The following is a 55,528-nucleotide window of genomic DNA, read 5'->3' as shown; positions in this document are numbered from 1 at the left end:
ATCGAATTGAACAGGCAGACCGCCTCGTCGGAATCCGGATTGTTCAGCACGCTTGCATCCTTTTCGGCGCGGGTGCCGAGATGCAGCAGCAGCGTGGCGTCGCCGCCGTCGTCGAGGATCATGTTGGAGTACCCGCCGTCTTTCCATTCAAAGATGCGGTGGGTGAAATCCCAGTACTCGTCCAGCGACTCGCCCTTGAACGCGAACACGGGCGTACCGGCTGCGGCAATCGCGGCGGCGGCATGATCCTGGGTCGAATAGATGTTGCACGACGCCCAACGGACCTGGGCGCCCAGTGCCTCCAGCGTCTGGATCAGCACCGCGGTCTGAATCGTCATGTGCAGCGAGCCGGTGATACGGGCGCCCTTCAGCGGCTGGGCAGCGGCGAATTCCTCGCGGATCGCCATGAGGCCCGGCATTTCGGTTTCGGCGATCTTGATTTCCTTGCGGCCCCAATCGGCGAGGCTCAGATCGGCGACGAAATAGTCCTGGGCAGGGGAATTGGCGGAACTGGTAGATGTCGAGATAACGGCGCTCATCACGCCCTCCTTTCGTTAAGAAAAAAAGTAACGTGAGCGCGGTTGCGATGATGCGGGTTCCAAGCCTGACAAGATGAAGGAATCATCCTGCTGCAACGCTCCTTGGAGGCGAAATTATACCGTAGCTTTTTCAGCGCGTCGCTGTCGCCGCCGTGGAAGCCGACTTCTCCACTTTGGCCGAAGTACGCTGCAGCGCCGCCTGCCGGTCATTTTCCTGTGCCACATTTTTTTCTATCCAGTTCAGCATGTCCTGCCAGATCCGGCGAGACTCGGCAACCGGCGGCATGTCCAGCGCATTGGGCAGTTCGATAGTCACAACCGGCACTTTCTTGTGCATCCCGCCATAGTTGCCGAGCGAGCCGGGGTAGATGCCGACGCGATTGAACATCAGGCGGCCGAAATTGCGCGGGGGCTGTGCCGGTCCGTCAAAGTCCAGCACGCCAAACGGCGCATGAACCGAAATGATGACATCCGGCTTGAAGCGTGCAATCTCGTCATTCACCCACTTGCTTTCCGGCTCGGACAACGGCGCCTCACCCGGAAAACGACGCGGATCCTTGCCGGTCTTTTTTGCCCAGTAGGCAGGGGCATCCTGCTGCCAACCCGGCGTTGGAAAATTACGGTTGAGATCAACGCCGTTGGCGTTCACGCGTGTCGGCCTCGGCGCAAGCAAGCCGTCGGGATTCAGGACCGGCACCACGTTCCATTGGAATTTTTGTGCCTGCGCAGAATTGATCCATTGCAGCCACTGGAAGACGATGGCCGATGCGGTGAGCTCGTCCCCGTGTATGCAGCCGAGCAGCAGCACACGCACCGGTTTCGCGCCGGCTGTCGTTCGTGCGGGGATTCGTTTGGCGAGAATGGGAAAACCCATGTATGACGATGCGCCGGTCGGAACCAATGCGGCCTTTTCGCACATCGCCATCGATATACCTGGCAACCGCGGCGTCAGCCGCTTGCACCATTCATCCTGGGACATCGGGCGTGCAACTTCGGCCTGCGCCTCGGCACTGATCATGATAGCGGCCAGCACGGCAGTGCGAAGAAGCGATTGCACGATGTCCTACCTTTTGTCCAATTGGAAATAACGGCGAACCGGGCCACATAAGGTCATGCCTGACCTTATGTGGCCTTTGCCTCTTTAGATTGCTAGGGGATTGTGAAGTACGGCAACTGAATTTACAAGCCTGCGGCCGCGCGCAGAGCTGCCGACTTGTCGGTGCGCTCCCAGCTGAACTCCGGTTCTTCGCGACCGAAGTGTCCGTATGCTGCCGTCTTTGCATAAATCGGGCGCAGCAGATCGAGCATTTGCACGATGCCCTTCGGACGCAGGTCGAACAATTCCTGTACCAGAATCGCCAGTTTGTCGTCGCTGATTTTGCCGGTGCCGAAGGTTGTGACCATGACCGATGTCGGCTTTGCAATGCCGATCGCATAAGAGACCTGGATCTGGCAGCGCGATGCGAGACCTGCCGCAACAATGTTCTTGGCCACGTAGCGGCCGGCGTAGGCGGCGGAGCGATCCACTTTCGACGGATCCTTGCCGGAGAAGGCGCCGCCGCCATGCGGTGCCGCGCCGCCATAGGTATCGACAATGATCTTGCGGCCTGTCAGCCCGCAATCGCCTTGCGGGCCGCCGATGACAAAACGGCCAGTCGGGTTGATGAGATAACGTGTGTTCTTCAGCCATTCCTTCGGCACCACGGGCTTGATGATTTCCTCGATGGCAGCTTCTTCGATCGCCTTGTGCTGCATGTCCGGGCTATGTTGCGTGGACAGCACAATCGTATCGATGGAAACCGGACGACCGTCCACATATCTCAGTGTCACCTGGGATTTTGCATCCGGCCTCAACCACGGCAGGCGACCGTCCTTGCGGAGCTGCGACTGACGCTCGACGATGCGGTGCGCGTAATAGATTGCTGCAGGCATCAGCTCCGGCGTTTCATCACACGCATAGCCGAACATCAGGCCCTGATCGCCGGCCCCCTGGTCAAGGTCAAGACCTTTACCTTCATCCACGCCCTGGGCGATGTCCGGGGATTGCTTGTCATAGCAGACCATGACCGCGCAGCTTTTGTAATCGATGCCGTAGTCGGCATTGTCGTAACCGATGCGCTTGATGGTGTCGCGCGCCACGCCGATGTAATCGATGTTGGCATGCGTGGTGATCTCGCCGGCCAGCACGACAAGGCCGGTGTTGCAGAGTGTTTCAGCGGCGACGCGCGCCTTGGGGTCCTGGGTGAAGATTGCATCCAGAATCGCGTCGGAAATCTGATCCGCGACCTTGTCGGGATGTCCTTCGGAAACGGATTCGGAGGTAAAGAGGTATTCGTTTGACATCGCAGGTTCCTGTAGAGTTATTGACCATGTCGCGGCCAGCTACACGAGCCTGCGACGCTTTAGCGAAATTTGTAGACCGCCTCGCAAGTTGTCTATTAACTCGGCGGATGTATCAAGGTAACACGTGTGCTATTTTACGCGTCTTGAAAAAAATCACAATTCCGTCCCGCGGCGTTCATGCTCCTTTTCCTGTTCCGCTTGTTATCAAAACTGCCCTTGCCTGCCCTGCATGCGCTTGGAGCAACGCTTGGAGAAATGGCATGGTGGACATCGGCGTCGTACCGCAACAGGTTGCGCGACAACATCCGGCGCGCCGGTTTTCCGGATCAATTGAAGTCTGCGATTCGTGAAGCCGGCAAGAGCGTGCTGGAATTGCCTTTCGTCTGGTGCGCGAGACAGGACCGCGTGGTTGCCAGCGCGAGCATGGAGGACTGGGATCTGGTGCAAGCTACTCTCGACGCCAATCGCGGCGTGATATTTCTGACGCCTCATCTTGGATGCTTTGAAATTCTGGCACAGGTTGTTTCCTTCAGACTACCTTTGACGGTGCTCTACCGGCCGCCGCGCAAGGCGGCGCTGAAACCTTTGATCGAAGGCGCACGGGCCCGCACCAGTCTTGCATTGGCGCCAGCCAATCTTTCCGGCGTGCGCATGTTGCTCAAGGCGGTGAAACAAGGCGGCGCAATCGGCCTGCTGCCCGACCAGGTACCGCAACAGGGCGAAGGCGTCTGGGCGGACTTCTTTGGCAAGCCGGCTTACACCATGACGCTGCCGGCGAAATTACAGCAAATGACGGGCGCGCCGATTCTTCTTGCATATGCGGAAAGACTGCCGCACGGAAAAGGATTCGTGCTGCGGTTCGTGCCTTTTACGCATACTCTGGGGGACACGCCTGCACAACAGGCACGCGCCATCAACGCAGCGATGGAAGAATTGATCGCGCGCTGTCCGTCCCAGTATTTCTGGAGCTATAACCGCTATAAAACCCCGGCCGGTGCCGCTTCGCCAACGCAGCAGGAAGAGGCGAAATGAGGCTCCTGCTCGGCGTGATGTGGATCTTGCATTGGCTTCCTCTCCCTCTGCTTGGCAGATTGGGCAATCTGGTCGGGTCGCTGCTGTTCGTGCTGGTGCGTTCGCGCCGCAATATTACCCTGATCAATTTGCGTCTCTGCATGCCGGAGTTGCAGGAAGCGCAGCACCGCCGCCTGGCACGACAGCATTTCCAGGCGTATGCACGCAGCGTGCTGGAACGCGGCGTACTATGGTGGGGATCGGAGAAACGGCTCAAACGGCTGATTGTCGTGGAACCAAGCGTTCCGCTGGAAGAAATTGCCTCCCGGCCGACCATCCTGCTGTGCCCGCACTTCGTGTGTCTGGATGTGGCCGGCGTCGCCGTGATGCTGCAATCATCGCTGTGCTCGATCTACACACGGCAGCGCAATCCGGTTTTTGATGAGGCCCTGCGCAAGGGCCGCACCCGCTTCCGTCCGATCAAGCTACTGTCGCGCGCCGAGGGGGTGAAGCCCATTATCCGCGCGATGCGCGAAGGCCTGCCGTTTTTCATGCTGCCCGACATGGATTTCGGCGCCAAGGATGCCGAATTCATTCCGTTTTTCGGCACTCCGGCGGCAACGCTCACCGCGCCGGCACGGATCGCCGCAGCGACCGGCGCGCAGGTGATTCCGGTGGTGGCAACCTTTCTACCGAATTTTCGTGGCTGGAAAGTCAATTTCTATCCTGCCTGGGAAGATTACCCGGGCGGCGACATCATCGCCGCCACCCGCCGGATGAACGCGTTTATCGAAGCACGGGTGCGGGAGGCGCCTTCCGAGTATTTTTGGGCACACAAACGCTTCAAAACCCGTCCGCCAGGCGTGCCGGACATCTACGGAAAGAACAGGCAGTAGTCAACACATCCTCGGACTGCCAAGTACCTGAGCACCGAATCGATGCGGTCTATAATCGCGCCATGAAACTCAAATTCACGAAAATGCACGGAGCCGGCAACGACTTCGTCGTCATCGACGCAATCAATCAGCGCGTCGACCTTACTCCCGCCCAATGGAAACTGCTGGCAGACCGTCGCTTCGGCGTCGGGGCCGATCAGATGCTGGTGGTGGAAAAGCCGGCATCGCCGCAGATGGATTTTCGCTACAGGATTTACAACGCCGACGGCGGCGAAGTGGAGCAATGCGGCAACGGAGCACGGGCCTTTGTCCGCTTCGCAATCGAAAAGGGACTAACCGACAAGCGCGCCATCAAGGTCGAAACCATGTCGGGCGTGATTGAACCGAGACTTGAGACCGACGGCAATATCACCGTCGACATGGGGGCGCCGGTCCTTGATCCCGCTTCGGTGCCGTTCGATGCCGCCGGATTGCAGGGAAAAGCCGAAGGCGACGATACGCTCTGGCCGCTGGATGTCGGCGGCCGCACCTGCTGGATATCGGTGGTGTCCATGGGCAATCCGCATGCGGTCCAGGTAGTCGACGATGCCGCGACGGCGCGCGTGGAGACCGATGGTCCTGTGATCGAACGACATGAGCGCTTTCCGAAACGCGTCAACGCCGGTTTCATGCAGATTGCGAACAAGCATGAAATCCATTTGCGGGTGTATGAGCGCGGCGCCGGCGAAACGCTGGCCTGCGGTACGGGCGCCTGCGCGGCGGTGGTTGCAGGCATCCGGCGCGGGTTGCTCGCGTCGCCCGTCAAGGTCAATACCCGCGGCGGCGTACTGTCGATCGCATGGCAAGGCGGCGATTCCCACGTGATGATGAGCGGGCCGGCGGTCAGCGTGTTCGACGGCGAGATCGATATCTGACGATTTCCGCTTCGCCGGCCACCCCTTGCGACGCAATCGATGTCGGTTAAAATCACGGCTCTCCGATTTCGCCACCCTTTACCAAATTTCCACCATGAGCCATCACCTGGATTCCGCCGCTGTCGCCGACTATCTGCTGGAAAATCCGCGTTTCTTTGAAGAGCACAGCGAGCTTCTGGGGAAGGTCAAACTGACAAGTCCGGTTGCTGGCCGCGCGCTTTCGCTGCAGGAACGGCAGATGGAAGTCCTGCGCGAAAAGATCAAGGGCCTCGAACTCCGCATGGCCGAATTGATGCGCATCGCTCAGGAGAATGATGCGATCACCCAGAAATTCCAGCTCTGGACGCGCTCCCTGCTGCTGGCGCGCAACGACGTCGATCTCCCGCATGCACTGATCAACGGCTTGCAGACCATTTTTTCGGTGCCGCATGTGACCTTGCGCATCTGGGGCGTAGCGGAAGAATTTTCACATACCTGGTTCGCGGCGGAAGTGTCGGAAGACGCCCGCCTGTTCACCAACGGCCTTGCCGCGCCCTTCTGCGGCCCGAATCATGATTTCGAAGCGGCAACCTGGATGGACGACGCGGAGTCGATCCAGTCGATCGCGATGCTGCCCCTGCGAGTGGGCGCGTCGCCGGAAGCCTTTGGCCTGCTGGTGCTCGGCTCGCCCGATCCGGGCCGTTTCCGCGCCGACATGGCAACCGATTTCCTATCGAAAATCGGCGAGACCGGCAGCGCCGCGCTCACTTGCCTGCTTGACTAAGCGCCTTACCGGACAAGGCGCTGAATAGGCATTCATTGAACACGAACACCGACCGACAGAATATCGCCGCCTACTTGGAAAGCTTGCGCACACAACGCAAGCTTTCGCCCCACACATTGGATGGTTACGGACGGGATTTGCTTGAACTAATCGGGTTTGCCGACTCGCTGCCTGCCGTAACGCCGCTTGCATCAGTTACGCATTTCCACATCCGGAAGTTCGCCGCCCAGTTGCATGCAAAGGGATTGAATGCACGTTCCATCGCGCGCAAGCTGTCAGCGTGGCGGGGCTTTTTCGAATGGCTGGCTGAGCACGGCTCTCTGGCGTCAAACCCGGTCGAGGGCGTCAAGGCGCCGAAGCGAAATAAGCCGCTTCCCAAAGCTCTGTCGGCGGACGATGCGGTGCGCGTCGTATCGGAAGGCAATCCCGGCAAGCAAGCCGATTCCGCGAGCCAGCTTTGCAATCGCGCAATGTTTGAGCTGTTGTATTCGAGCGGGCTGCGGGTGTCGGAGCTGACATCGCTCGACGTCCGTTTCGTCAAGGACGGCACCTATGTATCCGCCGGATGGATCGACACCGACGCGCAAGAGGTTATCGTGACCGGCAAAGGCGGCAAGCAGAGGAGCGTCCCGGTTGGCCGCCCGGCACTGCAGGCCCTTGCGTCATGGATGGCTGTGCGGCAGACGCTTGTCAAAGCCGATCCGTACCCCTTGTTTCTGAGCGAGCGCGGCACCCGCCTGTCGCCGCGCGTGCTGCAGAAACGGCTGAAAGCGCATGCGCATGCGCTCGGCATTCCGGCCGACGTCCATCCGCATGTGCTGCGGCACTCCTTCGCATCTCATGTACTGCAGTCATCCGGCGATCTGCGGGCGGTGCAGGAAATGCTTGGCCATGCGTCCATTGCGGCGACACAGGTTTATACGTCGCTGGATTTCCAGAGACTGGCGCAGGTATATGACGCGGCGCATCCGCGGGCGAAGAAGAAGGATTCTTCGAGCTAGCGCTCCATCTTTTCACCACCAGCGCGCATGAGCCGGTTTCCGGCCGCGCATGGACATATTAGAGTTTTCGTCATGCTGACCATCACATTAAAACCAGGCAAGGAAAAAAGCTTGCTGCGACGCCATCCATGGATATTTGCCAGCGCCATCGACCGGGTCGAAGGCAAGCCGGAGGAGAAGGCGAAATCCGGCTCGACCGCCGTCGTGCAATCGTCTTCCGGACAATTTCTGGCACGTGCCGCATTCAGCCCGAAATCCCAGATCCGTGCCCGCGTCTGGAGCTTCGATCAGAATGAGCCGATCGACCATGCGCTGATCAAGCGCCGTATCAGGAACGCGCTTTCCTACCGCACGTCAAGCGTGCGCGATACGGATGCGATCCGCCTGATATTCGGCGAGGCGGATGGTTTTCCCGGACTGGTGGTGGACTGGTATGCCGGCAAGCAGGGTACGCTCGTCTGCCAGTTTCAATCCGCCGGCGTGGAAGCGTGGAAAGTGCCCATCGTGCAGGCGCTGATTTCGGAAACAGGCTGTCCGAACGTTTATGAGCGCTCGGACGCATCGGTGCGCGAGCGTGAAGGCCTGCCGCTGGTCACCGGCGTGCTGGCAGGCGACGAACCTGGAACGGAAATCCATGTCGTCGAAAACGGCGTGCATTATGCGGTGGACATCAAGCATGGGCACAAGACCGGTTTTTATATCGATCAGCGGGACAACCGCAGACTGGTGATGGAACAGGCGGCCGGGCGTGAAGTCCTGAATTGCTTCTGCTATACGGGCGGTTTTTCGCTGGCGGCATTGAAAGGCGGAGCCGCCAGTGTGTTGTCGATTGATTCGTCAGCGGACGCATTGGAAACCGGCAAGCGCAATATGGCGCTGAACGACTTCGCTCCGAGCTTGGCGGAATGGCGCGATGCGGACGTGTTCAAAACCTTGCGCGCCCTGCGTGAACAGGGACGGACATTCGACCTGGTCGTCCTGGACCCGCCAAAGTTCGCCTCCTCGCCCGATCATGTCGAACGGGCGGCGCGCGCCTATAAGGATATCAACCTGCTGGGAATGCAATTGCTGCGTGAAGGCGGCCTTTTATTCACCTATTCCTGCTCGGGTGCGATCAGCGCCGACCTGTTCCAGAAGATCGTAGCCGGAGCGGTAAACGATGCAAGAGTCGACGCGCGCATCGTCCGCCGCCTGTCCGCCGGCATCGATCATCCGATGACCACCAGTTTCCCGGAAGGAGAATATTTGAAGGGCCTGATGCTGCAGAAGCCCTGAGCCGCCACGAATATGCAACTCAATTGCATACTTGCGGCATAATTAACCGACTGCGTCACTTCGGCATCGCTTGACACCATGAAAGCAAAAGCATCCGCCCACTTCAGCCAGCCCATCCGCAAACCGGATGCGCCGCAGGCACTCGCACTCGCGGAAGCGCAACTGCGCCAATCGTCGGTGCGCATCACTGCTGCGCGCATCAAGGTGCTGGCCGCGCTGCTGAGCGCCGAGCGGGCATTCACGCACCAGGATGTACAGGACACGCTGTCCGGCATGGACAGGGTCACCCTGTACCGGGCGCTCGATTGCCTGACCGATGCCGGGCTGGCGCACAAGATTGCCGGCGACGATCGCGTGTTTCGCTACAGCGCCGGCGCCGAACATGCCGACGTGCCGACTCCTCCGGGCAGCGAAGGCCAGGTGCCGCATCACCAGCAGCACGGCCACTTCAAATGCACCCACTGCGCCAAGGTGTTCTGCCTCGAAAGCATCGGCGAGCCGGAACTGCTGCATCGTGCGCTCCAGCAAACGCTGGGCAAGGGTTTCCGCAGTCACGACATTGAATTCACCATCAAGGGCTGGTGCGCCGACTGCGCGCATTAAGTACGGTCGACCGCCGGCAACGCTCCAACTTTTCCCAATCATCATGGCACTGATTCCCGCTACCATCCTCACCGGCTTTCTCGGCGCCGGCAAAACCACTCTTCTCAATCGCATCCTTCGGGAGCCCCACGGTTTCAAGATCGCCGTCATCGAGAACGAGTTCGGCCAGGAGAACATCGATAACGAGATCCTGGTACAGGACAGCAATGAGCAGATCGTGGAGATGAGCAACGGTTGCATCTGCTGTACCGTGCGCGGCGATCTGATCGTCGGCCTGACCGCGCTGGCACAGAAGCGCAGCGCCGGCCTGCTCGACTTCGACCATCTCGTCATTGAGACTACCGGCCTCGCCAATCCGGGGCCGGTGGCGCAAACCTTCTTCATGGATGAAGAAGTGGCGATGCATTATCTATTGGATGCGGTCGTGACCGTGGTCGATGCGCGACATGGCATGCAGCAGCTCGACGAGCATGAGGAGGCGCAGCGCCAGGTCGGTTTCGCCGACAAACTATTGCTGTCCAAGACGGACCTGGTCGACCCGTCCGACGTGCGCAAGCTGACCGATCGCCTCAAGCGGATCAATCCGCGTGCGCCCATCGGTACCGCCGACTTCGGCAAGGTTCCGATCGCGGAAGTGCTGGATATTCGTGGCTTCAATCTGAACGACAAGCTGGACATCGATCCTGACTTCCTCGCCGCCGCGGAACATCACGACCATGACCATGATCATGACGGGCACGAATGTGACGATGCCTGCGGACATGACCACGCACACCACGACTACCATCATGCGCATCATTCCGACGACATCGCCGCGTTTGCCTTCACAAGCGACCGTCCGTTCGATACGGCGAAACTGGATGAATTCCTCGGCGGACTGGTACAGGTTTATGGCCCGCGCATGCTCCGCTACAAAGGCGTGCTATGGATGAGCGGCGGCGATCGCAAGGTGGTGTTCCAGGGCGTTCATCAGATGATGGGAACCGATATCGGCGCAAAATGGGCGGATTCCGAACCCAGATACAGCAAGATGGTATTTATCGGCAAAAATCTCCCGCAGGAAACTTTTATTCGCGGTCTGGAACAGTGTTTGGTATAAACTAATATCGTTTGTTACAGGTTTTTCAGCAATGAGGGGGTGTTACAAAGCTGGCGCAGGCCCGTGCCGTACGTGCGTTCGACAGGATTGAAGTTGATTGATGCCGCAGCAAGCGCGCCAGGAATGCGTAACGCCCAGCGGAATCGCGCCATGTCGGGCAGTTCATTGAACGAGGATATTATGAACGCAACCGTTACAAGATCCGCTACCAAAACTGCTGCTTCCAAGGACACCGGCAAGAAGGCGCCGGTTCCCGTCAAGACCAAGACCGCGGGCGGCAAAACGGCCAAGGCCGGGTCGGCCGCGCTGAAGACCTCTACCACCGCCCCTAAAGACGAGGCCAGGGCAGCCGTGAAGGCGGTTGCGAAGCCTGCCGTAAAGGCATCATCAAAGCCGGCTGTTTCAAAAACAGCCACTTCAAAAAAAATTACACCCGAGGCCAAGCCGGCACCGGTAAAATCGGCGACCGATAAAAAGAAAAGTCCGGCACCGGTGAAACCAATATCGGATGTTGCCGCCAAAGCAGAGCCAAATGCCGCGGAAACTGGCGTGTATATGAGCGGCAACAAAGTCGACGCCAATTTAAGCGATAAAATTGAACAAACCGAAGTTTCGAAAGTAAGCGAAGTGGCCACTAAAACAACCAAACCGACACCTTCCGTCCCTGCCGACGGTGCACTGCTGACCGAAGCCCAAATCCTGGCAATGGACGAAAAGGACTACATGAACGACGCGCAGCTTGCCTTTTTCAAGGCACGCTTGCAGCAACTCGAAAAAGACTTGCTCAAGAATGCCGGTGAAACTACCGAGCATCTGCGTGAAACCGTGCTGGTGCCTGATCCCGCCGACCGCGCGACCATCGAAGAAGAACACGCCCTTGAGTTGCGCACCCGCGATCGCGAGCGCAAGCTGCTGAAGAAGGTCCAGCAGTCCATCGCCAGCATCGATGCAGGTGAATATGGCTGGTGCGAAGAAACCGGCGAGCCGATCGGCATCCCGCGTTTGCTGGCCCGTCCCACCGCGACGCTGTCGCTGGAGGCGCAGCAGCGGCGCGAGCTGAAACAAAAGCTGTACGGCGATTGATACCCTGCCGGGGACGCCTGGCTGCAGCAAAATACAAGCGTGCATGGCATTCACCTGCACGCTTTATTTTTGCATTTTTGTTGCAAGTTTGTTATCAATGGCTTGTTGCCGCATCGTTCAATGCATCAATGACCGCTCGGTCCGGATTACTTCATATCGAATCCGGAAGGTATTCGAAGAGCCTGACTGCCAAGCTATAATGCAACCATGTTGCATATTTCAAACCTTCATTACCGTTATCCAGGACCCGCCGGCGCCGAACTCACGTTGCCGGCGTTTTCGCTTCCTGCGGGCGAACACGCGATTGTGCTGGGGCCTTCCGGCTGCGGCAAATCGACGCTCCTGCATCTGCTTTCCGCCATCCTGAAACCGCAGGCGGGCTCGCTTAACGTCGCAGGAACGGATATCGGCGGACTGACCCCGCGCGCAGCAGACCGCTGGCGCGGCCGTCACATCGGATTCCTGCCGCAGAAGCTCGCACTCGTGCCGAGCCTGTCGGCACGGGAAAATCTGCTGCTTGCCGCTTACGCGAATGGCGAGCCGGGCGATGCGGCGCGCGCCGATGCCCTGCTCGGCGCACTGGGATTGGCGGACAAGGCGAAAGCCAAGCCACACCAGCTAAGCCAGGGCCAGCAGCAGCGGGTCGCCATCGGGCGTGCACTGTTCAACAAGCCGGTATTGCTGCTTGCCGACGAACCGACCGCCAATCTCGACGATGCGGCATGTGCGGACGTGACGGCCCTGCTCATTGCGCAAGCCGCCGAAGCAGGCGCCTCCCTGGTCATCGCCACCCATGACGCACGCGTCCTGGCCGCTTTGCCCCAGGCCACCCTGCTGCGCCTGCCCGTTTCGGCAAGGAGCGGCAATTGATGCGCATGAATTCCTTCTCCCTCGCAGTGAGATCACTGCGTCACAAGCCATTGTCCACAGCGCTCAATCTGCTGTTGATGGCGGTAGGCATCGCGATGATGACCTTCCTGCTGGCGGCCTCCGAGCAGCTCAAAAACAATGCGATGCGCGATGTCCAGGGCATTGATCTGGTGGTCGGCGCAAAGGGCTCGCCGTTGCAATTGATCCTGTCGTCGGTCTATCACGTCGATATCCCGACCGGCAATATTCCGCTGGCGACACAGGCGCAACTAACCAGGAACCGGATGGTGCACAAAGCGATTCCACTGGCGCTGGGCGACAGCTATCGCGGCTTCCGGATCGTCGGCACCACAGGCGAATACATCGCTCACTACAATGGCACGCTCTCTACCGGAAGATTGTTCGATGCGCCGATGCAGGCGGTCTTCGGCGCCGACGCAGCCGCGAAGGCAGGTGCAACGCTGGGCATGCAGTTCGCCGGTGCGCACGGCCTTGCGCAAGGTGGCGAGCAACATGCGGATGTGCCCTTTACCGTCGTCGGGATTCTCAAGCCGACTGGCACGGTGCTGGACCGTCTCGTGCTGACGCCGGTGGAATCGGTCTGGCGGGTACATGAGGTTGAGCATGGCATCGATGTCAACGACAAGGAGGAAAAGGCCGCGATGGATGAGGAGCGCGAACTGACTGCGATTCTTGTTCAGTATGCCTCCCCGCTGGCGGCCGTTTCCCTGCCGCGCTTCATCAACAGCCAGGGCGAATTGCAGGCGGCGCAACCGGCGTTCGAGTCGGCCCGACTGTTCCGCATGCTCGGCGTCGGCGTGGATGTATTGCGGGGTATCGCGGCATTCGTGCTGCTGGCTGCGGCGCTGTCGTTGTTTGTTGCGCTGTATAACGCCCTGGAGGAACGACGTACCGATCTTGCCATCCTGCGGGCCTTGGGTGCGCCGCCATCACGGTTGTTCCTGCTTCTTCTCGCCGAAGGGATGCTGCTGACATTGGTCGGCGCCGCCCTGGGATGGGCAATTGGACATATCGCGGTCGAGCTGCTCGGCCAAGTGTTGGCGCGTGACCAAAACCTGCATCTGTCCGGCTGGGCCGTGGCGCCGGATGAAGTATGGCTGCTTCCGGTCGCAGCAGGCGTCGGCCTGCTGGCGTCCGTGCTTCCTGCGATACGCGCTTACCGAACCGATATCGCTGCAACACTTTCACGCTAAATTTCAGGAGAATGCAATGAAACAAGTCATCGCAATTTTGCTCGCGGCGATATCCGTGTCGGCTCAAGCGAAGGAAGACCCTTCCCATCTGAAAGCGCTAATAGATCAGCACAAGGCAATAGCCGCCGCGCATGACAATGCGGCGCAGTGCCTTGCCGCCGGCAAGAAGGAAGAAGATTGTCATGCCGAACTGCTGAAGGCCTGCAAAGGCATCGCCATCGGGAAACTGTGCGGCATGAAACACAAGCATTGATCGGTTGGCCATTAGCGGCCTCCCACACGCGAAACAGCAATGCAATCGACAGCGGCTCAACATACAATCGACACGTTCTCAACCGCCCCGAAAAGGAGAAACGATGCGTGCACTACTCCTCCGCCTGCTGGCCGTTCCGGTCATGGCTTTTTCAACACAACTGGCGGCGCAACCTGCCGCCCCGGCCGTAGGCCACGTGCCGCCACCCGGCGCGTCTGTCCCGCCGATGCAGGGCTTGACGGATCTTCCCGGTGTCGTGTCCTGGAACACACTGGCCAAGGTAAAACAGATCAAGACCAAGGACCGCATCCTGCCGGAATTCACCCAGGATGTCCTTGCGCTGAATAACAAGGAGGTGAAATTGCAAGGTTTCATGATGCCGTTGGAACCGGGCGAAAAGCAGAAGCATTTCCTCATCTCTCTCAATTCGCAAAGCTGCTCGTTCTGTCTTCCGGCCGGGCCGGAAGGCGTGGTGGAAGTAAAGTCCAAGACTCCGATCAAATTCACCGCCGAACCGATCATCGTATCGGGCCGGATGAGCGTATTGAAGGACGACCCGATGGGCTTGTACTACCGCCTTACCGACGCTTCGCCCGCGACGGCGGTCAAGTAATCCGATCTATATGCATCGTCCATTCACCAGCACACATCGCATTCTGTTTGCCATTCTGATGGCGGCGGCGCTGGTGTTCGCGCAATGGCTTGGACTGCAACACCGGATCGTGCACGCAGGTCTGCAGCATAGCCTTGCAGCCACGCTGTCGGACGAAAGTGCGCCCGATCAGTCGCACGCACCTGACGCAAGCCATTCCTGCGCAGTGTTCGACGCTGCGGCGATGGCCGACACGATGCATGTCCCGCCTTATATCGCGCCGCTGATGACCAGTAATGAAGTGCTTGCCCGATGGGCTGCCTTCCGCTGCTGGGATGCGCCGCTCGCGCTTCATTTTTCCTCCCGCGCCCCGCCCTCAGCCTGATTTTTTGCATTGCATAATCCGCTGCCCGCGTAATGCCGGCAGCTGCCTTTTATCTTCTCAAAATCAGGAATTTCCATGGTCGCCCAACGTAACCTGTTGGCAAGCGCCGTCATGTCGGCGCTCGCATCTTTTTCGTCCACCGTTATCGCCCAGGAGCAGACGCTTCCTGCCGTGACCGTCAAAGCGGCGCCGTTCAGCGGCGACGAAACCGCGCAAATTCTGGCGCCGGCCCGTGTCCTGTCCGGGAATGAACTGCGCGACAAGATCAACACCACGCTCGGCGGCACGCTCGAACGCGAGCCCGGCGTTTCCGCATCAAGTTTCGGCGCCGGGGCATCGCGCCCTGTCATTCGCGGACTGGAGGGCCCGCGCGTCAAGATCCTGCAAAACGGCATGGCAGTGTCGGATGTATCGTCGCTATCCTCCGACCACGCGGTCGCAACCGAATCATCCAGCGCGCGCCAGATCGAAATACTGCGCGGCCCGGCCGCGTTACTGTACGGTTCCGGCGCGATCGGCGGACTGGTGAACGTCGTCAACGACCGCATCCCGACCGAGTTGGCGCCGCAGGCATACGGCGAAGCGGAAATGCGCTTTGGATCGGTCGACAAGGCGAGGGAGATGTCATTCTCGGCCGACAGGGCCGTGGGTTCGATCGGACTGCATATCGATGGCCATGCGCGCAACACGGACAACTACCGGATCCCCGGGTTTGCCGTACTTGACGATCCCGATTCCGCATCGGGCCGCCTGCCTTCATCCTTTACGCGTTCACGTGGAGTCGGTATCGGCGCATCGCACATCGCGCGCTGGGGTCACGTCGGCGCGTCGGTCGATGTTCGGGATGACCGGTATGGCATCCCGACCGAGGAACGCGCCTTCATCGATCTTTCGCAAACCCGCTTCGATATCGACGCATTGATCAAGCAGCCGTTGAGTGGCCTGGAATCCTTTCGCTTCAAGCTCGGCGCAAGCGATTACAAGCACACCGAAAAACTGGAAGATGGCACGCCGGCCACCGATTTCAATAACGATGCCATCGAATCCCGGTGGGAAGCGACGCACGCACCGCTGGCCGGCTGGCGCGGTGTATTTGGGCTGCAGACAGACAACAACAAGTTTTCCGCGATCTCGGCGGAAACCGGCAGGCCGGATACGGTTCCCACAACGAAATCGAGATCGCTTGCCGCATTTATCGTGGAGGAAAGGGACTTCGGACCAGTGCGCGCCAGCGCCGGCCTGCGCCTGGAGTCGGTGAAGCGGCGGCCCGACGCGCCCGACCTGTCGCAGCGCAGCTTTGATCTCAGCTCCTATTCGCTGGGCGGCTTATGGACCTTCGCGCCGGGCTATGGTTTCGGCACGACGCTATCGATTGCCCAGCGTGCACCGACGACCGAAGAGCTCTACTCGAACGGCCCGCATGAAGCCACCCTCACCTTCGATGTCGGCGATCCGGCACTTCGCAAGGAAACCTCGCGCAACATCGAGCTGAGCCTGCAGAAAACCGAAGGATTGGTGCGCTGGAAGGCGAATGTCTTCCGCAACCGCTTCCGCGATTTCATCTACGGCCGCAGCGACGGAACCCTGCTGGACGAAGAAGGCATTGCCGATCCGGCGGGTGAGTTCAGGCAGCGATTCTGGTCGCAGGCCGGGGCAACCATCCGTGGGGCCGAACTGGAAGCGAGCTACAACCTGCGCGGCGAAGGCTGGTCGCTGCGCGGCTTCGCCGACACTTCGCGCGGCCGCCTCGATGGCGCCGGGAACCTGCCGTTGCAGCCGGCCACCCGAGCCGGCCTGGATGTGGGCTACAAGCAAGGAGCATGGCGCGGCGGCATATCGGCGCTCCATGCGAAGCGGCAGGATCGGCTTGCCGCTTTTGAAACAGTTGCCATTCCGTCCTATACGCGGCTCGACGCCAGTCTGTCCTACACGCAGCGGCTGAACGGCACGGAAGTGACATGGTTTGCGCTGTTCCGGAATTTGCTTGACGAGGAAATCCGGTTGTCGACGTCGGCGTTGCGTGAATTCGCACCGCAGGCCGGCCGCAATCTGATTGTCGGAGTACGTGGCCGCTTCTGATGCCGGACCCGCGCGGCGCTCGCGGCGAGCGCCGCGCGGATCGAAGATCCTTGTTTTTTATGCCACATGACCTGCGTTTGACAAAGCAACACAGGCCCACTCTAATAAGGATCCTGCTGGAAATTTGTGTTACCTTTGCTTTTCGTTTCAAGCTTTTTCCCGCTGACGGTCTTGGCGGGATTCAGATGCAATCAAATCAGGGACAACGTGGGGATCTTTTCACTTTTCGGCAAAAAAGAAGGGCAGCAGGCAAATACCGCTGCCAAGGATTCTTCGCGCACCAAGCGTGACGCTGCCGCGACGCGTACCGATACCGCGAAGACGCCCGCCCGCCCGCCCGCACCGCCTGCCGGAAAACGTGACGTCCAGGCCGCCCGTGCGACCGCGATGAAGATCGATGCGATCGAATCGGAAATGTCATCCGAGTTCGTCAAGCCCACGACCATCCAGCCGATTACCCGTCCGGGCCCGAATACGATTGCCGGCTCGCCCTCCACCAAAGCCGGATTCGAAAGAACGAAGACTGGTCAGGCGAATTCGGAACTTCCGGCTCTCGACTTCACGCAACCCACATTGCCCATGATGGGCGAAACCACCGAGTTCCTGCTCGGTGGCCGAAGCACCCTGAACAATATCGCCGTGCCGGCGACCGATTCCATGGCCGTCATCGAAGAGGCTGCCATCCTGTTTTCCAACAACCAGCCGGAGCCTGTGGAGCAGATGCTGCTCGGCGCCATCGCCGAGGACAATCTGGGCGATCACACCCAGATCGCTTGGCGCATGCTCTTCGATCTGTACCAGTGCGTCGGGAAACAGAAAGAATTCGAGAACCTGTCCGTCGAGTACACCCGCAAGTTCGAAACTTCGCCACCTGCATGGATCGCAACCGGTCAACCGGAACCCGCAGCGAAGCCCTCGCCGTCCGGCGGCGCGCCGATGGTGCCTTTTTCCGGCAAGCTCGATGCCAACAGTGTCAAGCAGATCGACCGTGTGCTGAAGCTCGCGGAAACGCACCGTGTATTGCGACTGGAGTTTGCCCGCGTTACGGAAGTCGATCCGGCTGGATGCGGTTTGCTTCTCAATGCATTGAAGAAATTGCAAAAGTCCGGCCACGATTTGATCTTGGTCGGCGCACCGGAACTGGCTGTTAAGATTCGTGCCACGCTGGAAGTCGGGCGTCGTGACGAAACCGAAGATCCGTGGCTGCTGCTGCTCGAAATCCTGCGCCTCCTGAATCAGGAAAAGGAATTCGAGGAAACCAGCATCGATTACTGCGTCACGTTCGAGGTGTCCCCGCCTGCTTTCGTCGCCCCGAAGAACAAGATCACTACCGCAGCTGAACAGGCCCATCAGGACGGCGGAGCGGACGTATTCATGATGCCGAACGTCATCGAAGGCAAGATAGACCAGCTTATCGTCGCCATCGCCGCCTTCTCGGATGAACATGATCCCGCGATCCTTGATTGCACGCGGCTTTCTCGCATCGACTTCACGGCGGCGGGACGGTTGATGAGCGGCCTCGCCCCCTTCTGCGGTGCCGGTAAGACGATCGAGATGCATAACGTCAATCATCTGGTGGCAGCGCTGCTCAATGTGATCGGCCTGAAAGAAATCGTACGCATCCTGCCGCGCAAAACCTGATTTTCTCTCTGTTCATTACCCCTCCGGTTTTACCCTTCCCCCACCGCTGTCGACTAGACTACTTGTATTCGGTCGGCCCATCCCCATTTTGACCGGATAGCAATTTCTGCACGGAGATGCTTTTCACTCCGTTTCATTTCCTATTTTCTGGGGATCACATGGAACAATTTCACGGCACAACCATTTTGTCCGTGCGTCGCGGCAATGTTGTTGCGCTCGGCGGCGATGGCCAGGTAACGCTTGGCAATATCGTGATGAAAGGAAGTGCGCGCAAGGTCCGCAAACTGTATCAGGGCAAGGTGCTGGCCGGTTTCGCCGGCGGCACCGCCGATGCGTTCACCCTGATCGAGCGCTTTGAAGGCAAGCTTGAAAAGCACCAGGGCCATCTGATGCGCGCGTCGGTTGAGCTGGCCAAGGATTGGCGCACCGACCGCATCCTGCGTCGCCTGGAAGCCATGCTTCTGGTGGCCGACCGGGAATCCACGCTGGTCATTACCGGCAATGGCGATGTGCTCGAGCCGGAGAACGGCATCGGCGCCATCGGTTCGGGTGGTGCATTCGCGCAATCCGCCGCCAAGGCCCTGCAGGAAAATACCGAGCTGTCGCCGCTCGACATCGTGAAGAAGTCACTCACGATTGCCGGCGAGCTCTGCATCTATACCAACCTGTCGCACACCATCGAAACACTGGAATAACGACACGCACCGATTACTCATTATGAACATGACACCCCAAGAGATCGTTTCCGAACTCGACAAGCATGTCGTCGGACAGGGCCGCGCCAAGCGCGCAGTTGCCATCGCATTGCGCAATCGCTGGCGGCGTCAACAGGTTGAAGAGCCGTTACGCTACGAGATCACGCCGAAGAACATCCTCATGATCGGGCCTACGGGCGTCGGCAAGACCGAGATTGCCCGCCGCCTAGCCAAGCTGGCCGATGCGCCCTTCATCAAGATCGAGGCGACCAAGTTCACGGAGGTCGGTTATGTCGGCCGCGATGTGGATACCATCATCCGTGACCTGATCGATATCGGCATCAAGCAGACACGCGAAAGCGAGATGCGCAAGGTGCGCAGCGGTGCGGCGGATGCGGCGGAAGACCGGGTGCTCGACATCCTTGTGCCGCCGGCGCGTGACTTCGGCTTCAGCGCTACGCCGAGCACACATACCGAAAGCGACGCCAGTGGCAGCACCGCCCGCCAGACGTTCCGCAAGAGGCTGCGGGAAGGTTTGCTCGACGACCGTGAAATCGAGATCGAGGTGGCGGATGTCGGGCCGACGATGGAAATCATGGCCCCGCCCGGCATGGAAGAAATGACGGAACAGATCAAGTCCATGTTTTCCGGCCTCGGCGCCACCCGCAAGAAGAAGCGCAAGATGAAGATTCGCGAAGCGATGAAGATTCTTCTCGACGAGGAAGCGGCAAAGCTGATCAACGAAGATGAACTGAAGCAGAAGGCGATCGCCAATGTCGAGCAGAACGGCATCGTGTTCCTCGACGAGATCGACAAGATCGCCACCCGTTCCGAAGTCGGTGGGGCCGATGTGTCGCGTGCCGGTGTGCAGCGCGACCTGCTGCCGCTGGTGGAAGGCACGACGGTCAATACCAAGTACGGCATGATCAAGACCGACCACATCCTGTTCATTGCCTCGGGCGCTTTTCATCTTGCCAAACCATCGGACCTGATTCCCGAGTTGCAGGGACGTTTTCCGATCCGCGTCGAACTGGAGTCGCTGTCGATCGCCGATTTCGAGCGTATTCTCACCAGCACCGATGCCTGCCTCACCAAGCAGTATGAGGCGCTGCTTGCGACTGAGGGCGTGACCATCGAGTTTACGGAAGACGGCATCCGCCGGATGGCGGAGATTGCGTATTCGGTCAATGAAAAAACCGAAAACATCGGTGCCCGTCGCTTGTACACCGTCATGGAAAAGCTGCTGGAGGAAATGTCGTTCGCCGCCAGCGATGCATCGGGCAAGACGATCGCCATCGATGCGGCGTATGTGGACGAAAAGCTGGGTGCGCTGGCGATCAATGAAGACCTGTCGCGCTACGTACTGTAAGGACGCGCTGCGCGGTTATCGATCATGGCCAACAAAGCACTCAGCAAACGGCAGAAGATGATGCTGCGCAGCCAGCCATTGAAGGCGGCGGTCAAGCCCCGGAATCCGGTGGCGATCGCCGCCAAGCAGCGCGCCGCCGGGACGCATCAGAAATCCACGTCGGCTGCCCGGCAGCTGCACAATCGCCTGCTTAAAAAAGTCCTGACCGATCCGGAAGAGTGATTTAAGTTTGACGCATTCCCGGCGCGACCAAGCGTTTGCGCCGGGAATGGGCGCATGATCTGCCGCGAAAGCTTACCGGGGCAAAATCACGCGAAAAGAAACTTCAACCGCCGGATGCCGGATTTGGCTGAGGTACGTTTCCGGGTGTGGCAGGCTGGGCCGGATTGCCATTCATCGCCGGCACGGCGGATGTCACCGAGGATCGTGGTACCGGTGCAGTCTGCGGCATTGCCTGCGTCGGCATGCCAGGTGCGCCAGGTGTTCCAGGCGTTGCCATCGGCGTACCAGGCGCTCCTGGCATACCTGGTGCCGCAGGCACTCCCGGTGCTCCTGATGCACCGGAGGTTGCCGGCATCGCCGGATTGCCCGGATTTGCCGGCGTCACCATCGGCGCAGGCATGCCGGGCTGGGTGACCGGAGGCGGCGATTGCGACGGCAGCGAAGACGGCCGCGGCGCAGGCGGTGGCGTTACCTGCATCGGTGTTCCGGGCGCCTGCACGCGCGGCATCGGCGCAACGGTTGCCACATTCACCTGGCCCTTGGCGCTCTCGGGCAACTCCACTCGCTTCGTTACGCCGCCTTCCGACAACAGCACATAGCCACGGTGCACTTCCTTGACGGTCACGCCAGGAGCAATTTCCATATTCATGCGCACTGCCTGCGCCGGTTTGCCGTCCGCACTCAGGATGGCGACGCTGTCGCGCCCGTTGCCTGAGGAGATGACGCCTCGCAACTGATAATTGCTCGCCACCACGACCTTGCCCTGGCGTCCGCCGAACAGCGCTGCGGCAGCCTGTGTATTGACATCGGCCTGGGCGGCGCGCGGCGGCGCGGCGACCGGACGCACCGGCGGCTTGAACAATTGCATCGCCCAATACGCCGCGGAGGCGCACAGCGCGATAAACAATACGAAACTTGCAATGAGGGGCCAGCGCTTCATTCGCTTTCCTTGAAATGAGTTCGTTCTACCGCACCAGCTGGTTGATCTCGATGATCGGCATCAGCACCGCCAGCACGATCAGCAACACCACCACGCCCATGACCAGGATCAGCGCCGGCTCCAGTAATCCGGCGATGGTCATTGCGCGCCGCTCCAGATCCTGTTCCTGCGCATTCGATGCCCGCTCCAGCATGGCCGGCAATTCGCCGGTGACCTCGCCGGCGCGGATCATATGGATCAGCATCGGCGGAAAGTGCTTGTGCGCCGACAGCGCGCGCGCCAGGCCGACGCCTTCGCGCACGCTGGCGGTCGCTTCCTCGACCTGCTCGCGCATTGCGACGTTCGACAAGGTGTCGCGGCTGGTCTGCAGCGCGCGCAGGATCGGCACGCCGGAGCCGGTGGTGATCGCCAGCGTACTGGCGAAACGGGCGGTGTTCAGGCTGCGTTCGAACTTGCCGTACAGCGGCGCGTTGAGCAGCCATCGATGCCAGCGGTACTTGATATCCGGATTCTTCAACGCGCTGCGCCAGGCGAGGAAACCGCCCACCGACAACAGGAAGACGATCCAGCCGTAATTGCGCACGAAGTCCGAAATGGCCAACATCACCACGGTCAGCATCGGCAGCTTCTGCTTGGTATTGGCAAACACCGAGACGATCTGCGGCACCACGTAGGCCAGCAGGAAGATGACGATGGCGAACGCCACCACCGTCACGATGGCCGGATAGGTGAACGCCAGCCTGACTTTCTGCACCAGCGCATTGCGCCGCTCGATGTAGTCCGCCAGACGCGACAGCACCTTCGACAGCTGACCGATTTGCTCGCCGGAGGCGACCAGCGCCCGGTAAATATCGGCGAAATCACGTGGATGGTTCGACAAGGCATCGGACAGCGAGGAACCGCCCATGATCTCGGAGCGGATCGACGCCACCAAGTCGCGGACATAGGGGCGCTCCGCCTGCTCGAGCAAGGCTGAGAACGCCTGCTCCAGGGGCAGACTGGCTTCCAGCAAGCTGGCGAGCTGCCGGGTGAACAGCGCAAGTTCGTTGGTGGAAAGCTTGTCACCGAACGACCGTTTGCGCGCCTGGCCGAATTCATCGACCTGGGCGGCGATGGCATCGACGACGAGCGGCGCCATACCCTGGGCGCGCAGGTCGGACCGCGCAGCGCGGGCGCTGTCGGCGTTGACCACGCCCTTCCTGGTATTGCCGACCGCGTCGACGGCTTCATAACGAAATGCTGGCACGCTGATTACTCTACATTCAGTTCCGGTTGATAACGCAGGCGTTCATGCCTGCACGGCGCCTGCCTCTGCTCTGTTTCTACTCTTTCGCAACCCGCAACAGCTCGGCGCGGGTGGTGATGCCCTGGGCCACCCAGCGCTCGCCATCCTCGCGCATGGTGCGCATGCCATCCCGCTGTGCCGCCGCGCGGATCTCCGCCTCGGATGCCTGGTCGTGGATCTGCGCACGGATCTGGTCGGTCGTCAGCAGCAGTTCGTAGATGCCGACGCGGCCGTGATAGCCGGTGTGGCCGCATTTATCGCAGCCCACCGCGTGCCACTCGTGGCCGTCATGCTGGCGGCATTCCTGGCACAGCTTGCGCACCAGCCGTTGCGCGACCACGCCCAGCAGCGACGACGACAGCAGGAAGGGCTCGATGCCCATGTCCAAGAGACGGGTGACCGCCGCCGCCGAATCGTTAGTGTGCAGTGTTGCCAGCACCAGGTGACCGGTCAGCGATGCCTGCACCGCAATCTGCGCGGTTTCGAGATCGCGGATCTCACCGATCATGATGATGTCGGGGTCCTGGCGCAAGATGGCGCGCAGGGCTTTCGCGAACGTCATGTCGATACGCGCATTGACCTGGGTCTGGCCGACGCCCGCCAACTCGTACTCGATCGGATCTTCCACGGTCAGGATGTTGGTGGTGGGCGCATTCAGCCGCGACAGCGCGGCATACAGCGTGGTGGTCTTGCCGGAACCTGTCGGGCCGGTGACCAGCACGATGCCGTGCGGCTGCGAGATCAGTTTGTCGAACTGCGGCATGACCGCATCGCTCATGCCGAGATGCTGCAGATCGAGACGTCCGGCTTCCTTGTCGAGCAGACGCAGCACCGCACGTTCGCCGTGACCGGTGGGCAGCGTCGATACCCGCACGTCGACCGGCTTGCCGCCGACGCGCAGCGTAATACGGCCGTCCTGCGGCAGGCGTTTCTCGGCGATGTCGAGCTGCGCCATGATCTTGATTCGCGAGATCAGCGATGCGTGGATGGCTTTCTTCGGCCGCACGATGTCGCGCAGATTGCCGTCGACGCGGAAGCGCACCACCGAAATCTGTTCGAAAGGCTCGATGTGGATATCCGAAGCTTCCTCGCGCAGCGCCTGCGTCAGCAGGGCGTTGATCATGCGAATCACCGGCGCATCGTCGGCCGATTCGAGCAGGTCCTCGATTGCCGGCATGTCCATCATCAGTTTCGCCAGGTCGAGATCGGATTCGACTTCATCCACCACCTGCGCGGCATCGCCGCCGGAGCCGGCATAGGCCTGGGCGATGGCCGCTTCCAGATCGGCACGCGGAATCGACTTCAGCCTCACCCGTCCGAAGCGGCGGCTGACTTCGGCGATCGCGGATGGCGCAGTCGCCTCCGATACCCATACCTCGACCGGATTGCCCGGCGCTTCGCCGCGCCGCGCCAGCAAGGCGAAGTCGCGGGCGAAGGCATACGGCAATAACCTGGCTTCTGTTGTGACGATACTCATTGCGGTCTGCTTTAACTTTATCGATACTGGTTGTTCGGCTGCACGCCGGGCTCTGCCGCGGCGGCTATCGTCACCGGTTCCCCGGCGGCATATTGGACGGCATTACCGCCGCCGGGTTCGGTGCATTGGCAGGCGCAGGATTCGTTGCCGCAGCGGGTCCTGTCGTAGGTCCGGGCGTCTGCACCGGCGGAGTCTCCGGCGGCACCGCCAGCATCGCACCGCCGATCGGGCGTCCTTCCTGCATGACCGGCAGCACCGGGCCGTTGATCTGCGGCAGGATGGAGCTCGGCGGCACTTGGGTATTGCTCTGCACGTTGCGGATGAAATCGTAACGATCGCCCGCGACGTTCACGCTTTGCTGATTGCTGCGAATGACGGTCGGCCGCAGGAAGACCATGAGGTTGGTCTTGGTGCCCCGGCGCGTCTGGTACTTAAACAGGTTGCCGACCACCGGGATGTCGCCCAGACCCGGCACCTGCTCGTCATTGTTGGTCACACGTTCTTCGATGAGGCCGCCGAGCACGATGATCTGGCCGTCATCGACCAGTACGTTCGTTTCGATCGAACGCTTGTTGGTGATGATGTCGGACGCGTTGCTGGTGGGCTGGATGTTCGACGTTTCCTGATAGATCGACATCTTGACCGTGCCGCCTTCGGAGACCTGCGGCCTTACCCGCAGCGACAAGCCTACGTCCTTTCGCTCGATGGTCTGGAACGGATTGACGCCGGCTGCGCCACCGGACGCTGCAGTCGTGAACTGGCCGGTCACGAACGGCACGTTCTGGCCGACGATGATGCGTGCCTCTTCGTTATCCAGCGTGATCAGGTTCGGCGTGGACAGAATGTTGGCGTTGCCTTCGGACTCGAGCGCCCGTGCCAGGGCTCCTAATGTCAGACTGCCGCCGACCTGTCGGAAGATGCCGAGATTCAGGCCGTTCCCCGGCGGCAGTGCATTGCCGGTGGTGGCGCGTGCCACCGCCTGGCTGATCAGATTGTTGCCGCCGCCCTGCGTGGTGAAGCCGGTCGCGCCGCCGATCCGGTAGTCGCTTGTGTCACTGCCTGACAAGCCGGCCCACTGAATGCCGAACTCGGCCGCTCTTTCCGCGCTGACTTCGACGATCAGCGACTCGACGTAGATCTGCGCCCGGCGCGCGTCGAGCTGGTCGATCACGCTGCGCAGGTTGCGGTAGACCGCCTCGCTGGCGGTAATGATCAGTGCATTGGTGGCTGGATCGGCCTGGATGAAGCCGCCAGGTCCGCCGGTCGGCAGCGCCGCCGGGGTCGGTGCCGACTGCTGGCTGCCACCGGTGCCCAGGCCGCCCTGCTGCTGCTGGCCCGGGGAGGTCTGGAATTGTGCCTGCTGCAATTGCTGGGGCTGCTGCTGCTGCGGCTGCTGGTTGCCGCCCGGCGTGGAGGAATCGGACGCCACCACGGCGCGCAGGGTCGTCGCAAGGCGGACCGCATCCGCATTCCTCAGGTAGACCACATGGACATTGCCGGGCTGGGCGGTCGGCTGGTCGAGCTTGGCGATCAGCGACTTGGCCAGGTTGGCGCGCGCCACCGACGGCGCATTGATGATGAGCGAGTTGGTGCGGCCATCGGCCAGCACGCTGATTCGTCCACCTGCGCCGCCCGCGCCCGGAGCGCCGCCGCCCTGGTCGAGCAGACGGTTGACCATGGTGGCGACATCGATCGCGATCGCATGCTTGACCGGCACCACGTCCATCTCGGCGGTGGCCGGGGCATCGAGCGACGCGATGATGCGGCCGAGGCGCTTCAGGTTATCGGCATAATCGGTGATGACGATGGTGTTGTTGCCGGGGTTGGCGTTGATGGTGTTGTTGGGCGAGATCAGCGGGCGCAGCACCTGGACCAGGTTGGCCGCGGATTCATAATTCAGACGGAAGATCTGGGTGGCGATCTGGTCGCCGCGCACGGTCTGTCCTTGCGTCGTGCCAGCCTGCAGCTTGGCGTCGGCTTCCGGCACCACTTTGGTAAATCCGTCGCCGCGCACGATCGAAAAGCCCTGCAGCCGCAATGCCGATGCCAGCAGATTGAACGCCTCCGTCTTGTTGACCGGCTTTTCCGATACCAGATTGATGGTGCCCTTGACGCGCGGATCGATAACGAAAGTGGTGTTGGTGTATTGACCGATCGCCTTGATCACCGACTCGATGTCGGCGCCGACGAAATTCAGCGATGCCTGATTGGACGCCGGATCCTGCGCATAGGCAGGCGGCTGCATGCCCGCGATGAAACAAAGCAGCGATGCAGTGGCGCCCCATCGGCGCCATCCGGTGTTCTTGGTCGAGGTATGTGCTGTTGAATTTTTTCTCATTTGAACTCTAGCGCGATCACAGTTTTGTCGCCTTCTCTGCGACGTTGTCCCAGCAAATTCAGTAAATTTGCCAGCCGTTCTTCCTGCCCTTCTTCCGCTTCCGCCTTCCCTGAAAACCTCAGCCGTCCGTTGGTGAGTGCACCGGAGCCGCTCAGCAGCATCGGTCCTTTCAGCGTTTTCAGCGCCAGCTGTCCCTGCTGGCCCTGCCAATCCATTGTTAACTCATATGCCCCGAGAGGCCTGATCGGCGACAGGCGCGATGCGATGTCGTTCATCAGCAAGGTCGTCGTTCCGTTCAGCGTCACGCGTTGCCCTTCCCTGGTGAGGAGCATCGGATTCCATGTCAGCCGCATTTCGCCCGAGGGCGCGATCGTGTTCAGCGGCGCCCCGAGGCCGGCAAGCCGTTCCGCCGGCAGGCTCAATGCGCCAGGGCTGACCCGCCATTGATGCCAGCTACCGGTAACCCTGACCGGTTGGGCCAGCGCTGCGGAATTTTGCACCTCCGCATCCACCTGTCCCAGCAACACCATCGGCGACAGCCGCCACGCAAAACGGCCCGGCAACAGCGGCGTCACCGGATCGGCACCGCTCGGTGCGCCGCCGATGAAGGCGGATCCATTCCACAGGGTGCCCTGCGCGTCGCCCAATGTAAGGCGCCCGCCGGTCTGTCTTTCCACCAGCGGCGCCATCCATGATGCCGGGAAGAAAGCGATCATGGTCAACGTAACGGTGATCAGGCCAGCCAATAACCATATCACGAGGCGGCGCACTTGATCTCCATTTTGCTCGAATCCTTGATCATTGGCTTTGCCCGCCTTTCAACTGGCGCAGCGTTAGTGCGGCATTGACGGTGTCAATCGCCGCCAAGCCCTCGAAATTTGCTTCCACGACGGAAACCCTGGCGGTCCGTTGGATTTCCTCAAGCCACTCGACCGTGCTGGCAAACGAGACCGACTTGAGTTGAACCCGTGCAAGTTCGCCCGTCATCGCCACGTTGTCCGCTTTCAATCCCTTGCGCTGCAGCGACGCCTCGATGTTTTCCCTTGTAAACGCTGGCGCCGCGCCTGCGGATTTGCCGGAGAGCGCCGTGGTTTCCCGTGCCAATGCCTGCAGTTCCGCGGCTTGCCGGCGCATATCAGGCAGTTTCTTTTCCAGGTCCTGGCGGCCGCTGATGGCCGGATCGATCAGCAGCACATAAAAGAGGCCGGCCACGATCACCGCTATCGCCACCGACAGCATTGTGCGCTCGCGCTGGTTGCGCTCGCTCCAGAAGGTCGATATCGAACGTTTGATACCGCCCAGTGCAGTTGGAGCCCTCATTTGCCGCTCCTAACCTGCAATACATCGCTGTTGGGCTGCGACACCGACAGGTTCTGCGACGTCAACGCCGGCTGCATCTGTTCCAGCGACACATTGGTGCCCGGTTTCAGTTTCACGGACAGGCTGCGCTCCCGGTACTCGATGCCTGCGATGCTCTGCGGCTTCTGTCCCGCGCTTCCCCATGCCTCGCCGAACGCGGCGGCCAGCGCCACAAAATCGTCCGGCGCGATCTGGCCTGATTCCCGCTGCGCGGCGGCATGCTTTTGGCGCATCTGCGCCATCGGATCGACGATTACGGTCTCCTTCGGATAAGCGGATTTATAGATTTGCACCATGGTCATTCTCAGCGAATCCGCTTCCCGCTTCGCACGCAGCCAATCGATGTTGAGCGCAATGGCATTGATCATCAATACCGCCGCTGCCAGGATTACCGGCCAGCGCCATGGCCGCCAGTTGAATGCCGGGCCGGACGACATGCCGAATCCGGTCATCAGGTCCAGCGGATTCTTGTTGGCGCCGGCAATCCAGCGCGGCCAATTATCCGCATGCAGGGCGATGCGGCCATCGAGCGCCGGCACAGCACCCACGGTTTCCTGGTAGTCGTTCACCCTCGCCTGTGGCACATACAAGATGATCGGCGAATGCGGCACCACCGCGCAGACCGACTGGATGACTTCCACCGGGGCGAGTTCCGGCTGGTCGGCGGTGATCGGCAAGCCGATGCCGTCCTGTTCCGACAAGCGCACCGCCACATCGATATCGGCGCCATGCTCCGTGATCGCCGCGCTGGCCGCACCGGCCTCATAAGGCAGGCAAAGCTGGGCCGGCACCGCGGACATGCGCCGCGCGCCGAGTCCGGTCAGCGTCTTGGCGACGATCTCCAGCCAGCTGCGCTGCACCACCGCCACCGTGCGCAGGCCATCGACCGATGGACCAGCGACCATCACGCAGTCGGCCGGATCGCTCATCAGGTGATCTTCGATCAGGTTGGGCAATGCGGCCTTGAGGCGCGCGCCCGACAGCGGCGGCATCTTGATCCGCAACAGCGTGACATCGCTGGCCGCCAGAAGCACGACGACGCGCTGCGCACGGCCCGCCGCTTCGGATAATTCGGATAGCGCCGCCACGCCCTCCCGTTCCACCGCGCCGCTGGCGGACGCCTGGGCGAAATGGCAATACAAGGGCGCCCCCGCGTCCATGCTGTCCGCAACGGCCTTGGATGGCAGACGTATATACAGTGTGCTCAAGGGTTTATTCTCTTTCTAGTATTCTCGAATCCAGATGATTTCGGTTTTTGGTGGGCGGTCATCGGTGCGCCGAATCAAGGTTTGCATCTGCAGCGCCGCGCGGTTCATGCGCACATTGCCGTTCACTAAAAAATAGTTGGTTTTGAAGACGGCTTTGGTAACAAGGGATCTTTGTATTACTTGCCCGACATCGGCGTCCCCTTTGAAATAGGACCTCTGCCTGTACGCAATGATGGCAGCAGCGTCCGAACTCGTGAGTGTATCAATTTTCGCCATCAGTACTTCGGCCGGCGCGGTGTTCACGTTGATCTGCGTCTTGGCTGGCAAAACGATGACAAACTCCCTCAGTTTTTCCACTATTTCAGGCGTAAATCCGGGTACCGCAAGCAAATCGTCCACATGATTGATTCCCAAGGGCTGCGACTGCGACTGGGACTGACTCGCCGGCGTAGCGGCAGGCGTGCCGGTCGCCGGCTCCTTCTTCCTGAATGCCAGCGTCATCAGATCTGCAGTCGACTGCGCCAACGAAGGATTCAGCTGCAGGTTTGAAAGCAATGCACCGAAGGCCTTGACCTCGGCAGGATCCGGTGCGCCCTTTGTTTCATCCATTAGATTGCGCAGATTCAATCGCGACTGGGCATCAACAATGCTGCCCGACAGCACGGCGTCCGGAACTTCCGTTTCCGCACTGGCATTATCGACATACTGATCAAGCCGCGTTTCCGCCAGATTGACAGCCCACGGCTCGCCGAGGTGATCCACGGTTGAAATGCGCCCGTCTTCACGCAGGATCAACCGCGTCCAGTCCAGCGCGCCGCGCAGGATCCACTGCTTCTGCAATTGAAGCCGCTGGTTTTCGATCGACCGCACCTGCACCTGCTGCTGCCAGAACAGGCTGGCGACGATCGTGATCGCCAGCGTGGTCAGCAGCAGCGCAGTGATGACCGCCACGCCGCGTTGCCGCGCAGGGGATCGAAAGCGAGGCGCAGCATTCTTCGTCATATCGCCCCCAGCAGGAAAATCTTCACCAGGTTGGTGCTGCGATCACGTAAACGTAAGGTCACTTCCAGGCCAGTCTGGCTTTGAGCCGTGGCCGGAGTTCCCGGCGCTCCTGGCACTGCAGGTATCACCGTCGGCGGCGGTGTTGCCACCGCCTCGGCCCGCCAAGCCGCACTTTGTGAATCCCATGAACGGATTCTCATTTCATCGACCTCATCCTGCAGGGTTACGGGCTGCGACGTGTCGCTGTCGGCCAATGCCGCCGCCCATGCCACATCCAGTTGCCTCAGGTCTCTTGTCGCCACAGACTCACGCCTGCTGAGTACCCCGTCCCGCACCCGGTATGACACCACCTGCACAAGCGTAGGCTGGTTGTCGATGTTCACTGTCCGGATCAGCGTGAGTCGTCCCGGCCGGGCATCCAGCGACATGCGGTTTTCAAGCAAAGCGTCCGGGGCAAGATGTGCCGCATCGCTTTGCATCTGCGCGAACGCGAGCTGCAGACCACGCGTGCTTTTCAGTTCGCTGGTGAGCGCGACGCGGGCGCGCACGATGCTGTCGAGGCCGCGCCATCCGAGCACGGCGACGATGGCCAGCACGCTGATGGCCACCAGCAGTTCGATCAACGTAAATCCGGCTGCTTTTTTCATGACTGGCTGACTACCTGCGCCAGTTTGATGATGCGGCGGTCCGGGTTTTCCGCATCGAAGACGCTGACTTCGACGCGGCGGAAGAACGGATTCGGCGTCGGCAGGACTTCTTCGTTGCAGACCAGGCGAAGGTCGCCCTGCGGACAATCGAAGGAGCGCCGTCCGACCGGCGGCCATTCCTTCGCCAGGCGGATCTGCGCCAGCCGGTTTTCCGCCGACCAGTTCGCCATCATCGATGCGCGCAAGCCGTTGCTGTTCTGAGTAAGACTGCCTACCGCGCGCAAGCTTGCACCCAGCGCCGTACCCACGATGACCAGCGCAACCAGAACCTCGAGCAGGGTGAAACCGGCAATACCCTGGCCGGGCATGCGTTGAAGGGGAGATCGCATGTCACTCCACCACGAAATTGCCGATACCGTCGGCGCGGATGGCGACGCTCGAATCGCCAGAAGAGAACGTCAGCAGAAACGGCTTGTCGACCGGCTCCCGACCGAACACGATGCGCAGGGGATTTGTTTCGGCTGCGACCGCCGGCGAGATCGACAGGCCGATCGGCGTGCGCTGAAATGCCCTTTCGCGCAGCATGTCTTCCTGCTGCAGGGGCTGCCAGGTGCTGCCATCCCGGATCAGAAAACGGTAGCGGTCGTTCTCGGCTTCGAAAGCGATAGGACGGTTACGCACGATGGCCTCGTCGCGCGCGAGCTGCAGCAGCAGCGCGATACGCTGGGCTTCATTTTGCAATACCTGGCGGTCGCTCGGCATCGCGTTGATCGAGACGAACCCGAGCGCGATGCCGGCAACGACCAGAACCACCAGCAATTCAAGCAGCGTGAAACCGCGCGCGGCGATACGGGACCGGCGCTTTGCAAGATCAAACGACAATGTACTTATAGATCCCACGAACCGACATCGGCATCATTGCCGGCCCCGCCCGCCTGACCATCGGCGCCGAAGGAGAATACGTCCACCTCACCTTTGATGCCAGGCGACAGGTATTGATATTGGCCGCCCCAGGGATCCTTCGGCAGCTTATCGATGTAACCGCCGGCTTTCCAGCCGTTGGCCGGTGGCCCGCCGGACGGCTTGGTCACCAGTGCCTGCAGGCCCTGCTCGGTGCTTGGATAACGCTGATTGTCCAGTTTGTACAGCTTTAACGCCTGCATCAGCGTGGCGATATCCTGGCGCGCTGCGGTGATTCGCGCATCATCGGTACGGCCCATGAGCTTCGGCACCACCAGAGCGGCGAGAATGCCCATGATGACCACCACGACCATGATTTCAATCAGGGTGAATCCGCGGTTGACGGCGGACCGCAGTTTGTTGCGGGAAGAATAAATCAGGTTATTGCGCATAAAGATCACTAAATAAAAAACAAAAATTCGGGAATTCGGTCAGTATAAGTTTACAACTTACCATACTTGCAAGCTTGAGCATCCATCCTGAATCCGGCCAATGCTACGACATCGGTGTCGTAAAAAAGTGCTCCGAAGCATACCCTTTGATGAAGATCAAGGCGAAATAAATCGAAATAGCTGGACTTTTGTTTCCCGTTTACAAGCATCAGGGCCATACCATTTCAGTTCTTGCTATTCATAAGATCAGCCAATTGCATCAATGGCTTGCATTGAACCGTCGCACTTGCCTTATCTCTAATATTTCAGCATTTGTATAAACATTCATCGCGGCACTATACCGCGCCTGTCAAGGAGGTTGTCGTCCATGTCCCTGCACCATGCCACGTCCGGCGAAATCATCGATATCCATCCGCTCGGCCCCAGGCTGAGCGATACGCCATCCACAGCATTGCTGAAATCGGAGCAGCTCGAAATCATGCGCCTGGTCCTGGCAGCGGGAAAGGAAATCCCGGAGCATAACGTACCTGGAGAAATCACTTTGCAGTGCCTCGAAGGCAAGGTGGAAGTGCGCGCCCATGGCAAGACGCAAACCCTCAACGCCAACGAACTTGTCTTGCTTGCAGGGAATGTCCCTTACTCCCTGCGCGGCATCGAGAATTGTTCGGTGCTGATGACGATCGTACTGACCTATGAAAATGGCAAGGCGGTCGCTGGCTCCCTGCCGCAATCAGGTAAACGATAAGGCGCTTGCTTGCCCAAGATCATGGATGACAAACCGGTTGCCTATCGGGCCAGCCTGCTGCACTTCACGGACGACCCGGCCAGGAGCGGTGACGCTTTCCGTTGGCATGAGGACGGACTGCTGGTCGTTCAAGGCGGCCGCGTGCAGGCGGCAGGCGACTACCCTCAACTCGCTGCCGGCCTGATGCCGCATGCGGATATCGTTGACTACCGCGGCAAGCTGATTGTTCCCGGCTTCATCGACACGCACATCCATTATCCGCAAACCGATATCATCGCGTCACCATCCTCCGGCCTTCTGCCATGGCTGGATGACCATACCTTTCCAGGCGAACGCGCATTTGCCGATCCGGCCCATGCGGCCAAAGTGGCAACCTTCTTCCTCGACGAACTGCTGCGATGCGGCACCACCACCGCGATGGTGTACTGCACGGTACACCCCGGATCCGCGGAGGCCTTCTTCCAGGAGAGCGACGCGCGCAACCTCCGCATGATTGCGGGCAAGGCGCTGATGGACCGTAATTGTCCGCCGTACCTGCGCGACACCGCGGAGGACGGCATTCTGGAAAGCGAACGGCTGCTGAAGAAATGGCACGGACATCGGCGCCAGATGTATGCGATTACGCCGCGCTTCGCCGCAAGTTCAACCGATACGCAGTTGCGGCTCGCGGGCGAATTGGCAAAGGCGTATCCGGACATTTTCGTGCAGACCCACGTCGCGGAGAACCGCGATGAAGTGGCGTGGATCAAGGAACTGTTTCCGGATGCGCGCAGTTATCTCGATGTTTACGATCGTGTCGGCCTGATGCGGCCGCGCGCGATGTATGCGCATTGCATCTGGCTTGACGACCATGACCGCAGGCGCATGGCGGAAACCCGATCCGCCGCCGCCATCTGCCCGACGTCCAACCTGTTTCTCGGCAGCGGCCTGTTCGACTTCACTACCGCCGATGCGGCAGGAATGCCGTTGACCCTTGCGACCGATGTCGGCGGCGGCACATCGTTTTCGATGCTGCACACCATGAACGAGCTGTATAAGGTGGCGCGCATGGGCGGCGTTCATCTCTCTGCCCTGCGCATGTTCTACCTTGCGACATTGGGCGGTGCGCGCGGTTTGCAACTCGAAGGCACCATCGGCAATTTTTCGCCTGGCGCGGAAGCGGATTTCCTCGTGCTTGATCCGCAATCGACGCCCCTGCTCGCCCGCCGCACCGCCCGCGCGGGGAGCCTGGAGGAATTGCTGTTTGCGTTGGCAATGCTAGGGGATGACCGTGCGGTGGCAGCGACTTATGCGGCCGGATGCCGGGTGCATGCGCGTGGCGGGGCTTGATTCACAGAATCAGAAGCGCCCGGAAATCATTGACATTGGTACGCGTCGGCCCGGTCACGATCAGATCCCCCAGCGCCTTGAAAAACCCGTAACCATCGTTATTGTCGAGCATCGCCCTCATCTTCAGCTCCAGGCTTTCTGCCCGCTTCAGCGTGTCTGGTCCGAATACCGCGCCGGCATTGTCCTCCGAGCCATCGATGCCATCCGTGTCGCAGGCGATCGCATGCACGCCGGGCTGGCCATTCAGCGCTACCGCAAGACCGAGCAGAAATTCGGCATTGCGTCCGCCGCGCCCGCTGCCTCGTACCGTCACTGTCGTCTCACCTCCGGAAATCAGGACGCACGGCTTGCGGAACGGTTGCTGATGCAGGGCGATCTGGCGAGCCAGGGCGGCATGCATCTTTGCAATCTCTCTCGCCTCGCCTTCAATGGCGTCCGAGAGAATGTATGGTGTGATGCCGGCTGCCCTTGCCTGTGCAGCAGCCGCCTCCAGCGCCTGCTGCGCAGTCGCGACGACATGATGGGAATGCCCTGCAAACCGTGCATCGCCCGGCTTCGGCGTTTCGCCTTCGCCCGATTCCAGATGGCGACGCACCGCTTCGGGCAAGGCGATGTCGTACTTGCGCAATACGTTCAATGCATCGCTGCACGTGGTCGCATCCGGCAGTGTCGGTCCGCTGGCGATGATGCCCGGATCGTCGCCAGGCACATCGGAGATGAGCAGCGTCACGACCCGTGCCGGCGCACAGGCAAGGGCCAGCCGCCCGCCCTTGATGGCAGACAGATGCTTGCGCACGCAATTCATTTCATCGATCGCCGCGCCGCTTTTGAGAAGAGCCTGGTTGAGCGCGCGCTTCTGCTCCAGCGTAATGCCCGGTGCCGGCAGCGCCAGGAGCGACGAGCCGCCGCCGGAGATGAGGCACAGCACCAGGTCTTTCTCGCCCAGGCCCCGCACCATGTCCATCATGCGTGCGGCTGCCTGCCGGCCCGCCTCGTCCGGGACCGGATGCGCCGCTTCGACCACCTCGATGCGGCGGCAGTCGGCGTTGTGTCCGTAGCGGGTGACGACCAGCCCGGATAACTCACCTGCCCAATGCTTTTCAACGGCAGCCGCCATCGCCGCCGCGGCTTTGCCGGCGCCGATCACCAATGTACGGCCGCCTTCCGGAGGCTGCGGCAGATAAGCAGGGAGGCATTTTTCGGCGCTGACGGCGGCGACCGCGCCGGCATAAAGGTCAAGCAGGAATTGCCGTGGATCGGGAATGAGGGTGGTCATGGGCTGCTCCATAAGGGTAGCGCCATGGTACCGGCTTTTCGACGCTTAGGCGGTCTCGTCCCGGGGATCGCGCGAAAGCAGTTTCTGCAACATGCCGCGTGGCGAATCACCGTCGAACAGGACTGCGGCGACCGCGGCGGTAATCGGCATGTCGACGCCCATGTTGGCCGCCAGCGCGCGCACCGCCTGTGCGCACCGCACGCCCTCGGCCACATGCCCCAGTTCTTTGACGATGACGTCGAGCGGCTTGCCCTGCGCCAGCCCGAGACCGACCTTGCGGTTGCGCGACAGGTCGCCGGTGCAGGTCAGGATCAGGTCGCCCATGCCGGTCAGGCCCATGAAGGTTTCGGCGCGTCCGCCCAGAGCGATGCCGAGCCGCGTGATCTCCGCCAGACCGCGGGTAATCAGTGCCGCACGCGCGTTCAGGCCGAGCCCGAGGCCGTCAGCCACGCCAGTGGCGATGGCGAGGATGTTCTTCACAGCGCCGCCGACCTCCACGCCGACCAGATCATCGCTTGAATAGACCCGGATGCTGCGGCCATGCACGGCTGCAACGACCGACTCGCGCAGCGCCTGATTGTCGGATGCGATCGTCAGCGCGCATGGCATGCCGCGAGCGACTTCCTGGGCGAACGATGGACCGGACAAGGCGCCGACCGGCAAGCGGTCGGAGCAGATCTGGCGCACTATCTGGTGCGGCAGCAAGCGCGTGTCCTCCTCGAAGCCCTTGCATAACCAGACTAGATTGGGAATGGCATGCGGCTGCAGGCGCTGCGCCAGCGATCGCAGCCCGGCCACCGCCGATGCAACGATGACCAGGGCATTACCGCTCGGGGCATGGATCGCATGCGCGACGGCGGCATCGAAATCCGCTGTTGCCATCAGTCCGGAAGGCAGCGTAAAGCCGGGAAAGTAGGCGCTGTTTTCACGCCGCAAAGAGGCGGCGCGCATCGCTTCGGGATCGCGCCCCCAGAGTACGACGTCGTGCCGGTCGGCGAACGCGATCGCCAATGCCGTGCCCCAGGCGCCGGCACCGAAGATGGCGATGTTCGCCGGCCGGGCTTGCCGGGTGCCGACGGGATCAGATTGCGTCATGGCGGGCTTATTCGCCCCAGACCTCGGCGGCGCGCACGAAGCCGCCCGACCCGTCGCGATGCCTGACCCTTACCCAGCCAGGCGCGGATGTTTCGACAACTTCCAGCAGGACACCCTTGTCGGCGGTGAAGACCAGCGCCGATGATTCCTCAGCAGCGGATCTCACCTTCGCATTGCCGGTTGTTACGACTACGTTCCGTTTCGGCGTCAACAACTTCGTTTCCACCCAGGACAGGTCACCGGCGGCATCGCGCACCTTGGTCCACTCGCCATAGGTCAGAACGACTTCCACCGGCATGCCGCGCGGTGCGACGAAGACCTTGCGCCCCTTTTCCGACGGCGCGTCGTACAGGATGGCGGGATTGGCGCCGATGGATTTGAAATCAAGGGCCTGTGCTGTACCTGAGGCACAGAAAAGCACGGCACAGGCGGCAAGCATTCGAACCGGAAACATCACAACCACCTTCAACCTTACTGACGGCCTGCGGTTGTGCCGTCCGGCATCAGGATGCCGGATCCGGATGAACCGGCTTGCTGCTGCTGTTCCGCCAGAGCCTGCAGGCGCTGCTGGTAGAACACTTCGAAATTGATTTCCGCGAGGTGGACCGGCGGGAATCCGGCACGGGTGATCAGGTCGGCGATATTGGCGCGCAGGTAGGGATAAACGATGTTGGGGCAGCCGATGCCGAGCAGTGGATCGAGTTGCTCGTCGGGGATATTGCGGGCTTCGAAAATGCCAGCCTGCTTGCCTTCCACCAGGAAGGCCACCTTGTCATTGACCTTTGCGGTCACGGTGATGGTCACGGTGGATTCGAAGATGGCGTCGGCGAGCATCTCGACACCGACATCGACCGCCACTTCGATATTCGGGGATTCCTGTTCAAGGAAGATTGCCGGTGAATTGGGTTGCTCGAGCGACATGTCCTTCAGGTAGACGCGCTGGATCTGGAATACGGGTTGCTGGTTCTGGTCGGCCATGAGGAGCTTTCGTTGGGAGTGAAAAAGGGAAGGACGGCGCGGCGGCCGTCCACGTGTTTATAGTAATGAAATGATTGCCGGATACCTGGTGGCGCCGCTCAGGCGCCCTTCAGCAGGGGTTCGAGCTGACCGTTCCGGTCGAGCGCGCTGAGGTCGTCGAAGCCGCCGACATGGGTATCGCCGATATAGATCTGGGGCACGGTCCGCCGTCCGGTCTTCTGCATCATTTCCATCCGCTGTTGCGGCTCGAGGTCGACGCGGATCTTTTCGATGTTCTCGACGCCCTTGGACGTCAACAGCCGTTCGGCCATCACGCAATAAGGACATACGCCGGTGCTGTACATGAGGACTCGTGCAGTCATGATGTTCTTTCCTTGATTACTTTGCGACCGGCAATCCCTGCGCTTGCCAGGCCGCGAGGCCGCCGGTCAGGCTGACCACTTCGTTGAAACCCGCCTTCTTCAGAATGGAGGTCGCCTTTGCCGACTGCGTGCCGGACTGGCAGACCACGATCACGGTTTTCGACTTGAATTTTTCGAGCTCCGCCACTCTGTTTGGCAATTCTTTCAGCGGAATGTTCTTGGCGTCGCGCACATGGCCGGTTGCAAACCCGGCTGGGTCGCGCACATCGACGATCACGGCCTTGCCCTGATTCATCAGTTGCGTCGCCTGCAATGTCGAGACTTTTTCACCGCGGCGCTGCAGGTTGGGCCAGACCAATGCGCCGCCGGACAGCAGCGCCAATGCGATCAGCCAGATATTGTCGATTAAGAATTTCACGGGACCCTAATGGTTTTAAGCAATCCCAACATTATAAAATAGAAGGCGGCCTATCATTGAATTCGCAGTTTCAATCCATTCCCTCCATATATCTCTTCATTTATCTCTTCATCAAAACATCATGTACAAAATCGTATTCATGCGTCATGGCGAATCGACCTGGAATCTTGCCAACAGGTTCACCGGCTGGGTCGACGTCGACCTGACCGAAAAAGGCGCGGCGGAAGCCCGCGAGGCCGGCAAGATACTGAAGGAAGCCGGCTTCGAGTTCGACGTTGCCTACACCTCGGTGCTCAAGCGCGCCATTCGCACCCTGTGGCTGACGCTCGACGAAATGGATCTGATGTGGCTGCCGGTCGTGCACAGCTGGCGCCTGAACGAGCGGCATTACGGCTCGCTGCAGGGCCTGAACAAGGCGGAGACCGCAGCCAAGTACGGCGACGAGCAGGTACTGATCTGGCGCCGCAGCTATGACGTGCCGCCGGAGCCGCTGGACGTCAACGATCCGCGCACCTCCTACAATGACCCGCGCTATGCCAAGCTGAAAAGGGAAGAAATCCCCCTGACGGAATGCCTGAAGGATACGGTTGCGCGCGTGATGCCGGTCTGGAACGAGTCCATCGCGCCGGCCATCCGCGCCGGCAAGCGCATCATCATCTCGGCCCACGGCAACAGCCTGCGCGCGCTGATCAAGTCCCTGGACAACATCAGCGACAAGGACATCGTCGGCCTGAATATCCCGAACGGCCAGCCTCTCGTCTATGAACTGGATGCCGACCTGAAACCGATCCGCAGCTATTACCTGGGTGACCAGTCGGCAATCGAAGCGGCGATGAACGCGGTTGCAAGCCAGGGCAAGGCGAAATAGGCGATCCGGAATGAAGTTTTCCGGTTACGCCGGGGTGGCCGAAGCGATCGAGGCAAGCGGGTTCTCTGCGGCACGCCCGCGGACGCAGCGACGAAGGTGGTGGAGGTGGATTGCCGCGCTCGGAGTCGCTGCGGCCTGCCTGATTGCCGTACAGCCAGCCTCAGCCGTCCGGATCACGGAGCGTACCAAGCACAAGCGGGCGGTCGAGGCCGAACGAGCCGAACTGCAGGAAAAGCTGAACGCTCTCAAACGCGACATCAGCCGCACCGAGACCGCACGCGGCCATGCCGCCGATGCGCTGGCCCATTCCGAAAAGGCGATCTCGGAAGCCAATCGGGCGCTGCACGAACTGGCGATCGAGCAGAAAAGCACGGAAGCGCGGCTGGCCCGGCTGACCGAACAGCAAAACCGGCTGGAAAAGGCCGCGGCCGCCCAGCAGGCGAAGCTTGCCAAACTCCTCCGCGAACAGTACATGGCAGGCAACGAGGACCGAATCAAGCTGCTGCTGTCCGGCGACAACCCGAACCGGATCAATCGGGACCTGCAATACATGGGATATGTATCGCAGGCGCAGGCCAGGCTGATCGCTGCGCTGCGCAAAGACCTTCTCGCAATTGAAGCGGGCAAGGCGGAAGCCCAGAATGCCAGGGACGAACTGGACGAAATCGCCGCTGAACAGGTCGACCAGAAAGCCAGGCTCGAAAAGGAACTCGGCAGGCGGGCCGAATTGCTTGCCCGCCTGTCGGACAAGCTGGCCACGCAGCGCAAGGAGGCCGGCAACCTGGAGCGCGACGAGCAACGGCTGGCGGGCCTGGTCAAAAAGCTATCCGACCTGATCGAAGAACAACGCAAGTCGGAGGCCGCCACCCTCGAACAGCGTCGCCGCGAGCAGCAACAGGCGCAGGCCAAAGCCCGGGAAAGCCGGCCCGAACCGCCTCCCTCAGCGGGAATTCAAGATAAATCAAAGAACCGCGCTGCAAATCCTGATGCAATTGACGATGACGAGCCTCCATCAGAAATATCGCGCCGGAATGAACTCGCGCCGGTTGCCAGCGTCCAAAACGCTGGTCTTGGCCCGGCTGGGCAGACATTTACCGGTCTGCGCGGACGGCTGAAACTGCCGGTGAAAGGCGAGCTGGCGGCACGATACGGCAGCAAACGGGGCGATGGCCCCAGCTGGAAAGGCCTGTTCATCCGCGCCGCGGAAGGTGCGGAAATCAGGGCAATAGCATCAGGGAAAGTGGTGTTCGCGGAATGGTTGCGCGGTTTTGGAAACCTGATTATCGTTGACCACGGAGACCAGTATTTGAGCATTTATGGCAATAATCAGGCCGTCCTGAAGCAGGCTGGCGATATTGTCAGAACCGGCGACGTCATTGCCAGCGCCGGCAACAGCGGTGGTAATGAACAATCAGGTTTATACTTTGAATTGCGGCATCAGGGCCGCGCGTTTGACCCTCTGGGCTGGATGTCGGCCTCATTCTCGAAATGATGCGCCTGCCAAGGCCCTCGGTAACCATTAGGTGACACATGAGCAGCAAAATCAAGAACTTCGGTCTGATCGGTCTGGGCGTCATTGCCGGTATCGCCGGCTCCATGCAATTCGAGGCGAGCGCGCAAAAGAGCGCGACCACGCTGCCACTGGAAGAATTGCGACAATTGGCCGATGTATTCGGCCTGATCAAAACCGACTACGTGGAGTCGGTCGAAGACAAGAAACTGCTTACCGAAGCAATTTCCGGCATGGTGGCGTCGCTCGATCCGCACTCCGCCTATCTGGATAAAAAAGCATTCAAGGAGTTGCGTGAAGGCACGCAAGGCAAATTCGTCGGGCTCGGCATCGAAGTCGGCATGGAAGACGGCTACGTCAAGGTGATCTCCCCGATCGAGGATTCGCCCGCCTTCAAGGCCGGCCTCAAGTCCGGCGACCTGATCACCCGCCTCGATTCCACTCCGGTGAAGGGCCTGACGCTGGATGAAGCGGTCAAGCGCATGCGCGGCGAACCGAACACCAAGATTACCCTTACCATCGCCCGCAAAGAGGAAGACCGGCCGATCATCGTCACCATCGTGCGCCAGGAAATCCGTGTGCAGAGCGTGAAGTCGAAGATCGTTGAACCGGGCTATGCATGGCTGCGCGTCGCGCAGTTCCAGGAGCCGACGGTGGACGATATGGTGAAGAAGATCAATGCCATTTATGCCCAGGATCCGAACCTGAAAGGCTTGGTGCTCGACTTGCGCAACGATCCGGGCGGGGTGCTTCCCGGTGCGATCGGCGTGTCGGCGGCTTTCCTGCCGAAGGATGTACCCATCGTGTCGACGAACGGCCAGTTGCCGGATTCGAAAGCCACCTTCTATGCGCGTCGCGAGTTCTATACGTCGTCCCGTGCTGCATTGACCGATCCGCTGGCAAAGCTGCCGGAAGCGATCAAGAAAGTGCCGATGGTCGTGCTGGTCAATACCGGCTCCGCATCGGCGTCCGAGATCGTGGCGGGTGCATTGCAGGACTATAAGCGCGCCACCATCATGGGAACGCAGACATTCGGCAAGGGCTCGGTGCAGACGATTCGCCAGTTGTCGGCCGACACCGCCGTCAAGCTGACCACGGCCCGCTATTACACGCCGAACGGCCGGGCTATCCAGGCCCGCGGCATCGTGCCCGACCTGCTGGTGGACGAGTATCCCGACGGCGACGGCCTGAACGGCTTGCGCCTGCGCGAAGCGGATCTGCAAAAGCATCTGATGAATGACCGCGACAAGGAAGAAGTCGCCCGCAAGATGGATCAGCTGGAAGAAGAACAGCGTGCCGCGGCCCTGGAAAAGAAACGCACGCCGCTGGAATTCGGCGGCAAGGATGACTTCCAGCTGGCGCAGGCACTGAATCATCTCAAGGGCAAGCCGGTGCAGTTGTCGAAGACCGCGAAGATCGAAAGCAAGAAGGAAAACACGATCAACGAAAACAAGACGCCGGAAAAGAAATAAGCAGGATCCGACCCGATTGAAGGCCGCAGCGATGCGGCCTTTTTCTTTGCCGGTTCGAAATGGCGCTCTACGTCGGTTTGCACTTCGAGCCGTGTTTTCCATTACGATCCTGCTACCGACACTCCCGATCCCGCCATGAACGACCACCAGCTTCTTCGCTATTCCCGCCACATCCTTCTCGATGAAATCGGCATCGAGGGCCAGGAAAAGCTGCTGGCGGCGCATGCACTGGTCATCGGCGCCGGCGGCCTTGGCTCACCGGCAGCCTATTATTTGGCGTCGGCAGGCATCGGCAGGTTGACGCTCGTCGATAACGACACCGTCGACCTGACGAACCTGCAGCGGCAGATTCTCCATACCACCGACCGGGTCGGCCATGCCAAGGCGGAATCCGGGAAGCAAACCCTGGCACAGATCAACCCAGAGGTGCAGGTCACCGCCCTGACCGAGCGGCTAGAAGGAACGCGGCTGGATGAGTTGGTGGGACAGGCGAGCGTGGTGCTCGATTGCAGCGACAACTTCGCCACCCGGCATGCGATCAATCGCGCCTGCGTCGCCAATCGCGTGCCGCTGGTGTCGGGGGCCGCGATCCGTTTCGACGGCCAGGTGTCGGTATTCGATGCGCGGCGTAACGACGCACCCTGCTATGCCTGCCTGTTTCCGCCGGACCAGCAGTTCGAGGAAGTGCTGTGTTCGACGATGGGCGTGTTCGCGCCGCTGGTTGGCATCATCGGCACCATGCAGGCGGCGGAGGCCCTGAAGCTGGTGGCCGGGATCGGCGAATCGCTGGCGGGCCGCCTGCTATTGCTGGATGCGCGGAACATGGAATGGACGAGCATCAAGGTTGGACGCAGTCCCGGCTGCCCGGTGTGCGGTGGCCGGACTCATGATTAGGTTCTGATTTCTTCACATGCCGCCACGAGTGACGCAGGCGAGAGAGGCAGAGCTGCCGCTTGTCAATTCTTCAGATATCCGCTGGATGGCATCGGCGTTGCTGCGCGGGTCGTCTGCAATGGCAGAAGTATCGGCGACGGCAACATAGCTGCGATAGGCGGCAAAATGCCGTATCTCCACATCGTTGAGCCGGGCTTCCGACAGCCCCATGCCTGACACGTCGATCGCCGCTTCCCCCTGCGCGGCAAGGTCGCTACCGGGAGCGGTACTGGAAGAGGCACCGCGATGCTGCACGGCATCGCAGCCTGCCAGCATGGCGGCGCAGGCGAAGCATGCAGTCAAGTTCGTCAGGCGTTTCCAACTAAGGTTATTCATGGTTTTCTCCCTGCCCATGATTATTTGCCTTCCTGACAATTCTTCCTTGGTTTGAATCAAGCGTCTTCGCGTCAATCGCCATCACGCTTGCTTGCCATCAAACGTACCCGGGGAACCACGTCGGGGCATTGCAACATGGATTGCCGCGTCATGCATGGCAAGGTTTAGCAGTCTTAACGCATGCACGTTACAATCGAACGCCTGTTCGTTAATAGCCGGTCACTTCCCTCTTCATGTCCCTACCCGACCTCGCCAAGCTTATTTTTCTTTCTGCGATCTGGGGCGGTTCTTTCATTTTCCTTCGCGTGGCGGTACCGGAACTCGGGCCGTTGCTGACAGCTATCCTGCGCATCGGCGTGGCCGGGCTGGCATTGATGGTCTATGCACTGTTGGCAGGCGTGAACATGGATTGGCGGCGCAACTGGCGGCCGTTCGCCGTCGTCGGCATCTTCGCCGGCGTGCTGCCGTTTTCCTGCTTCGCCTTTGCCGCCCAGCATCTGCCTGCCGCGCATTCGGCGGTACTGAATTCCACCGCGCCCCTGTTCGGCGCATTGTTTTCCGCAATCTGGCTGAGCGAACGGCTGACCGCGCGCAAGCTCGTTGGACTGGCGCTCGGCATCACCGGCGTCGCCATCCTGGTCGGCGCGGGCGCGCTGGACCTGAACCGGTCGACCCTAACGGCGATCGCCGCGTGCCTGGTTGCCGCCGCCTGCTATGCGCTATCGAGCATCATCGTGAAAAAGACCGGCCATCCGGGCGGCATTCATCCGATTGCCATGGCGACCGGTTCGCTGGTGATGGGCGGGCTCATGATGGCGCCGACGCTGCCGCTCGCATTGCCCATCGCTCTCCCGTCGCTGACCGCGCTGGCCTGCATCGCCGGCCTGTCATTGCTGTCGTCCGGCCTGGCGCAGGCGCTATTCATCCCACTGATCGTGAAGGTGGGCCCTACCCGGGCGATGACGGTGTCCTTCCTGATCCCCCTGTTCAGCATGTTATGGGGCTTCATCTTCCTGCAGGAACCGATCGGATTGCCGACCTTCATCGGCGGCGCGGTCGTGCTGGCGGCGATGGGCCTGGTCCTGTCGGCATCACCGCCGCGCGCCAAAGATCCCGTCACCGCCGAGGCCTGAGCAGACCATGGCCGAACAAGCATCGACCGACCGCTCCCTCGCGCAACAGCGACCTTTCCTTACCGCTTTCGCCCTGTCGCTGGCAGCGGCGGTGTCGCTCGGCATGTCGCGCTTTTCGTATGCGCTCCTGCTGCCGCCGATGCGGACCGATCTCGACTGGTCCTACCTGCTGGCCGGCGCGATGAATACGGCAAACGCACTCGGCTACCTGATCGGTGCGATGGTCACGCCGGCATTCATGCGGCGCTTCGGCGCGCAGGCGGCGTTGATCGGCGGGTCGGTGTGCACCGGCTTGTTCATGCTGCTGTCGGGCTTCGTCATCAGCGCGGAGATGCTTCTCGCGCAGCGCGTGCTGGCCGGCGCTGCCAGCGCCTTCATTTTCATCGCCGGCGGCCTGCTTGCAGCCCGCCTTGGCGCGCTGCATCCACGGCATACCGGATTCCTGATCGGTTTGTACTACGGCGGCACCGGCTTCGGCATCGTGTTATCGGCGTTGCTCGTACCGGCAGCACTGGCCGGCGCGGATGCGCAAAACATGCCCCATGGCTGGCAATGGGCGTGGATCGTTCTGGGGATGATGTGTTTTCTGGCGACCCTGGCGATGGCCCTGCCCGCTGCCAGCATCGACGGCGCCGCTGCGCCGGCGACCGGCCAGCGTCCGGTAAGCCTGCTGTCGTTCGGCTGGAGCCTCGGCGGCTATTTCATGTTCGGCGTCGGCTATATCGGCTACATGACCTTCGTGATCGCGCTGCTGAAGGAGCAAGGCATGCAAGGGGCGCAGCTATCGCTGTTCTATGCGGCGCTGGGCGTGGCCGTGGTGGCGTCGTCGCGTATCTGGGCCGGCATGCTGGACCGCTTCAAGGGCGGACAGGCGATGTCGATACTGAACGGCCTGCTCGCCGTCGCGACGCTGCTGCCGGTGCTGACTTCGGCTATCGTCGCGGTGTTCGCATCCGGCATCCTGTTCGGCGCGGTATTTTTGTCCGTCGTCGCATCCACCACCGCGCTCGTGCGCCACAATCTTCCGGCGCCGGCGTGGTCGTCCGGCATCAGCATGTTCACCATCGTCTTCGCCGCCGGACAGATCGTCGGTCCGACCATCGTCGGCTGGATTTCCGACGGCGCCGGGGGACTGCAGCGCGGCCTGGTGTTTTCCGCGATCGCGCTGCTGATCGGTGCGGCGCTGGCGACGCGGCAGAAACCATTGCAGCAGACATGAAAAACTGTCATGTCCGATTCCGGCCAGCCAGCGCGGCGCACCGCCATTATTCTCGAATCTCATCCGACTGCGAGAGCTTGCCATGCGTAGCGCCGACCTGTTCCGATTGATCCTGCTGGCCGCCATCTGGGGCGCGTCGTTTCTTTTCATGCGCATTGTCGCGCCCGCCCTCGGTCCGCTCTGGACGGCGGAGGTGCGGGTTGCGGTCGCCGGTGCGGCAATGCTGCTGTTCATTCTCGCCCGCGGGAAGTCGATGCACTTCGGCACTAGCTGGCGGCAATACCTGATTCTCGGTACCCTCAATTCCGCCCTGCCCTTCGCCCTGTTCTCCTACGCAGCATTAACCCTGCCCGCCGGTTACTCGGCCATCCTGAACGCCACCAGTCCTTTGTGGGGCGCGCTGGTCGGTGCGGCGGTGCTGGGCGAAACGCTCACTGCGCGCAAGATCGCCGGCCTGTTGATCGGGATTGCCGGCGTGGCCTTCCTGGTACGACTGGGTCCCGCGCAATTTTCGCCGCAGGTACTGGTTGCCGCCGGTGCCTGCGTCATTGCGGCGCTGTGCTACGGCATTGCCGGTGCGTACTCGAAGAAAGCGTCCGCCGGCATCGCGCCACCGCAGATGGCGACCGGCTCCCAGCTCGGCGCGGCGCTGGTGCTGCTGCCCTTCCTGCCGTTGTCACCGGTTCGCGGCGAAGTGACGCCGCTGGTGATCGTGATCGCGCTCGTATTGGCGTTGCTGTGCAGCGCCGTGGCGTATTTCATTTACTTCCGGTTGATTGCCGATCTCGGACCGACCAAGGCCTTGACGGTCACTTTTCTGATCCCGCTATTCGCGCTGATTTGGGGCGCGGTATTCCTCGGCGAAGCGGTGAACCTGAATACGCTGATCGGCTGCGCACTGGTGGTACTGGCGACCTGGCTGGTGGTATTTCAGCCGGCCGCCGCGCCGAAGGTGGCCGCCTGATTCCAGTCGATGACGGCAGGCAAAGCCCCGCGCAGCGCATTGCACACCACGACCTCCTCGGCGCCGCGCAGATCGTCAAGCGTCAGCCGGCCTTCCCGGGCATCCCACCTCGGATCGTCAAGGAGTACCGACCGCATGACGCCGGGCAGCACGCCGGCGGATAGCGGCGGCGTAATCCACCTGCCGCGACGCCTGATGAACAGATTGCTGCGCCCGCCTTCGGTAAGTTCGCCGTGCTCATTGCAGAACAGCGTGTCGAAAGCACCGACGGATTCTGCCGCGCGCCATCCGGCGTCATAGCGCTCACGCAGCGTCGTCTTGTGACGCAGCCACGGATCGGCGGACATGGTCGGCTCACGCGCCAGCAGTACTTTTACCGGTGCTTCGAGAGGGGACAGTGGCGCTGTCTGTATGGCGATGCCGCCGTCCCGTCCGATTGCCAACCGCAGGCGATGCGGCCCGTCGGGCAATGCACCACAAGCTTTCTCCAATTCCGAATGCACAGCCGCCCGATCGAACGGAATATTGAAATGCGATGCCGATGCCGCCAGACGCCGGAGATGCCGTTCGAGATGGCGGCAGCCAGCCTCCCGGGTCGCATGCATGGTTTCGAATAGCGCGAATTCCTGCGACAGGCCCGCCAGGAATGCCGCCTTCAGCGCGCACTCCGCATACTCGTCGGCGGCCACGCTATCGTGCACGATGCCCGCGCCCACGCCCATCTCGCCCGAGCGCAATCCATCGGCGCCCTCCGGTTGCAGCACCAATGTGCGGATGGGGACGGACAGGCAGAAATCGCCGACGGCACGGCCCGGCGGCGGCGCATCGAACCAGCCGATCGCGCCGGTGTAATAGCCTCGCGGCGCGCGTTCCAGCTCGCCGATGATCTGCATCGTCCGGCGCTTCGGCGCACCGGTGATCGATCCGCAGGGATAGACGGCGGCAAACACATCCGCAAGCACGGTGTCATCACGCAGCCTCGCGCGCACGGTGGACGTCATTTGCAGGACGCCGCTGTAGCGATGAGTGGAAAACAGATCCGGCACCTTGACGGAACCGGGGGCGGCAATGCGTCCGAGGTCGTTGCGCAGCAGATCGACGATCATCAGGTTTTCCGCGCGGTTCTTCGGGTCCGCCGCCAAAGCGGCGGCGCGAGCGGCATCTTCATCCGGATTACCAGTCGCTGCCGCCGTCCCCTTCATCGGGCGCGCCGTGAGTTCGCCGCTGCCATGCCTCAGGAAGAGTTCGGGAGACAGCGACAATACCGCGCCGCCGTCCGGCAACACGATCAGGGCTCCGTACGGTACCGGCTGACGCTCGCGCAGGCGGCGGTAAAGCACGACCGGATCGCCATGACTTTGGAAATTCAGCCGGTAGGTGTAGTTCACCTGGTAGGTATCGCCGGCCTCGATGTAGGCCCGGATGCGATCGATGGCGGCGGTGAATTCCGCCTGGCTGACATTTGGCCGTATGTTCAGGATGCCGGCAAAGGGAGATGCGGCACGCCGCGCCCGTTCGGCGAGCGCGGACTCCGCATCGGCGGCCGATAGATGCTGGCAGCGGTCGAACAGCACGATGCGCGAACAAGCCGCATCGGCATGCGGCGCAATGCTGTGCATCGCCGCGCCCAGTTCGTAACTGAACAGTCCGACGGCGTGCCTGCCTTCGTTCAGCGCCTTCTGCAAGCCATCCCACAACGCCGGAAGCTGGTCGGGATGTGGACAGGACAAGGTGCCGGCATAACCGGTGTACAGGCGGGAGCGCGGCTGGGTATTGGTGGCGCTGCTGTCGTCCAGCAGGGCAAAGCAGTCGGTGGCATGCATGCTCATCGTCGTTTGCTGCACTGTCGATGTATCCCGGTCCGGTCAGCTGCCGCGCTTGGACAGGTAGATGCCCCACAGCAGCAATGCGCCGCCGGCCATCTGCATGGGTCCGATCGCTTCCTGAAAAATGATCCACGCGGCGATGGTCGCCGTCAGCGGCTGAATCAGCAGACTGACCGAAGACAGCGATGCCGGCAGGTGCGCGAATGCATACGCGATTACCGTCTGGCCGCCGATCTGGGCAACGAACGCCAGTGCCAGCAAGGGCAGCCATGCCGCCGCGTTCGCCGGCCAAAACGCGCCCGGAGACAGCAATGCGAACGGCAGCAGCGCGAGGCCGGTGATGGTCGTGCTCCACGCCATCAGCCGTGCGGTGGAATACTGGCCACGCGCATCCTTGATCATGAGTTGGTAGGCGGCGTAGAACACCGCGCTCGCCAGGCCGAGGCCATCACCGAGCAGCTTGCTCGTACCATCGCCACCTTCGCCCGCCGCATTGGGCCCGACCAGCATCACCGCACCCACCAGCGCGATCACCATGCCGACGATGAAGATGCGGGCGAACTTCACCTTATGCGCGAGCCACATCCACAGCGCGATGAAGATCGGTGCGAAGTTCGACAGCAGCGTGGCGTTCGATACCGTCGTGTAATGCAGCGACAGGTGCCACAGTCCCATGTCGGCCGCGAAGTAGACGCCGGCCAGCGCCAGTGCCAGCGTGAAATCGGTTCGCTTGTCCGCCTCGCCATCCTGCTTGCTCACCGCGAACGCCCATGCCCACAGGAAGGGGGCAGCCAGCGCCATGCGCCAGAAAGCGGATGCAACCGGGCTGACGTCCGACAGGCGCATGAAAATGCCGGCGAAACCGATGGCCACGCCGCCGAGCAGCAGCGCGAAAAAAGCAAATGTCGGAAAGGTCTTGGTGGAATTCATGGATACGCGGGAAGAATGCAAAAACGCGCCGCACAACCGGCGCACCGGCAGCGAGTGTACCGATGTTCGTCCGCTTGCGCAGCGCCGGTCAGGATAGCAGCAATACGATCTGCGCCTGCGCGTTCTCGGTGGGGGAGTGCTTGAACCCGCTTTTGGCAAAGCGGTGCCAGCGGCCCACGACGAGGCTGGCGATCATGTTCGCGCGTACCGTCGCTTCGGCTTCGCTGGCATTTCCCTGCGTGGCCGCCAGGCGCAGGGACTGGCGGATCGCCAGCTCCACCCGCTCGATGAACTGGTTCATCCGCACCTGCAACCGCTCGTCTTCGTTGACCAATGCATCGCCGATCATCACCCGTGTCATGCCGGGATTGCGCTCGGCGAAGTTGAGCAGCATGCCGGTGATCGCCTGCACCTGCGCCAAGCCGTTCTCCTGCTGTTCGGTGATCTGGTTGATGAGACCGAACACCGTCGATTCGATGAATTCGATCAGGCCTTCGAACATCTGCGCCTTGCTGGCGAAATGCCGGTACAGGGCTGCTTCGGATACATCGAGCTTGCCGGCCAGTGCGGCCGTGGTGATGCGCTCGCCTTTCGGTTGTTCGAGCATGGCGGCGAGGGTCTGGAGTATCTGAAGTTTGCGTTCGCCCGGTTTTGTGCTTGCCATGATCGATTCACTCTAGTCGCAACGAATGTTTGTCAGCGCAATCGATGCAGATTCGCCGGAAGTTTCCGTACGGATTTTACTTTGACATCAACATAAACGGGGCGCTTTGTGAATTTTGGCGACGGCAAATTGTCGGCGCGCTGTTGCAGATTCGGCTTGCTCGCCAGGTACTGGGTAATCCAAGCGGTGCGCATGCCCAGGGTTTTCGCGGCTTTCAGGTTGTCGAGGGTGTCTTCGACGAGGATGCAATTGTGTGCCGCGACACCTTCCCGGGCGAGTAGTTTATGCAACAGCAGCCGCGACGGCTTCGGCCGCAGTTGCCGGTGCACCCGCATCGATTCGATCGCGATATGTCCCGCGAAATGCCGGTGCAGGCCGAGATGACGCACCACCTCGCGAGAATAACCACGGGGCGCGTTCGTCAGAAGGATCTTCCGGCCCGGCAGCCGCTTCAGCAAGCGCGCCAGTCCGCGCTCGGCGCGGATCATCGCCGTCAGCTCCTCGAACGTATGCGCCTCGCGCAGGAAGTCCTCGGCCCGCACCTGGTGATGCTTGATCATGCCGAGCAGCGTCGCGCCGTAGCGCTTCCAGTAGGCGAGCCGCGCGGCGTTCACCACGTCCGGATCGGCATCCACGCCCTCCTTGCCGAGCACGCGCGCCATATAGGCATTCATGTTCGTATTGATGGCGGGGAAAATCGCATGCGATGCGTTGTGCAGGGTGTTGTCGAGGTCGAACAACCAAACGGGATGGGGCATCTGATAGAGTCGCGGCGTCAGGAGAGTGTATGGATATCAGGCGTCATTTTGTCTTTGCCGTATTGTCGGCGTTTTTCTTCTTCCCCGCACGTGCGGACACGGCCGCAGCTATCGAACCGGCTGCGATACCGTCGGCGGAAAAGCGTCCGCAGCGCGGCGCACTGTACCGGATACGGCACCAGAAAGGAACTGCCTACCTTTTCGGCACGATCCACGCCGGTAAGCCTGGCTACTTCCCGCTCAACGCCGAAGTAACACAGGCACTGGCAGCGTCAAGCAAGTTAATCGTTGAGATCGACCTGCGCAAGCAGGACCGGTTCGCAGCTGCGCTCGACAGAGTTGGAATGTATCGAGACGGTACAACGATCGACCGCCACGTATCCGTTGACACCCTCCTCCGGCTGAAAAAAGCAACCGACTTATTCGGCATCCGCTTCGACAGCATCGCCCGAATGAAGCCCTGGATGATCGCCAACCTGCTGACTAGCGTCGACATCGAACGGTACGGGCTCCACCTCAGCCAGGGCGTCGACCTGCATCTGCTCACGCTGGCCGGCCCAACCAAAGCCGTACTAGAACTTGAATCGGCCGCATACCAGCTTTCGCTATTCGGCGAGATGCGCATGTCGGATCAGGAAACCTACCTGCTTGAAACTCTGGACAGCATCGAAACCGGCGAGGGCATCGAACAGGCCCATGCGATAGCCAATGCCTGGGCCAACGCCGACTCCGGCAAGCTCAACGCGGTCATGCTCGAAGGGGCAAAAGAAAAGCCGGTGTCATCGGCATTTCTGCAGGACGTGTGCTGAACCGGCGCAATGCGGGGATGGCGGGCAGGATCGAAGGTTATTTGAAAAGCGGCGAGACGGTTTTTATCGCGGTGGGCATGCTGCATCTGCTCGGAGAGAAGGGGTTGCCGGCGTTGCTACGCAAGAGAGGGTATCGGGTGGAGAAGGTGTATTAAAAGCAGGTCCGGTCAGGCTGATGCAGAGGTAGTGCGGAGAAGATGCGGCACTGAATGCAACACGCGGAAAACCATGAACGAGATACGCACGCTCAAAACATTCGGCGGATGGCAGGCTGACCGGACCGCGGAAGATGTGCGGGTTGCGCACATCCTAAACCCATAAATTCTTCTTATTTCGCTTCAGCGGAAAAACATTCAGACACATCGGGCGAGTAAGCTCGCACAATGTTACACACTCTGTGGCGTGGATCCGGCCTGCAGGGCGAAGAAGCAAGGTTTCGTCATAAGCGGATTCCATTTATCAAGCAATGCTGGAATTCTTGCATCGTCGAGAGCGAACGCCGGCAAACGCTGCTTGTTCGCCAATTCATACGCCTTCTGGACTTCCTTGTGATGATCCTGCTCGACAATGCTGTCGATGAGTTCCTGATCGGTCATAGTCGCGATACTCCAAGCTGATCTTTGCTGGATTTCGTCGGGCGACTTGATGGTAGCCAGGTAGTCTGCGTACACAATCTCCTGGATAACGTCATTTGTGCAGGGGCACAGTTGGTTTTTGTGAAAGCGATAGATGGCGTATCCGTGATCCGCCAGAAACGACAGTAGTTCGTGATACGAATAGCCGGCCAGCGGTAACAGCCTGAAGGTAGGCATCCTCCTTGTCCGACGGGATGCCAAGTTCGTAAGCACGTCCCTTTGGGAGAGTGAAAGTCACGTAGGACGGCGGGCGATGTGGTTGAAGGCACCCCGCTTCCATGAGCTCGGTTTTGTTCTGGGATGCCATTTCATGCAGGAGTGCCTCGACCCGCGAAAGTTGCTCCTGCATTGCATTGAATCGCAGCTCCATGACGCCGATGCCGATTGCGGAACGCAGCAGGCGGACGAACGGTTGCAAGATAGGACGTAGCGGATTAAATTCGATATGCCTTTTCAATTTTTTACCCTGGAATCCCCGGGAAGGGCCAAGACGGTTTCGAGCGACACATTTTGATCATTTGCCAGCACGACTCGCCGTGCGCCGATCACTACCGTAGTGGGCTGCGTTCAATACAAAACGCAGCCGCGAAAAGTGAGCGGAACATGTCAAAAAGGGCAGTAAGGGAGGTTCGCTTGACACTGCCCGGCGCGTCTGACCGAATGTGATGGAAGCCGGGTGATGATGGCGCAGTCTGCGCGGACCTGCTTGCCATTTGAAATACGCCGTTCGATCGTCAAATAATACGATGCGGGCAATCAATGCGACCGGATCATCGTCCCAAACGCCTGCTCCGTCAGCACCTCCAGCAGCAGCGAATGCTCGATCCGTCCATCAATGATGTGAACCGTATTCACCCCCGACTTCGCAGCATCCAATGCCGATGAAATCTTCGGCAGCATGCCACCCGAAATCGTGCCGTCCGCGAACATCTCGTCGATCTCGCGCGCCGACAGGTCGGTGAGCAGATTCCCCTGCTTGTCCATCACGCCCGGGATGTTCGTCATCATGATGAGCTTCTCGGCCTTCAGGATCTCGGCAATCTTGCCGGCCACGAGGTCGGCATTGATGTTGTACGCCTGACCGTCGTCACCGAAACCGATGGGCGAAATGATCGGGATGAAGGCATCGTCCTGCAGTGCCTTCACCACGGCCGGATTGATGGCGTCGATCTCACCCACGAAGCCGATGTCGATGAACTGCCCCGGATTTTCCCTGTCCGGCATCGCCATCTTGCGGGCACGGATCAGGCCGCCGTCCTTGCCGGTGAGACCCACCGCCTGGCCGCCGTAGTGATTGATCAGCATGACGATGTCCTGCTGCACTTCGCCGCCAAGCACCCACTCGACCACTTCCATCGTCTCTTCATCGGTGATGCGCATGCCCTGCACGAACGTGCCCTGCTTGCCGATCTTTTTCAACGCATTGTCGATCTGGGGGCCGCCGCCGTGGACGACGACCGGGTTCATGCCGACGAGTTTTAGCAAGATGACATCGCGGGCAAAGCCATGCTTGAGACGCTCTTCCGTCATCGCATTGCCGCCGTATTTGACGACAATGGTTTTGCCATGGAATTTACGAATGTAAGGCAGTGCTTCCGCGAGTATTTCCGCCTTGATTTGCGGGGAAACGCCTGAGAGATCGGCGTTGGAGTCGTGCGAGTCGGTCATGGCAGGTCCTGAAAATAGATCAGCGCGATTTTACAGCGAAAGCGGCGGGGTTTTCGCATATTGTGTTTCACATGGCGATCGAATAACCTTTGCCCAAATGACAAATACCGCTACCCTGCACGTCGAACTCGAAAGCCTGCGCCCCGCCCTTCTTCGCTTCGCCTTCCTTCAGCTTCGCAATCACGCCCTGGCAGAGGATGCGGTGCAGGACACCCTGATTGCGGTGCTTGAGAAACCCGAGCGCTTTGCCGGTCAGTCGACGCTTCGAACCTACCTCACCGGCATTCTCAAGCACAAGATCATCGATGTGCTGCGCTCGTCGAATCGCGAGGTGCAAATCGGGGACGAGGCCGAGCGAACGGATGCGGAAGTGATCGACGCCCTGTTCAAGCCGGATGGCCATACCGTCGATACACCGCGGCAATGGGGCGATCCGGATGCGACGCTCGAACAGAAGGACTTTTTCCGTGTGCTCGAGATCTGCCTGGAAAGATTGCCGGCCAAGAATGCGCGCATCTTCATGATGCGCGAGTGGCTCGAACTTGATACCGAAGAAATCTGTAAGGAATTGGCGATTTCAACGTCTAACGCATGGGTGATGCTGTATCGGGCACGGGTGCAGTTGAGAGAATGCCTGGAGTTGAAATGGTTCGGCAATACACCGGCATAATCAAAGCGGCATGAGGAAAGCGGCGACATGGGACTCAAACCGACCTGCAGGGAAGTACACCGATTGACGTCGGAAGGGCTGGATCGCCCTCTTACGTGGACGGAGCGTGCACGCGTTCACATACACCTTGGAGTATGCAGCGCCTGCACCAATTTCGCCAACCAGATGAAGCTGATCCGTACCGCGATGCGGCAGTTGACCATTCCCGAAGCCGCCGATAGCGACAGCGAGAAAAAATGAGCATTTGCACGCGCTGCGACGCCACCTTCACCTGCGGCATGACGGATACGCCCGACGGAGATGCCGCATGTTGGTGCACGGGCTTGCCGCCATTGCCGCGCGACGCGTACAACGAAGTTGAAGGCAAGTGCTTATGCCCGAAATGCCTGCGCGACCTGATCGAGGAATCGGCACGGCAGGCACTTCGTTCGTAAATTTTCTGGATGCATCGACTTAACAAAGCCGATGATCAGGT

The 55,528-nt window shown here is 60.7% G+C and carries 61 protein-coding genes and 1 riboswitch; of the genes, 33 read left to right on the top strand and 28 right to left on the bottom strand.

Translation table 11 applies throughout. The annotated features are described in order from the left end of the window. From VGU61_RS13000 to metK, 3 genes are all read right to left on the bottom strand, one after another. The coding region (locus VGU61_RS13000; protein ID WP_326859556.1) for an adenosylhomocysteinase at nucleotides 1-539 on the bottom strand (539 nt) is incomplete at its 3' end. A gap of 27 nt (nucleotides 540-566) precedes the next feature. Next, nucleotides 567-649: riboswitch (S-adenosyl-L-homocysteine riboswitch) on the bottom strand. Between the two features lie 20 nt (nucleotides 650-669). After that, entirely contained in the window at nucleotides 670-1,596 is a 927-nt protein-coding gene (locus VGU61_RS12995; RefSeq protein WP_326859555.1) for a M14 family zinc carboxypeptidase, read from the bottom strand. Nucleotides 1,597-1,718: 122 nt separating this feature from the next. Beyond that, nucleotides 1,719-2,882, bottom strand: coding sequence for a methionine adenosyltransferase (gene metK / locus VGU61_RS12990; protein ID WP_326859554.1), 1,164 nt, complete (start codon nucleotides 2,880-2,882; stop codon nucleotides 1,719-1,721). A 177-nt stretch (nucleotides 2,883-3,059) separates the two neighbouring features. On the opposite strand from metK, the gene VGU61_RS12985 reads away from it, so the two are divergent. The 19 genes from VGU61_RS12985 (at nucleotide 3,060) to VGU61_RS12895 (ending at nucleotide 20,847) form a co-directional block, all read left to right on the top strand. Continuing rightward, a complete protein-coding gene (locus VGU61_RS12985; RefSeq protein WP_326859553.1) occupies nucleotides 3,060-3,914 on the top strand; it encodes a lysophospholipid acyltransferase family protein in 855 nt (284 codons plus the stop codon). Beyond that, complete coding sequence (locus VGU61_RS12980; protein ID WP_326859552.1) at nucleotides 3,911-4,789, top strand: lipid A biosynthesis acyltransferase; 879 nt, start codon at nucleotides 3,911-3,913, stop codon at nucleotides 4,787-4,789. The genes VGU61_RS12985 and VGU61_RS12980 overlap by 4 nt, the downstream gene beginning before the upstream one ends. Nucleotides 4,790-4,851: 62 nt before the next feature. Next, entirely contained in the window at nucleotides 4,852-5,703 is an 852-nt protein-coding gene (gene dapF / locus VGU61_RS12975) for a diaminopimelate epimerase (RefSeq protein WP_326859551.1), read from the top strand. Between the two features lie 94 nt (nucleotides 5,704-5,797). Continuing rightward, on the top strand, nucleotides 5,798-6,466 hold the full coding sequence (locus VGU61_RS12970) for a DUF484 family protein (protein WP_326859550.1): 669 nt from the start codon (nucleotides 5,798-5,800) through the stop codon (nucleotides 6,464-6,466). Between the two features lie 35 nt (nucleotides 6,467-6,501). Next, on the top strand, nucleotides 6,502-7,467 hold the full coding sequence (xerC, locus tag VGU61_RS12965; RefSeq protein ID WP_326859549.1) for a tyrosine recombinase XerC: 966 nt from the start codon (nucleotides 6,502-6,504) through the stop codon (nucleotides 7,465-7,467). A gap of 72 nt (nucleotides 7,468-7,539) precedes the next feature. Next, a complete protein-coding gene (locus VGU61_RS12960) occupies nucleotides 7,540-8,742 on the top strand; it encodes a class I SAM-dependent rRNA methyltransferase (protein ID WP_326859548.1) in 1,203 nt (400 codons plus the stop codon). A gap of 78 nt (nucleotides 8,743-8,820) precedes the next feature. Next, a complete protein-coding gene (locus VGU61_RS12955; protein ID WP_326859547.1) occupies nucleotides 8,821-9,345 on the top strand; it encodes a Fur family transcriptional regulator in 525 nt (174 codons plus the stop codon). A gap of 43 nt (nucleotides 9,346-9,388) precedes the next feature. Beyond that, nucleotides 9,389-10,444 carry a GTP-binding protein gene (locus VGU61_RS12950; RefSeq protein WP_326859546.1) on the top strand — a complete coding sequence of 352 codons (1,056 nt, stop codon included), beginning with the start codon at nucleotides 9,389-9,391 and terminating at the stop codon, nucleotides 10,442-10,444. A gap of 678 nt (nucleotides 10,445-11,122) precedes the next feature. Then, the gene (gene dksA / locus VGU61_RS12945) at nucleotides 11,123-11,527 is read left to right on the top strand and encodes an RNA polymerase-binding protein DksA (RefSeq protein WP_326859560.1); all 405 of its coding nucleotides are present in this window, start codon (nucleotides 11,123-11,125) and stop codon (nucleotides 11,525-11,527) included. Nucleotides 11,528-11,734: 207 nt separating this feature from the next. Then, nucleotides 11,735-12,397 (top strand): ABC transporter ATP-binding protein, encoded by a 663-nt coding sequence (locus VGU61_RS12940; protein WP_326859545.1) that lies wholly within the window; start codon nucleotides 11,735-11,737, stop codon nucleotides 12,395-12,397. A 5-nt stretch (nucleotides 12,398-12,402) separates the two neighbouring features. After that, nucleotides 12,403-13,611, top strand: coding sequence for an ABC transporter permease (locus VGU61_RS12935; RefSeq protein WP_326859544.1), 1,209 nt, complete (start codon nucleotides 12,403-12,405; stop codon nucleotides 13,609-13,611). A gap of 16 nt (nucleotides 13,612-13,627) precedes the next feature. Beyond that, nucleotides 13,628-13,864, top strand: coding sequence for a hypothetical protein (locus tag VGU61_RS12930; protein WP_326859543.1), 237 nt, complete (start codon nucleotides 13,628-13,630; stop codon nucleotides 13,862-13,864). A gap of 103 nt (nucleotides 13,865-13,967) precedes the next feature. Further along, nucleotides 13,968-14,477 carry a DUF3299 domain-containing protein gene (locus tag VGU61_RS12925; protein ID WP_326859542.1) on the top strand — a complete coding sequence of 170 codons (510 nt, stop codon included), beginning with the start codon at nucleotides 13,968-13,970 and terminating at the stop codon, nucleotides 14,475-14,477. 10 nt (nucleotides 14,478-14,487) lie between these two features. Then, a complete protein-coding gene (locus tag VGU61_RS12920; RefSeq protein WP_326859541.1) occupies nucleotides 14,488-14,841 on the top strand; it encodes a hypothetical protein in 354 nt (117 codons plus the stop codon). A 75-nt stretch (nucleotides 14,842-14,916) separates the two neighbouring features. Beyond that, nucleotides 14,917-16,920 carry a TonB-dependent receptor gene (locus VGU61_RS12915; protein WP_326859540.1) on the top strand — a complete coding sequence of 668 codons (2,004 nt, stop codon included), beginning with the start codon at nucleotides 14,917-14,919 and terminating at the stop codon, nucleotides 16,918-16,920. 207 nt (nucleotides 16,921-17,127) lie between these two features. Then, nucleotides 17,128-18,561: an STAS domain-containing protein gene (locus VGU61_RS12910; protein WP_326859539.1), complete on the top strand. Its 1,434-nt coding sequence runs from the start codon at nucleotides 17,128-17,130 to the stop codon at nucleotides 18,559-18,561. Between the two features lie 158 nt (nucleotides 18,562-18,719). Continuing rightward, a complete protein-coding gene (gene hslV / locus VGU61_RS12905; protein ID WP_326859538.1) occupies nucleotides 18,720-19,256 on the top strand; it encodes an ATP-dependent protease subunit HslV in 537 nt (178 codons plus the stop codon). Nucleotides 19,257-19,278: 22 nt separating this feature from the next. After that, a complete protein-coding gene (gene hslU, locus VGU61_RS12900) occupies nucleotides 19,279-20,625 on the top strand; it encodes an ATP-dependent protease ATPase subunit HslU (RefSeq protein WP_326859537.1) in 1,347 nt (448 codons plus the stop codon). A gap of 24 nt (nucleotides 20,626-20,649) precedes the next feature. Continuing rightward, nucleotides 20,650-20,847, top strand: a complete 198-nt coding sequence (locus tag VGU61_RS12895) for a hypothetical protein (protein WP_326859536.1) — start codon at nucleotides 20,650-20,652, stop codon at nucleotides 20,845-20,847. Between the two features lie 103 nt (nucleotides 20,848-20,950). Here the strand turns inward: VGU61_RS12895 and VGU61_RS12890 are convergent, their stop codons facing one another. From VGU61_RS12890 to gspG, 12 genes are all read right to left on the bottom strand, one after another. After that, complete coding sequence (locus VGU61_RS12890; RefSeq protein ID WP_326859535.1) at nucleotides 20,951-21,787, bottom strand: type II secretion system protein N; 837 nt, start codon at nucleotides 21,785-21,787, stop codon at nucleotides 20,951-20,953. Nucleotides 21,788-21,812: 25 nt separating this feature from the next. Further along, nucleotides 21,813-23,033 carry a type II secretion system inner membrane protein GspF gene (gspF, locus tag VGU61_RS12885; RefSeq protein WP_326859534.1) on the bottom strand — a complete coding sequence of 407 codons (1,221 nt, stop codon included), beginning with the start codon at nucleotides 23,031-23,033 and terminating at the stop codon, nucleotides 21,813-21,815. A gap of 76 nt (nucleotides 23,034-23,109) precedes the next feature. Then, nucleotides 23,110-24,549 (bottom strand): type II secretion system ATPase GspE, encoded by a 1,440-nt coding sequence (gspE, locus tag VGU61_RS12880; RefSeq protein WP_326859533.1) that lies wholly within the window; start codon nucleotides 24,547-24,549, stop codon nucleotides 23,110-23,112. Nucleotides 24,550-24,619: 70 nt separating this feature from the next. After that, nucleotides 24,620-26,887 (bottom strand): type II secretion system secretin GspD, encoded by a 2,268-nt coding sequence (gspD, locus tag VGU61_RS12875; RefSeq protein WP_326859532.1) that lies wholly within the window; start codon nucleotides 26,885-26,887, stop codon nucleotides 24,620-24,622. Next, nucleotides 26,884-27,657: a type II secretion system protein N gene (locus VGU61_RS12870; protein WP_326859531.1), complete on the bottom strand. Its 774-nt coding sequence runs from the start codon at nucleotides 27,655-27,657 to the stop codon at nucleotides 26,884-26,886. Before VGU61_RS12870 ends, gspD begins: the two co-directional genes overlap by 4 nt. A 28-nt stretch (nucleotides 27,658-27,685) precedes the next feature. Further along, nucleotides 27,686-28,207, bottom strand: coding sequence for a type II secretion system protein GspM (gene gspM, locus VGU61_RS12865; RefSeq protein ID WP_326859530.1), 522 nt, complete (start codon nucleotides 28,205-28,207; stop codon nucleotides 27,686-27,688). Further along, complete coding sequence (gene gspL / locus VGU61_RS12860; RefSeq protein ID WP_326859529.1) at nucleotides 28,204-29,454, bottom strand: type II secretion system protein GspL; 1,251 nt, start codon at nucleotides 29,452-29,454, stop codon at nucleotides 28,204-28,206. The genes gspM and gspL overlap by 4 nt, the downstream gene beginning before the upstream one ends. Nucleotides 29,455-29,469: 15 nt before the next feature. Next, a complete protein-coding gene (gspK, locus tag VGU61_RS12855) occupies nucleotides 29,470-30,456 on the bottom strand; it encodes a type II secretion system minor pseudopilin GspK (RefSeq protein WP_326859528.1) in 987 nt (328 codons plus the stop codon). Continuing rightward, entirely contained in the window at nucleotides 30,453-31,103 is a 651-nt protein-coding gene (locus VGU61_RS12850; RefSeq protein WP_326859527.1) for a PulJ/GspJ family protein, read from the bottom strand. The genes gspK and VGU61_RS12850 overlap by 4 nt, the downstream gene beginning before the upstream one ends. Further along, nucleotides 31,100-31,492 carry a type II secretion system minor pseudopilin GspI gene (gene gspI / locus VGU61_RS12845; RefSeq protein ID WP_326859526.1) on the bottom strand — a complete coding sequence of 131 codons (393 nt, stop codon included), beginning with the start codon at nucleotides 31,490-31,492 and terminating at the stop codon, nucleotides 31,100-31,102. Before gspI ends, VGU61_RS12850 begins: the two co-directional genes overlap by 4 nt. 1 nt (nucleotide 31,493) lies before the next feature. Then, the gene (locus tag VGU61_RS12840) at nucleotides 31,494-31,985 is read right to left on the bottom strand and encodes a GspH/FimT family pseudopilin (RefSeq protein WP_326859525.1); all 492 of its coding nucleotides are present in this window, start codon (nucleotides 31,983-31,985) and stop codon (nucleotides 31,494-31,496) included. 5 nt (nucleotides 31,986-31,990) lie between these two features. After that, the gene (gene gspG, locus VGU61_RS12835; RefSeq protein ID WP_326859524.1) at nucleotides 31,991-32,455 is read right to left on the bottom strand and encodes a type II secretion system major pseudopilin GspG; all 465 of its coding nucleotides are present in this window, start codon (nucleotides 32,453-32,455) and stop codon (nucleotides 31,991-31,993) included. A 367-nt stretch (nucleotides 32,456-32,822) separates the two neighbouring features. Between gspG and VGU61_RS12830 the strand changes: the two genes are divergently transcribed. Both VGU61_RS12830 and guaD read left to right on the top strand, forming a co-directional pair. Beyond that, nucleotides 32,823-33,200 (top strand): cupin domain-containing protein, encoded by a 378-nt coding sequence (locus VGU61_RS12830; protein WP_326859523.1) that lies wholly within the window; start codon nucleotides 32,823-32,825, stop codon nucleotides 33,198-33,200. A gap of 21 nt (nucleotides 33,201-33,221) precedes the next feature. After that, nucleotides 33,222-34,529 (top strand): guanine deaminase, encoded by a 1,308-nt coding sequence (guaD, locus tag VGU61_RS12825; protein ID WP_326859559.1) that lies wholly within the window; start codon nucleotides 33,222-33,224, stop codon nucleotides 34,527-34,529. Between the two features lies 1 nt (nucleotide 34,530). Here guaD and VGU61_RS12820 read toward each other — a convergent pair whose 3' ends face one another. From VGU61_RS12820 to VGU61_RS12795, 6 genes are all read right to left on the bottom strand, one after another. After that, nucleotides 34,531-35,805 carry a glycerate kinase gene (locus VGU61_RS12820; RefSeq protein WP_326859522.1) on the bottom strand — a complete coding sequence of 425 codons (1,275 nt, stop codon included), beginning with the start codon at nucleotides 35,803-35,805 and terminating at the stop codon, nucleotides 34,531-34,533. 45 nt (nucleotides 35,806-35,850) lie between these two features. Further along, entirely contained in the window at nucleotides 35,851-36,900 is a 1,050-nt protein-coding gene (locus VGU61_RS12815; protein WP_326859521.1) for an NAD(P)H-dependent glycerol-3-phosphate dehydrogenase, read from the bottom strand. 7 nt (nucleotides 36,901-36,907) lie between these two features. After that, complete coding sequence (locus VGU61_RS12810; RefSeq protein ID WP_414691632.1) at nucleotides 36,908-37,354, bottom strand: SH3 domain-containing protein; 447 nt, start codon at nucleotides 37,352-37,354, stop codon at nucleotides 36,908-36,910. Between the two features lie 17 nt (nucleotides 37,355-37,371). Next, nucleotides 37,372-37,878 carry a protein-export chaperone SecB gene (gene secB, locus VGU61_RS12805; RefSeq protein ID WP_326859520.1) on the bottom strand — a complete coding sequence of 169 codons (507 nt, stop codon included), beginning with the start codon at nucleotides 37,876-37,878 and terminating at the stop codon, nucleotides 37,372-37,374. Between the two features lie 98 nt (nucleotides 37,879-37,976). After that, nucleotides 37,977-38,240, bottom strand: coding sequence for a glutaredoxin 3 (gene grxC, locus VGU61_RS12800; RefSeq protein ID WP_326859519.1), 264 nt, complete (start codon nucleotides 38,238-38,240; stop codon nucleotides 37,977-37,979). Between the two features lie 16 nt (nucleotides 38,241-38,256). Beyond that, nucleotides 38,257-38,658 (bottom strand): rhodanese-like domain-containing protein, encoded by a 402-nt coding sequence (locus VGU61_RS12795; RefSeq protein ID WP_326859518.1) that lies wholly within the window; start codon nucleotides 38,656-38,658, stop codon nucleotides 38,257-38,259. 121 nt (nucleotides 38,659-38,779) lie between these two features. Here VGU61_RS12795 and gpmA point away from each other — a divergent pair, with 121 nt between their 5' ends. The 4 genes from gpmA (at nucleotide 38,780) to VGU61_RS12775 (ending at nucleotide 43,402) form a co-directional block, all read left to right on the top strand. Further along, entirely contained in the window at nucleotides 38,780-39,526 is a 747-nt protein-coding gene (gene gpmA, locus VGU61_RS12790; protein ID WP_326859517.1) for a 2,3-diphosphoglycerate-dependent phosphoglycerate mutase, read from the top strand. Nucleotides 39,527-39,536: 10 nt separating this feature from the next. Further along, entirely contained in the window at nucleotides 39,537-41,018 is a 1,482-nt protein-coding gene (locus VGU61_RS12785; RefSeq protein WP_326859516.1) for a murein hydrolase activator EnvC family protein, read from the top strand. 38 nt (nucleotides 41,019-41,056) lie between these two features. Then, nucleotides 41,057-42,508 (top strand): S41 family peptidase, encoded by a 1,452-nt coding sequence (locus tag VGU61_RS12780; protein WP_326859515.1) that lies wholly within the window; start codon nucleotides 41,057-41,059, stop codon nucleotides 42,506-42,508. Nucleotides 42,509-42,643: 135 nt separating this feature from the next. Continuing rightward, nucleotides 42,644-43,402: a molybdopterin-synthase adenylyltransferase MoeB gene (locus VGU61_RS12775; RefSeq protein ID WP_326859514.1), complete on the top strand. Its 759-nt coding sequence runs from the start codon at nucleotides 42,644-42,646 to the stop codon at nucleotides 43,400-43,402. Nucleotides 43,403-43,414: 12 nt separating this feature from the next. Here the strand turns inward: VGU61_RS12775 and VGU61_RS12770 are convergent, their stop codons facing one another. Beyond that, a complete protein-coding gene (locus VGU61_RS12770; RefSeq protein WP_326859513.1) occupies nucleotides 43,415-43,777 on the bottom strand; it encodes a hypothetical protein in 363 nt (120 codons plus the stop codon). Between the two features lie 233 nt (nucleotides 43,778-44,010). Between VGU61_RS12770 and VGU61_RS12765 the strand changes: the two genes are divergently transcribed. The 3 genes from VGU61_RS12765 to VGU61_RS12755 all read left to right on the top strand — a co-directional run bounded on the left by VGU61_RS12765 (nucleotide 44,011) and on the right by VGU61_RS12755 (nucleotide 47,093). After that, nucleotides 44,011-44,910: a DMT family transporter gene (locus VGU61_RS12765; protein ID WP_326859512.1), complete on the top strand. Its 900-nt coding sequence runs from the start codon at nucleotides 44,011-44,013 to the stop codon at nucleotides 44,908-44,910. Between the two features lie 7 nt (nucleotides 44,911-44,917). After that, a complete protein-coding gene (locus VGU61_RS12760) occupies nucleotides 44,918-46,129 on the top strand; it encodes a YbfB/YjiJ family MFS transporter (RefSeq protein ID WP_326859511.1) in 1,212 nt (403 codons plus the stop codon). An 82-nt stretch (nucleotides 46,130-46,211) separates the two neighbouring features. After that, the gene (locus VGU61_RS12755; protein ID WP_326859510.1) at nucleotides 46,212-47,093 is read left to right on the top strand and encodes a DMT family transporter; all 882 of its coding nucleotides are present in this window, start codon (nucleotides 46,212-46,214) and stop codon (nucleotides 47,091-47,093) included. Here VGU61_RS12755 and pabB read toward each other — a convergent pair. The 4 genes from pabB to VGU61_RS12735 all read right to left on the bottom strand — a co-directional run bounded on the left by pabB (nucleotide 47,060) and on the right by VGU61_RS12735 (nucleotide 51,271). Then, nucleotides 47,060-48,916, bottom strand: coding sequence for an aminodeoxychorismate synthase component I (gene pabB / locus VGU61_RS12750; RefSeq protein ID WP_326859557.1), 1,857 nt, complete (start codon nucleotides 48,914-48,916; stop codon nucleotides 47,060-47,062). The genes VGU61_RS12755 and pabB overlap by 34 nt on opposite strands. Before the next feature lie 42 nt (nucleotides 48,917-48,958). Further along, entirely contained in the window at nucleotides 48,959-49,849 is an 891-nt protein-coding gene (locus tag VGU61_RS12745) for a DMT family transporter (RefSeq protein WP_326859509.1), read from the bottom strand. An 88-nt stretch (nucleotides 49,850-49,937) separates the two neighbouring features. Further along, complete coding sequence (gene slmA / locus VGU61_RS12740; RefSeq protein ID WP_326859508.1) at nucleotides 49,938-50,513, bottom strand: nucleoid occlusion factor SlmA; 576 nt, start codon at nucleotides 50,511-50,513, stop codon at nucleotides 49,938-49,940. 32 nt (nucleotides 50,514-50,545) lie between these two features. Further along, entirely contained in the window at nucleotides 50,546-51,271 is a 726-nt protein-coding gene (locus VGU61_RS12735) for a pyrimidine 5'-nucleotidase (protein WP_326859507.1), read from the bottom strand. Nucleotides 51,272-51,300: 29 nt separating this feature from the next. Between VGU61_RS12735 and VGU61_RS12730 the strand changes: the two genes are divergently transcribed. Both VGU61_RS12730 and VGU61_RS12725 read left to right on the top strand, forming a co-directional pair. Continuing rightward, nucleotides 51,301-52,080, top strand: coding sequence for a TraB/GumN family protein (locus VGU61_RS12730; RefSeq protein ID WP_326859506.1), 780 nt, complete (start codon nucleotides 51,301-51,303; stop codon nucleotides 52,078-52,080). Then, the gene (locus tag VGU61_RS12725; protein WP_326859505.1) at nucleotides 52,074-52,235 is read left to right on the top strand and encodes a TraB/GumN family protein; all 162 of its coding nucleotides are present in this window, start codon (nucleotides 52,074-52,076) and stop codon (nucleotides 52,233-52,235) included. The genes VGU61_RS12730 and VGU61_RS12725 overlap by 7 nt, the downstream gene beginning before the upstream one ends. 231 nt (nucleotides 52,236-52,466) lie before the next feature. On the opposite strand, the gene VGU61_RS12720 is transcribed toward VGU61_RS12725, so the two are convergent. Next, nucleotides 52,467-52,892, bottom strand: a complete 426-nt coding sequence (locus VGU61_RS12720) for a hypothetical protein (RefSeq protein ID WP_326859504.1) — start codon at nucleotides 52,890-52,892, stop codon at nucleotides 52,467-52,469. Nucleotides 52,893-53,471: 579 nt separating this feature from the next. Beyond that, nucleotides 53,472-54,383, bottom strand: a complete 912-nt coding sequence (argB, locus tag VGU61_RS12715) for an acetylglutamate kinase (RefSeq protein ID WP_326859503.1) — start codon at nucleotides 54,381-54,383, stop codon at nucleotides 53,472-53,474. A 97-nt stretch (nucleotides 54,384-54,480) separates the two neighbouring features. On the opposite strand from argB, the gene VGU61_RS12710 reads away from it, so the two are divergent. The 3 genes from VGU61_RS12710 to VGU61_RS12700 are packed head-to-tail and all read left to right on the top strand — an operon-like array spanning nucleotide 54,481 to nucleotide 55,487. Beyond that, on the top strand, nucleotides 54,481-55,053 hold the full coding sequence (locus VGU61_RS12710; protein WP_326859502.1) for a sigma-70 family RNA polymerase sigma factor: 573 nt from the start codon (nucleotides 54,481-54,483) through the stop codon (nucleotides 55,051-55,053). 27 nt (nucleotides 55,054-55,080) lie between these two features. Beyond that, nucleotides 55,081-55,293: a zf-HC2 domain-containing protein gene (locus tag VGU61_RS12705; protein ID WP_326859501.1), complete on the top strand. Its 213-nt coding sequence runs from the start codon at nucleotides 55,081-55,083 to the stop codon at nucleotides 55,291-55,293. Next, complete coding sequence (locus tag VGU61_RS12700; protein WP_326859500.1) at nucleotides 55,290-55,487, top strand: cysteine-rich CWC family protein; 198 nt, start codon at nucleotides 55,290-55,292, stop codon at nucleotides 55,485-55,487. Before VGU61_RS12705 ends, VGU61_RS12700 begins: the two co-directional genes overlap by 4 nt. Nucleotides 55,488-55,528 lie beyond the last annotated feature (41 nt).

The sequence above is a fragment of the Noviherbaspirillum sp. genome (assembly GCF_035944575.1).
Lineage (GTDB): Bacteria > Pseudomonadota > Gammaproteobacteria > Burkholderiales > Burkholderiaceae_D > Noviherbaspirillum.
Note: the sequence above shows the minus strand (reverse complement) of the source record. Positions and strands in the feature narration are given on the sequence as shown.

Coding starts and splice junctions, on each gene's coding strand:
- VGU61_RS12940 (WP_326859545.1), top strand. CDS start 11,735: ATGTTGCATATTTCAAACCTTCATTACCGTTATCCAGGACCCGCCGGC.
- VGU61_RS12985 (WP_326859553.1), top strand. CDS start 3,060: ATGCTCCTTTTCCTGTTCCGCTTGTTATCAAAACTGCCCTTGCCTGCC.
- VGU61_RS12850 (WP_326859527.1), bottom strand. CDS start 31,103: ATGAAAAAAGCAGCCGGATTTACGTTGATCGAACTGCTGGTGGCCATC.
- VGU61_RS12935 (WP_326859544.1), top strand. CDS start 12,403: ATGAATTCCTTCTCCCTCGCAGTGAGATCACTGCGTCACAAGCCATTG.
- gspK (WP_326859528.1), bottom strand. CDS start 30,456: ATGACGAAGAATGCTGCGCCTCGCTTTCGATCCCCTGCGCGGCAACGC.
- VGU61_RS12895 (WP_326859536.1), top strand. CDS start 20,650: ATGGCCAACAAAGCACTCAGCAAACGGCAGAAGATGATGCTGCGCAGC.
- VGU61_RS12810 (WP_414691632.1), bottom strand. CDS start 37,354: ATGTTTCCGGTTCGAATGCTTGCCGCCTGTGCCGTGCTTTTCTGTGCC.
- VGU61_RS12925 (WP_326859542.1), top strand. CDS start 13,968: ATGCGTGCACTACTCCTCCGCCTGCTGGCCGTTCCGGTCATGGCTTTT.
- VGU61_RS12700 (WP_326859500.1), top strand. CDS start 55,290: ATGAGCATTTGCACGCGCTGCGACGCCACCTTCACCTGCGGCATGACG.
- VGU61_RS12785 (WP_326859516.1), top strand. CDS start 39,537: ATGAAGTTTTCCGGTTACGCCGGGGTGGCCGAAGCGATCGAGGCAAGC.
- VGU61_RS12745 (WP_326859509.1), bottom strand. CDS start 49,849: ATGAATTCCACCAAGACCTTTCCGACATTTGCTTTTTTCGCGCTGCTG.
- slmA (WP_326859508.1), bottom strand. CDS start 50,513: ATGGCAAGCACAAAACCGGGCGAACGCAAACTTCAGATACTCCAGACC.
- VGU61_RS12915 (WP_326859540.1), top strand. CDS start 14,917: ATGGTCGCCCAACGTAACCTGTTGGCAAGCGCCGTCATGTCGGCGCTC.
- dapF (WP_326859551.1), top strand. CDS start 4,852: ATGAAACTCAAATTCACGAAAATGCACGGAGCCGGCAACGACTTCGTC.
- grxC (WP_326859519.1), bottom strand. CDS start 38,240: ATGACTGCACGAGTCCTCATGTACAGCACCGGCGTATGTCCTTATTGC.
- VGU61_RS12955 (WP_326859547.1), top strand. CDS start 8,821: ATGAAAGCAAAAGCATCCGCCCACTTCAGCCAGCCCATCCGCAAACCG.
- VGU61_RS12890 (WP_326859535.1), bottom strand. CDS start 21,787: ATGAAGCGCTGGCCCCTCATTGCAAGTTTCGTATTGTTTATCGCGCTG.
- VGU61_RS12710 (WP_326859502.1), top strand. CDS start 54,481: ATGACAAATACCGCTACCCTGCACGTCGAACTCGAAAGCCTGCGCCCC.
- VGU61_RS12960 (WP_326859548.1), top strand. CDS start 7,540: ATGCTGACCATCACATTAAAACCAGGCAAGGAAAAAAGCTTGCTGCGA.
- VGU61_RS12930 (WP_326859543.1), top strand. CDS start 13,628: ATGAAACAAGTCATCGCAATTTTGCTCGCGGCGATATCCGTGTCGGCT.
- pabB (WP_326859557.1), bottom strand. CDS start 48,916: ATGCATGCCACCGACTGCTTTGCCCTGCTGGACGACAGCAGCGCCACC.
- gspD (WP_326859532.1), bottom strand. CDS start 26,887: ATGAGAAAAAATTCAACAGCACATACCTCGACCAAGAACACCGGATGG.
- VGU61_RS12830 (WP_326859523.1), top strand. CDS start 32,823: ATGTCCCTGCACCATGCCACGTCCGGCGAAATCATCGATATCCATCCG.
- gspM (WP_326859530.1), bottom strand. CDS start 28,207: ATGAGGGCTCCAACTGCACTGGGCGGTATCAAACGTTCGATATCGACC.
- VGU61_RS12820 (WP_326859522.1), bottom strand. CDS start 35,805: ATGACCACCCTCATTCCCGATCCACGGCAATTCCTGCTTGACCTTTAT.
- VGU61_RS12760 (WP_326859511.1), top strand. CDS start 44,918: ATGGCCGAACAAGCATCGACCGACCGCTCCCTCGCGCAACAGCGACCT.
- gspG (WP_326859524.1), bottom strand. CDS start 32,455: ATGCGCAATAACCTGATTTATTCTTCCCGCAACAAACTGCGGTCCGCC.
- VGU61_RS12735 (WP_326859507.1), bottom strand. CDS start 51,271: ATGCCCCATCCCGTTTGGTTGTTCGACCTCGACAACACCCTGCACAAC.
- VGU61_RS12770 (WP_326859513.1), bottom strand. CDS start 43,777: ATGAATAACCTTAGTTGGAAACGCCTGACGAACTTGACTGCATGCTTC.
- VGU61_RS12780 (WP_326859515.1), top strand. CDS start 41,057: ATGAGCAGCAAAATCAAGAACTTCGGTCTGATCGGTCTGGGCGTCATT.
- hslV (WP_326859538.1), top strand. CDS start 18,720: ATGGAACAATTTCACGGCACAACCATTTTGTCCGTGCGTCGCGGCAAT.
- VGU61_RS12775 (WP_326859514.1), top strand. CDS start 42,644: ATGAACGACCACCAGCTTCTTCGCTATTCCCGCCACATCCTTCTCGAT.
- metK (WP_326859554.1), bottom strand. CDS start 2,882: ATGTCAAACGAATACCTCTTTACCTCCGAATCCGTTTCCGAAGGACAT.
- VGU61_RS12970 (WP_326859550.1), top strand. CDS start 5,798: ATGAGCCATCACCTGGATTCCGCCGCTGTCGCCGACTATCTGCTGGAA.
- VGU61_RS12980 (WP_326859552.1), top strand. CDS start 3,911: ATGAGGCTCCTGCTCGGCGTGATGTGGATCTTGCATTGGCTTCCTCTC.
- guaD (WP_326859559.1), top strand. CDS start 33,222: ATGGATGACAAACCGGTTGCCTATCGGGCCAGCCTGCTGCACTTCACG.
- VGU61_RS12765 (WP_326859512.1), top strand. CDS start 44,011: ATGTCCCTACCCGACCTCGCCAAGCTTATTTTTCTTTCTGCGATCTGG.
- secB (WP_326859520.1), bottom strand. CDS start 37,878: ATGGCCGACCAGAACCAGCAACCCGTATTCCAGATCCAGCGCGTCTAC.
- gspI (WP_326859526.1), bottom strand. CDS start 31,492: ATGCGATCTCCCCTTCAACGCATGCCCGGCCAGGGTATTGCCGGTTTC.
- argB (WP_326859503.1), bottom strand. CDS start 54,383: ATGACCGACTCGCACGACTCCAACGCCGATCTCTCAGGCGTTTCCCCG.
- VGU61_RS12755 (WP_326859510.1), top strand. CDS start 46,212: ATGCGTAGCGCCGACCTGTTCCGATTGATCCTGCTGGCCGCCATCTGG.
- VGU61_RS12950 (WP_326859546.1), top strand. CDS start 9,389: ATGGCACTGATTCCCGCTACCATCCTCACCGGCTTTCTCGGCGCCGGC.
- VGU61_RS12720 (WP_326859504.1), bottom strand. CDS start 52,892: ATGCCTACCTTCAGGCTGTTACCGCTGGCCGGCTATTCGTATCACGAA.
- hslU (WP_326859537.1), top strand. CDS start 19,279: ATGAACATGACACCCCAAGAGATCGTTTCCGAACTCGACAAGCATGTC.
- gspE (WP_326859533.1), bottom strand. CDS start 24,549: ATGAGTATCGTCACAACAGAAGCCAGGTTATTGCCGTATGCCTTCGCC.
- gpmA (WP_326859517.1), top strand. CDS start 38,780: ATGTACAAAATCGTATTCATGCGTCATGGCGAATCGACCTGGAATCTT.
- VGU61_RS12815 (WP_326859521.1), bottom strand. CDS start 36,900: ATGACGCAATCTGATCCCGTCGGCACCCGGCAAGCCCGGCCGGCGAAC.
- VGU61_RS12920 (WP_326859541.1), top strand. CDS start 14,488: ATGCATCGTCCATTCACCAGCACACATCGCATTCTGTTTGCCATTCTG.
- VGU61_RS12705 (WP_326859501.1), top strand. CDS start 55,081: ATGGGACTCAAACCGACCTGCAGGGAAGTACACCGATTGACGTCGGAA.
- VGU61_RS12730 (WP_326859506.1), top strand. CDS start 51,301: ATGGATATCAGGCGTCATTTTGTCTTTGCCGTATTGTCGGCGTTTTTC.